This is a genomic window from Shewanella sp. TC10, assembly GCF_009663145.1.
GTDB lineage: Bacteria > Pseudomonadota > Gammaproteobacteria > Enterobacterales > Shewanellaceae > Shewanella.
Window position 1 is genome coordinate 1 of record NZ_VKHR01000029.1, and the last position, 57,671, is coordinate 57,671.

General features: G+C 40.4%; 46 protein-coding genes, 2 pseudogenes and 1 riboswitch (1 of these 49 running past the window's edge). Of the genes and pseudogenes, 25 read left to right on the forward strand and 23 right to left on the reverse strand.

Annotation, left to right across the window (positions count from 1 at the left end; genetic code table 11):
• The coding region (locus FNZ24_RS11360) for a permease (protein WP_194945050.1) at nt 1–365 on the reverse strand (365 nt) is incomplete at its 3' end.
• Between the two features lie 24 nt (nt 366–389).
• On the reverse strand, nt 390–842 hold the full coding sequence (zntR, locus tag FNZ24_RS11365) for a Zn(2+)-responsive transcriptional regulator (RefSeq protein ID WP_153914639.1): 453 nt from the start codon (nt 840–842) through the stop codon (nt 390–392).
• Between the two features lie 319 nt (nt 843–1,161).
• Between zntR and purH the strand changes: the two genes are divergently transcribed.
• The 5 genes and pseudogenes from purH to FNZ24_RS11390 all read left to right on the forward strand — a co-directional run bounded on the left by purH (nt 1,162) and on the right by FNZ24_RS11390 (nt 9,170).
• Complete coding sequence (gene purH / locus FNZ24_RS11370) at nt 1,162–2,751, forward strand: bifunctional phosphoribosylaminoimidazolecarboxamide formyltransferase/IMP cyclohydrolase (protein WP_153914602.1); 1,590 nt, start codon at nt 1,162–1,164, stop codon at nt 2,749–2,751.
• 83 nt (nt 2,752–2,834) lie between these two features.
• Nucleotides 2,835–4,136: a phosphoribosylamine--glycine ligase gene (purD, locus tag FNZ24_RS11375; RefSeq protein ID WP_153914603.1), complete on the forward strand. Its 1,302-nt coding sequence runs from the start codon at nt 2,835–2,837 to the stop codon at nt 4,134–4,136.
• Nucleotides 4,137–4,307: 171 nt separating this feature from the next.
• Nucleotides 4,308–4,712 (forward strand): hypothetical protein, encoded by a 405-nt coding sequence (locus tag FNZ24_RS11380; protein WP_153914604.1) that lies wholly within the window; start codon nt 4,308–4,310, stop codon nt 4,710–4,712.
• 170 nt (nt 4,713–4,882) lie between these two features.
• Nucleotides 4,883–4,984 (forward strand): annotated as a pseudogene (locus FNZ24_RS11385) (IS110 family transposase); the annotation flags it as partial.
• 2,380 nt (nt 4,985–7,364) lie between these two features.
• Nucleotides 7,365–9,170 (forward strand): M61 family metallopeptidase, encoded by a 1,806-nt coding sequence (locus tag FNZ24_RS11390; protein WP_153914605.1) that lies wholly within the window; start codon nt 7,365–7,367, stop codon nt 9,168–9,170.
• A 120-nt stretch (nt 9,171–9,290) separates the two neighbouring features.
• Here the strand turns inward: FNZ24_RS11390 and rdgC are convergent, their stop codons facing one another.
• Nucleotides 9,291–10,202 carry a recombination-associated protein RdgC gene (rdgC, locus tag FNZ24_RS11395; protein ID WP_153914606.1) on the reverse strand — a complete coding sequence of 304 codons (912 nt, stop codon included), beginning with the start codon at nt 10,200–10,202 and terminating at the stop codon, nt 9,291–9,293.
• Nucleotides 10,203–10,546: 344 nt separating this feature from the next.
• Here rdgC and FNZ24_RS11400 point away from each other — a divergent pair, with 344 nt between their 5' ends.
• From FNZ24_RS11400 to FNZ24_RS11425, 6 genes are all read left to right on the forward strand, one after another.
• Nucleotides 10,547–11,503, forward strand: a complete 957-nt coding sequence (locus FNZ24_RS11400) for a porin (protein ID WP_153914607.1) — start codon at nt 10,547–10,549, stop codon at nt 11,501–11,503.
• Between the two features lie 216 nt (nt 11,504–11,719).
• Nucleotides 11,720–12,409: a phosphate regulon transcriptional regulator PhoB gene (gene phoB / locus FNZ24_RS11405; protein ID WP_102529072.1), complete on the forward strand. Its 690-nt coding sequence runs from the start codon at nt 11,720–11,722 to the stop codon at nt 12,407–12,409.
• A gap of 221 nt (nt 12,410–12,630) precedes the next feature.
• Nucleotides 12,631–13,929: a phosphate regulon sensor histidine kinase PhoR gene (phoR, locus tag FNZ24_RS11410; RefSeq protein WP_153914608.1), complete on the forward strand. Its 1,299-nt coding sequence runs from the start codon at nt 12,631–12,633 to the stop codon at nt 13,927–13,929.
• 456 nt (nt 13,930–14,385) lie between these two features.
• Nucleotides 14,386–15,381, forward strand: a complete 996-nt coding sequence (locus FNZ24_RS11415) for a hypothetical protein (RefSeq protein WP_153914609.1) — start codon at nt 14,386–14,388, stop codon at nt 15,379–15,381.
• Nucleotides 15,382–15,641: 260 nt separating this feature from the next.
• Entirely contained in the window at nt 15,642–16,613 is a 972-nt protein-coding gene (locus FNZ24_RS11420) for a PstS family phosphate ABC transporter substrate-binding protein (protein WP_153914610.1), read from the forward strand.
• A gap of 150 nt (nt 16,614–16,763) precedes the next feature.
• Complete coding sequence (locus FNZ24_RS11425) at nt 16,764–18,551, forward strand: M1 family metallopeptidase (RefSeq protein WP_153914611.1); 1,788 nt, start codon at nt 16,764–16,766, stop codon at nt 18,549–18,551.
• A 3,059-nt stretch (nt 18,552–21,610) separates the two neighbouring features.
• On the opposite strand, the gene FNZ24_RS11430 is transcribed toward FNZ24_RS11425, so the two are convergent.
• Nucleotides 21,611–22,096, reverse strand: a complete 486-nt coding sequence (locus FNZ24_RS11430; RefSeq protein ID WP_153914612.1) for a glutathione peroxidase — start codon at nt 22,094–22,096, stop codon at nt 21,611–21,613.
• A gap of 312 nt (nt 22,097–22,408) precedes the next feature.
• On the opposite strand from FNZ24_RS11430, the gene FNZ24_RS11435 reads away from it, so the two are divergent.
• On the forward strand, nt 22,409–22,948 hold the full coding sequence (locus FNZ24_RS11435; protein WP_153914613.1) for a YfaZ family outer membrane protein: 540 nt from the start codon (nt 22,409–22,411) through the stop codon (nt 22,946–22,948).
• Between the two features lie 86 nt (nt 22,949–23,034).
• Here FNZ24_RS11435 and FNZ24_RS11440 read toward each other — a convergent pair whose 3' ends face one another.
• The 8 genes from FNZ24_RS11440 to FNZ24_RS11475 all read right to left on the reverse strand — a co-directional run bounded on the left by FNZ24_RS11440 (nt 23,035) and on the right by FNZ24_RS11475 (nt 29,777).
• The gene (locus FNZ24_RS11440) at nt 23,035–23,196 is read right to left on the reverse strand and encodes a small highly charged protein (protein WP_153914614.1); all 162 of its coding nucleotides are present in this window, start codon (nt 23,194–23,196) and stop codon (nt 23,035–23,037) included.
• A gap of 162 nt (nt 23,197–23,358) precedes the next feature.
• Nucleotides 23,359–23,829, reverse strand: coding sequence for a copper resistance protein NlpE (locus FNZ24_RS11445; RefSeq protein WP_194945051.1), 471 nt, complete (start codon nt 23,827–23,829; stop codon nt 23,359–23,361).
• A gap of 214 nt (nt 23,830–24,043) precedes the next feature.
• Nucleotides 24,044–25,171: a patatin-like phospholipase family protein gene (locus FNZ24_RS11450; RefSeq protein WP_153914616.1), complete on the reverse strand. Its 1,128-nt coding sequence runs from the start codon at nt 25,169–25,171 to the stop codon at nt 24,044–24,046.
• A gap of 204 nt (nt 25,172–25,375) precedes the next feature.
• Complete coding sequence (locus tag FNZ24_RS11455; protein WP_153914617.1) at nt 25,376–27,091, reverse strand: proline--tRNA ligase; 1,716 nt, start codon at nt 27,089–27,091, stop codon at nt 25,376–25,378.
• 265 nt (nt 27,092–27,356) lie between these two features.
• Nucleotides 27,357–27,974 carry an acyltransferase gene (locus FNZ24_RS11460; RefSeq protein WP_153914618.1) on the reverse strand — a complete coding sequence of 206 codons (618 nt, stop codon included), beginning with the start codon at nt 27,972–27,974 and terminating at the stop codon, nt 27,357–27,359.
• Nucleotides 27,975–28,058: 84 nt separating this feature from the next.
• Entirely contained in the window at nt 28,059–28,796 is a 738-nt protein-coding gene (tsaA, locus tag FNZ24_RS11465) for a tRNA (N6-threonylcarbamoyladenosine(37)-N6)-methyltransferase TrmO (RefSeq protein WP_153914619.1), read from the reverse strand.
• Nucleotides 28,797–28,823: 27 nt separating this feature from the next.
• A complete protein-coding gene (gene rcsF / locus FNZ24_RS11470; RefSeq protein ID WP_153914620.1) occupies nt 28,824–29,219 on the reverse strand; it encodes an Rcs stress response system protein RcsF in 396 nt (131 codons plus the stop codon).
• Nucleotides 29,220–29,372: 153 nt separating this feature from the next.
• Nucleotides 29,373–29,777: an H-NS family nucleoid-associated regulatory protein gene (locus tag FNZ24_RS11475; protein WP_153914621.1), complete on the reverse strand. Its 405-nt coding sequence runs from the start codon at nt 29,775–29,777 to the stop codon at nt 29,373–29,375.
• A 446-nt stretch (nt 29,778–30,223) separates the two neighbouring features.
• Between FNZ24_RS11475 and FNZ24_RS11480 the strand changes: the two genes are divergently transcribed.
• The 3 genes from FNZ24_RS11480 to FNZ24_RS11490 all read left to right on the forward strand — a co-directional run bounded on the left by FNZ24_RS11480 (nt 30,224) and on the right by FNZ24_RS11490 (nt 34,674).
• Nucleotides 30,224–30,973 carry an electron transfer flavoprotein subunit beta/FixA family protein gene (locus FNZ24_RS11480; RefSeq protein ID WP_153914622.1) on the forward strand — a complete coding sequence of 250 codons (750 nt, stop codon included), beginning with the start codon at nt 30,224–30,226 and terminating at the stop codon, nt 30,971–30,973.
• A 2-nt stretch (nt 30,974–30,975) separates the two neighbouring features.
• Nucleotides 30,976–31,899 carry an electron transfer flavoprotein subunit alpha/FixB family protein gene (locus FNZ24_RS11485; protein ID WP_153914623.1) on the forward strand — a complete coding sequence of 308 codons (924 nt, stop codon included), beginning with the start codon at nt 30,976–30,978 and terminating at the stop codon, nt 31,897–31,899.
• A gap of 921 nt (nt 31,900–32,820) precedes the next feature.
• Nucleotides 32,821–33,041: riboswitch (Lysine riboswitch) on the forward strand.
• Nucleotides 33,042–33,117: 76 nt separating this feature from the next.
• Complete coding sequence (locus FNZ24_RS11490) at nt 33,118–34,674, forward strand: Na+/H+ antiporter NhaC family protein (protein WP_153914624.1); 1,557 nt, start codon at nt 33,118–33,120, stop codon at nt 34,672–34,674.
• Nucleotides 34,675–34,935: 261 nt separating this feature from the next.
• On the opposite strand, the gene FNZ24_RS11495 is transcribed toward FNZ24_RS11490, so the two are convergent.
• The gene (locus tag FNZ24_RS11495; RefSeq protein WP_194945052.1) at nt 34,936–36,000 is read right to left on the reverse strand and encodes a diguanylate cyclase; all 1,065 of its coding nucleotides are present in this window, start codon (nt 35,998–36,000) and stop codon (nt 34,936–34,938) included.
• Between the two features lie 492 nt (nt 36,001–36,492).
• On the reverse strand, nt 36,493–38,640 hold the full coding sequence (locus FNZ24_RS11500; protein ID WP_153914626.1) for a M3 family metallopeptidase: 2,148 nt from the start codon (nt 38,638–38,640) through the stop codon (nt 36,493–36,495).
• 328 nt (nt 38,641–38,968) lie between these two features.
• On the opposite strand from FNZ24_RS11500, the gene FNZ24_RS11505 reads away from it, so the two are divergent.
• Both FNZ24_RS11505 and FNZ24_RS11510 read left to right on the forward strand, forming a co-directional pair.
• A complete protein-coding gene (locus tag FNZ24_RS11505; protein WP_102528814.1) occupies nt 38,969–39,547 on the forward strand; it encodes a thymidine kinase in 579 nt (192 codons plus the stop codon).
• 925 nt (nt 39,548–40,472) lie between these two features.
• A pseudogene (locus FNZ24_RS11510) lies at nt 40,473–41,252 on the forward strand (IS110 family transposase); the annotation flags it as partial.
• Between the two features lie 558 nt (nt 41,253–41,810).
• On the opposite strand, the gene FNZ24_RS11515 reads toward FNZ24_RS11510, so the two are convergent.
• A complete protein-coding gene (locus FNZ24_RS11515; protein WP_228768461.1) occupies nt 41,811–42,362 on the reverse strand; it encodes a GNAT family N-acetyltransferase in 552 nt (183 codons plus the stop codon).
• A gap of 161 nt (nt 42,363–42,523) precedes the next feature.
• Nucleotides 42,524–42,973, reverse strand: a complete 450-nt coding sequence (locus FNZ24_RS11520; protein WP_153914627.1) for a hypothetical protein — start codon at nt 42,971–42,973, stop codon at nt 42,524–42,526.
• A 474-nt stretch (nt 42,974–43,447) separates the two neighbouring features.
• On the opposite strand from FNZ24_RS11520, the gene nhaC reads away from it, so the two are divergent.
• On the forward strand, nt 43,448–44,923 hold the full coding sequence (gene nhaC / locus FNZ24_RS11525; protein WP_153914628.1) for a Na+/H+ antiporter NhaC: 1,476 nt from the start codon (nt 43,448–43,450) through the stop codon (nt 44,921–44,923).
• Between the two features lie 3 nt (nt 44,924–44,926).
• Here nhaC and FNZ24_RS11530 read toward each other — a convergent pair whose 3' ends face one another.
• Nucleotides 44,927–46,279, reverse strand: coding sequence for an NAD(P)/FAD-dependent oxidoreductase (locus tag FNZ24_RS11530; protein WP_153914629.1), 1,353 nt, complete (start codon nt 46,277–46,279; stop codon nt 44,927–44,929).
• Between the two features lie 96 nt (nt 46,280–46,375).
• Nucleotides 46,376–46,969: a GNAT family N-acetyltransferase gene (locus FNZ24_RS11535; protein ID WP_194945053.1), complete on the reverse strand. Its 594-nt coding sequence runs from the start codon at nt 46,967–46,969 to the stop codon at nt 46,376–46,378.
• A 253-nt stretch (nt 46,970–47,222) separates the two neighbouring features.
• On the opposite strand from FNZ24_RS11535, the gene FNZ24_RS11540 reads away from it, so the two are divergent.
• The 4 genes from FNZ24_RS11540 (at nt 47,223) to FNZ24_RS11555 (ending at nt 51,007) form a co-directional block, all read left to right on the forward strand.
• Nucleotides 47,223–47,894 carry a spondin domain-containing protein gene (locus FNZ24_RS11540; protein ID WP_153914642.1) on the forward strand — a complete coding sequence of 224 codons (672 nt, stop codon included), beginning with the start codon at nt 47,223–47,225 and terminating at the stop codon, nt 47,892–47,894.
• Between the two features lie 11 nt (nt 47,895–47,905).
• Nucleotides 47,906–48,664 carry a spondin domain-containing protein gene (locus FNZ24_RS11545; RefSeq protein WP_153914630.1) on the forward strand — a complete coding sequence of 253 codons (759 nt, stop codon included), beginning with the start codon at nt 47,906–47,908 and terminating at the stop codon, nt 48,662–48,664.
• Between the two features lie 121 nt (nt 48,665–48,785).
• The gene (locus FNZ24_RS11550) at nt 48,786–49,511 is read left to right on the forward strand and encodes a response regulator transcription factor (protein ID WP_153914631.1); all 726 of its coding nucleotides are present in this window, start codon (nt 48,786–48,788) and stop codon (nt 49,509–49,511) included.
• Between the two features lie 41 nt (nt 49,512–49,552).
• On the forward strand, nt 49,553–51,007 hold the full coding sequence (locus FNZ24_RS11555; RefSeq protein WP_153914632.1) for a sensor histidine kinase: 1,455 nt from the start codon (nt 49,553–49,555) through the stop codon (nt 51,005–51,007).
• Between the two features lie 161 nt (nt 51,008–51,168).
• Here FNZ24_RS11555 and FNZ24_RS11560 read toward each other — a convergent pair whose 3' ends face one another.
• Both FNZ24_RS11560 and hemE read right to left on the reverse strand, forming a co-directional pair.
• Nucleotides 51,169–51,387, reverse strand: a complete 219-nt coding sequence (locus FNZ24_RS11560; protein ID WP_153914633.1) for a hypothetical protein — start codon at nt 51,385–51,387, stop codon at nt 51,169–51,171.
• 310 nt (nt 51,388–51,697) lie between these two features.
• On the reverse strand, nt 51,698–52,762 hold the full coding sequence (gene hemE, locus FNZ24_RS11565) for a uroporphyrinogen decarboxylase (RefSeq protein ID WP_153914634.1): 1,065 nt from the start codon (nt 52,760–52,762) through the stop codon (nt 51,698–51,700).
• Between the two features lie 467 nt (nt 52,763–53,229).
• On the opposite strand from hemE, the gene rsd reads away from it, so the two are divergent.
• Nucleotides 53,230–53,706, forward strand: a complete 477-nt coding sequence (gene rsd / locus FNZ24_RS11570; protein ID WP_194945054.1) for a sigma D regulator — start codon at nt 53,230–53,232, stop codon at nt 53,704–53,706.
• A gap of 92 nt (nt 53,707–53,798) precedes the next feature.
• Here the strand turns inward: rsd and FNZ24_RS11575 are convergent, their stop codons facing one another.
• From FNZ24_RS11575 to FNZ24_RS11585, 3 genes are all read right to left on the reverse strand, one after another.
• Nucleotides 53,799–54,842 carry an MJ1255/VC2487 family glycosyltransferase gene (locus FNZ24_RS11575; RefSeq protein ID WP_153914635.1) on the reverse strand — a complete coding sequence of 348 codons (1,044 nt, stop codon included), beginning with the start codon at nt 54,840–54,842 and terminating at the stop codon, nt 53,799–53,801.
• A gap of 119 nt (nt 54,843–54,961) precedes the next feature.
• The gene (locus FNZ24_RS11580) at nt 54,962–55,486 is read right to left on the reverse strand and encodes a phosphatase PAP2 family protein (protein ID WP_416384834.1); all 525 of its coding nucleotides are present in this window, start codon (nt 55,484–55,486) and stop codon (nt 54,962–54,964) included.
• Nucleotides 55,487–55,857: 371 nt separating this feature from the next.
• The gene (locus tag FNZ24_RS11585; RefSeq protein WP_153914636.1) at nt 55,858–56,115 is read right to left on the reverse strand and encodes a YgjV family protein; all 258 of its coding nucleotides are present in this window, start codon (nt 56,113–56,115) and stop codon (nt 55,858–55,860) included.
• A 382-nt stretch (nt 56,116–56,497) separates the two neighbouring features.
• On the opposite strand from FNZ24_RS11585, the gene rraA reads away from it, so the two are divergent.
• Together rraA and FNZ24_RS11595 are read left to right on the forward strand one after the other, a co-directional pair.
• Nucleotides 56,498–56,983 carry a ribonuclease E activity regulator RraA gene (gene rraA, locus FNZ24_RS11590; protein ID WP_153914637.1) on the forward strand — a complete coding sequence of 162 codons (486 nt, stop codon included), beginning with the start codon at nt 56,498–56,500 and terminating at the stop codon, nt 56,981–56,983.
• Between the two features lie 128 nt (nt 56,984–57,111).
• A protein-coding gene (locus FNZ24_RS11595) for a formimidoylglutamase (protein WP_153914638.1) crosses the window boundary here: on the forward strand, nt 57,112–57,671 show its 5' portion. It continues 478 nt past the right edge of the window; only the first 560 of its 1,038 coding nucleotides appear in the window; it begins with the start codon at nt 57,112–57,114; its stop codon lies off the right edge, out of view.

The following is a 57,671-nucleotide window of genomic DNA, read 5'->3' on the forward strand; positions in this document are numbered from 1 at the left end:
CAATCGCTGCAATAACTAGCAGCGATTGGTCGGATAATGGCCATGAATGGGCCAAGCAATACGTAAGATACTGTCACTGAATCAACACCGGTTTCAGGCGTTGATACTAAAAATGAGGTGGTGGCAGCTTTTGAGGCGCCACTGCGGCGTAACCCTACTGCTGCAGGTATAACACCACATGAACAAAGAGGCAGCGGAGCCCCGATCACAGCAGCTTTAACAACTGTTTTTAACCCATGACCGCCCAATTGTTTTTGCATCCACGCCATCGGCACAAACACTTTTAACAACCCAGCAAGTATTAAGCCTAATAATAACCAAGGCGCTGACTCTAAAAATAATTCTACAAAGTTAGCAAATAACATCTTTTGCCCCACTATTTCTTGCGACTATGAATTTTGCATTGCAGCGTGATGCTCAGCTTTAGGCTGCAATTCTTTATCTGATGATTCTAATGCTTCTAATATTGAGCAATGTTCAGCGCTTTCAGGTCCACCGCAACAAGCTTCAGACAACTTACTCAGTGAGCTCGCAAAGAACTCAAGTTCAGCAATTTTGGCTTGTACTTGCTCAAGTTTGATATCCACCATGCCCTTCACATCAGCACAGGCCCAATTTGACTTATCCAGTTCGATGGATAGCAACTCAGCAATGTCACTTAAACTAAACCCAACCGCTTTAGCACGAACAATAAAACGCAGCTTTTCAGCATCATCTTGACTATACAGTCGATAACCCGAATCAGAACGGTTAGAAGGCGCTAATAAACCGTGCTTTTCATAAAAACGCAGCGTATCTGTTTTTACTTCAAATAACTTTGCAAGCTCACCAATTCGATACATATTCTTACCTGCCAAATTGAATCCGATCTCAATGTATAACACTCAGTATAAACCTTAGAGTTAAATCCAAGGTCAAGGGTTTTATAGAATAAAAATACCCTCTTTACTTTGTTCTTATTTCAATATTGTGAAATCGCGCAGAAATTTCCCGAAGTAAAACGGATTACGTTAAAATACGCGCGCTCGAGTACGGCTCACTAATAAAAAATATCGGGATGTACATCGTAGGAACTTTGGCAAAGCAGACTTCTCGCAACTGAGTTGGAGTAATTCTCTTTTGCCAAACTTCCTTAATATAAATAGTGGACACTGTACCTACATGAATACTGTCAGACCTATTCGTCGCGCGCTGTTAAGCGTATCTGATAAAACTGGAATGCTTGAGTTTGCCCAAGCACTGCATGAGCAAGGCGTAGAATTACTTTCTACTGGCGGCACCGCTAAGCTTCTTGCTGATAATAATATTCCAGTGACCGAAGTCTCTGACTACACAGGTCACCCTGAGATCATGGATGGTCGTGTTAAAACTCTGCACCCTAAAGTACACGGTGGCATTCTTGCTCGTCGTGGTATCGATGAAATCGTGATGGAACAAAATGCCATCAAACCAATCGACCTTGTTGCGGTTAACCTTTACCCATTTGCATCTACTGTTGCAAAAGAAGGTTGTACCTTAGCTGACGCGGTTGAGAACATCGATATTGGCGGCCCAACTATGGTTCGTTCTACTGCTAAAAACCATAAAGACACTACCATTGTTGTTAATGCTAGCGACTACGGCCGCGTCATTGCAGAAATGCAAGCAAACGAAGGTAGCACCACACTTGAAACTCGCTTTGATTTAGCGATAGCAGCGTTCGAGCACACTGCGGCTTACGACGGCATGATTGCGAACTACTTCGGTACTATGGTGCCAGCACACAGTAAAGATGAGTGCCATGAAGATTCAAGCTTCCCGCGTACTTTCAATACTCAGCTAATCAAAAAGCAAGATTTACGCTACGGTGAAAACAGCCATCAAAAAGCGGCTTTCTATGTTGATAGCAACATTGATGAAGCATCTGTTGCCAGTGCAACACAATTGCAAGGTAAAGCACTGTCTTACAACAACATCGCTGATACTGACGCTGCTCTTGAGTGTGTTAAAGAATTCGAAGGCCCAGCTTGTGTCATTGTTAAGCACGCAAACCCATGTGGTGTAGCACTAGGTGACAATATTCTTGAAGCTTACGATCGCGCTTTTAAGACTGACCCAACATCAGCGTTTGGCGGCATCATCGCGTTCAACCAAGAATTAGATGCAGACACTGCGAAAGCCATTGTTGACCGTCAATTTGTTGAAGTGATCATTGCGCCAACAGTCAGCCAAGCAGCACGTGAAATCGTGGCAGCAAAGGCTAACGTACGTTTATTAGAATGCGGTCAGTGGAATACCAAAACCACTACTCAAGATTTCAAACGTGTTAACGGCGGCTTATTAGTTCAAGACCGCGACCAAGGCATGGTTGATGTAGCTGACGTTAAAGTGGTATCAAAAATTCAACCAACTGCTGAGCAGCTAACTGACTTAATGTTCTGCTGGAAAGTGGCTAAATTCGTTAAATCTAACGCGATTGTTTACGCTAAAGATGGCATGACTATCGGTGTAGGCGCTGGCCAAATGAGCCGCGTTTATTCTGCAAAAGTTGCTGGCATTAAAGCGGCTGACGAAGGTTTAGTGGTTGAAGGTTCAGTGATGGCATCAGATGCCTTCTTCCCATTCCGTGACGGTATCGATGCTGCAGCTGCAGCGGGTATTAGCTGTATCATCCAACCGGGTGGCTCAATCCGCGATGAAGAAATTATCGCAGCAGCTGACGAGCACGGCATTGCCATGGTATTTACTGGCATGCGTCACTTCCGTCACTAAATAGCACTTGAATAGAGCAGCCTAATTTGGCTGCTTTTTTCTTTTTTAAAAGATTATATTTTTAATTGTTTGAGGGTGAATCAATGAGAGTCTTAGTAATTGGCGGCGGCGGACGCGAGCACGCACTGGCATGGAAAGCTGCACAATCACCACAAGTTGACACTGTATTTGTCGCGCCAGGAAATGCGGGCACGTCTTTAGAGCCAAAACTAGAAAACGTCGATATTAAGGTTGAAGCGATTTCAGAGTTAGTTAAGTTTGCTCAAGACAACAAGATTGAATTAACCATCGTTGGCCCAGAAGTGCCATTAGCACTGGGTGTAGTGGATGCTTTTAACGAAGCGAAATTAGCTATTTTCGGCCCTACTCAAGGCGCTGCACAGCTTGAGTCTTCAAAAGCTTTCACTAAAGACTTTTTAGCGCGTCATAACATCCCAACTGCTGACTACTCAAATTTCACTGAAATAGACGCTGCGAAAGCTTACTCAGTTGAGTTAACAGCTAAAACAGGTTTCCCTGTTGTCATTAAAGCTGACGGCTTAGCTGCGGGTAAAGGCGTAATTATCGCTCAAGACCAAGCTGAAGCAGATGCGGCAATCGAAGACATGCTAGCGGGCAACAAGTTCGGTGAAGCGGGTTCTCGCGTTGTCATCGAAGAGTTCTTAAAAGGTGAAGAAGCCAGCTTTATCGTCATGGTAGACGGCAAAAACATCTTAGCCATGGCATCTAGCCAAGACCATAAAGCCCGCGATAACGGCGATTACGGACCGAACACGGGTGGCATGGGTGCATACTCACCAGCCCCTGTTGTGACCCAAACTGTACACGACTGGACAATTGCCAACGTTATCCGTCCAACGGTTGATGGCATGGCAGCTGAAGGCAATGTATACACTGGTTTCTTATACGCAGGCTTAATGATCGCACCTGATGGCAGCGCAAAAGTACTTGAGTACAACTGCCGCTTTGGCGACCCAGAAACACAACCAATCATGATGCGTCTACAATCAGATTTAGTTGAGCTTTGTTTAGCAGCCACCCGTGGTGAGCTTGATAAAGTAACAGCGGAATTTGACTCACGCGCAGCAGTAGGTGTTGTACTTGCCGCAGGCGGGTACCCAGATGCATACCGCAAAGCTGACGTGATTGACGGTTTATCTTTAGGCGACAACAACGCCAAAGTATTCCACGCTGGCACAGCAATGAAAGACGGTCACGTTGTAACAGCAGGCGGCCGCGTATTATGTGCTACTGCGTTAGGTAATACAGTTACCGAAGCACAAGCAAGCGCATACGGTCTAGTCGATGCCATCCACTGGGATGACGTCTACTTCCGCACTGATATTGCCTACCGTGCGATTGCACGCGAGCAAGGGAAAGACTAATTATTTAGTTTGTACTTGTTGTTGAAGCGATAGAAAAGATCCCTGTGATGGCAACTAATGCCAAAAATCATAGGGATTTTTTTATGCAGATAATTTCTATGCCATCAAAGTTAGAGTGTGCTAATTTAAATAAAGAAATGAGCTTTTTCAGCAGTTAGGGATAACGAATTTATGATTAAATTAAGCCAAGCATTTGGAATATTATTGCTGTTGCTAACTTACAACGTAAGTGCGAGTGGCTTACCAAGCCTTTTATCCGATGCTAGTGAACCTCACTTCTCAAGTGTGATTAACGATATTTATACCGAATATTCTCCCATTGAAAATGATATCCCTGAGTTACTCAATTCACCTACCGAAGTATCTAGAAAAATATTCATCCCTGATGACAATTTTACATTCAGCTGTGGTGGACTTAGCTCCTACAAATCTGATTATAGAGCTATTAGTATTAGTTATACCGTGCAATTTCAGCTCAGTACGGAAACATGGATACCTTTAAATGGCAAAGTACAAGAGCAATCATTTTGGCAAGTAAACCCTGTCAAAAATACTGCTGTTTGGGTTAACAAATAAAATAGTTATTACTAGATTGAAAGTTTGAACCAATCATATGAATTGAGAGCATCAAGAAAATCGCGTGAGTCCAGACATGGATAATGGAATGGACCCATCCACTTTTAATCGGCCTCGCAATGGGCCACGATGTAGTTGCTAAAACTCATCAGAAAGAGGACGGGTCCACTATGAACATTACTACAATTGGTCTTGATATCGCAAAGTCTGTTTTTCATTTTGTTGGCGTTAATAAAGCCGGAAAGCTCGTCAAAAAGAAGATAATTAAGCGAAAWTGASYTAKTACTTTTTCTTGCTCGGATGATACCTCTTTGCAAAGCATGGGTTAAATTCAAATATAAAGGTTTGAAAAATATAGCCGCCGGAGCAAAGTTCAAGGTCCTAATACTGACGTAAGTATGGCCTACATTGATACTTTTAGCAGCGGCTAACGCATATTGAACAGTTTCAAATAATAACTCGTTGGTTAATCTTAAGTCTGGGTTTGCGAGCAAAGGTAAATTAATGTGGCCAATGACACACTCAAGATTAACCTTGTTGGCTGAAGAGTTATCTGCAGATGACTTTTCTTTAGCTAAAGGTTCTGGAGATAAGTGACTTAATGAAGAGTAGTTTGGCACATTGGCATTGATTGATAATGCTTGCTGAGAAAGTACCTCTGATATTTGAGTTAAGGTATCTTCTGGGGTAAAAGACTCGGTAAAACAGAATGCAAACTCACCAGGTTTAATCAGATATACTTTACTGTTTAATTGGGATTCAAAATGATTGATTAAGTCTTCAGTGATGATTTTAGTTTCTGTTAACCCAAATTGAATATCTATGTCTGTTAATTGGTTAACGCTCAGTAATGCAATCGTTTTTGGCGCCGTGTTGTCGGACATGCAGGCTAACAAACCTTGAAAGCCTTTAAGTTGTGTTTGAGGTTCTTGTAACACCTGGGCGGCCATTAAGCTTTTTTGATGTTTCACCGTATTCAAACGTTTTAAGCTATAAAGCCAAGCAAATGACAGGATAAAGATAGTCGCAAGCAAAATAATGATAGCCATTTGCTGATCTTTACTGCTTTCGATATAAGCCGTTAGTTTGTGCTGATAAACGTTTATTTCAAACTTTAACTTTTCTTCGGTCAAACTTGAGTTAAACGCTTCTGCAACAGGCTCTTCTTGAGTGTCCTGTTTCATTTTAACCAATCTGTCCATCATTTCTAACGCAGCAGGGTAATTGTTCTCTTCACGATAGGCTGTGGCCAGATAATTCAGGGCTTCTTCTTGAGCGTCAGATAATTGTTTTGAATCTGCAATAATTAATGCAGCGACGCCATGTTCAATTGTGCCTTTCCAAAGAGATTGCTCTGACATCACTTGAGCAAATAAAAGTTCGTTATATACAAGGTAATGTAAGATGTTTTTTTGTCTAAATATGTCATTCGCCATCTGCAAATAATTTACCGCTGAATCGTAATTCATCAGGTGAAGGTAAGCTTCGCCTATATTATGAAAATTCAGTGCTTGGGCTATTTGTCTGTTATTTTTCTCATCCAGTTGTTGAGCATTGAGGTAATAGTCGATTGCTTTATTCCATTGCTCCTGATTGGCATAAACCATAGCTATTACTGTCATCGCTTTAGATTGAAGTGCTTCATAGCCTAACTTTTGAAAGCTAATCGCGGCTTCATTAGCATTTTTTAAAGCTTCATCCCATTGGCCTAAATCACGATAAGCGCGTGATAACTGAAATTGAGTTTTAGCTTGAATGACAGGGTAATTTAACCGGTTTGATATTCGGTATGCTTCACTATGGTGTTGCAGGGCCTTAGCCAGTTGATTACGGCCAGTGTAATACTTTCCTAAAGCGGTTTCTGATTGTGCAATAAAGTAATCATTTCGTAATTGATAAGCTATTTCTCTATAGCGTTTATAGTGATAAAGGGCTTGGGTATCTTGCTTGAGGACCGTATGTAAGGAGCTTAAACCATCATGAATGACAAATTGTAGCGTGAGACTTTGAGGATCCCTTAAGCTATTAATTTTGTTGATGGCTTCCTTAAACAAAATAATCGATTGCTTATACTGCTGATCTTCACGGCCTCTAATCCTAGCTTCTAAAAGCAAAATAACCGCCTCGTTCATGGGAGTGGTCGCGATAGATTCAAGTTGCTGAGTCAGTAGTCTTGCTTTTTCAGTTTTATCTTCAGTTTTTACTGCTGTTTCGATAAATAAGCGCGCTAATGTTTCCAAGTCGGCATGCAAATCTTCAGGGCGATACTTCATTGAGTCTGCAACGGCTTCAAACTCTGCCACGTTATTAAATGAAAGAGGAAATTGAGTTTTGCGGACGAGTCGCTCATATAGTGCATGCGGCGTTTCTCTAAACTCAATTTCGCGCTGCAGATGATCTGCAGCATGAGCAGGTGAAATCACAATAGATAACAACAAGGCATAACTAATTAAAATGAATTTTTGCATGAATGATTAACAGCCTTATTATTATTTTGTAAGCTTTTGTTGGAAGTAGGTGGGCGAATAATCGCTGTTGTTATAATATCATTTGTCAAAGTGTAAATTTATGACTGAATATTTGTATGATATTGAAAACACATAACTACAATACATAAAAACATAACAAGAATAATAACAGAAGGAATGTATAGTGAAAGTCTCAAAATTGGCTATTTTTACTGCAGGAGTATTTTTTTCAGCAAGCAGCTTAGCTGAAGTGAATTACCAGATTGATTTAACTCAACCACAACACCATCTCGCAAAAGTCCAAGTGAGTTTCCCTGAATCTTCATCTGATGTACTCACCGTTAATCTACCAGTGTGGCGGACTGGTAAATACGCAGTGCTTCCTTTAGCTGATGGTATCCGACTGTTTGACGCCACTGACAGCAAGGGTAATCCGTTAACTTGGCAGAGAAGCGCCACTGGCGAATGGAAAATTAACTTAACTAAACCGACTGAAGTTAACGTTACTTATCAACTATACGCTAATGATTTAGGGACTCGCGTACGCCACATTGATGGTTCTCATGCTTATTTAGATGCCAGCGGTGTGTTTATGTATAGCCCAGAATTTAGAGACGATAATGTTAAAGTGTCGATGAATGTCCCTAAAGGCTGGAACAGTTACTCAGGTATGGAACAAGGGAGAAAGTCTCACTCATTTGTGGCTGATAATTATGATGTGCTAATTGATTCACCCATTGAGACTGGTATTAACACACATTATAGCTTTGAAGCCGATGGAAGAGACTACGAACTGGTTTTTTGGGGCGAAGGTAATTATGACCCTCAACAAGTGGTAGAAGACCTAACCAAAATTAGTAGTACAGCTAATGTGATATGGGATGATTATCCTTTCGAGCGTTATGTTTATATGGTCCATGCAACCAGCGGTGCACGCGGTGCAACCGAGCATTTAAATTCTACCATTATTCAGCTGCCACGCTTTAATTTCAGAGAGCGCAAAGATTACCTTCGTTTTATCAGCACCGCTTCTCACGAGTTCATTCACACTTGGAATGTTAAAGCATACCGCCCACAGGGTTTGGTTCCTTACGATTATCAAGAAGCCAGTATGACAGAGCTATTGTGGATGGCTGAAGGTTCAACAAGTTACTTTCAAAATCAGTTGTTGCTGCGCGCTGATGTGATTACGCCAAAAGAGTTTTTTGCTGATTTGGCCAAGCGGGTTAACAGCAATATGCACAAACCGGGCAGAGAAATCCAATCGGTATCGGAGGCTAGTTTAAACGAGTGGACGAATACTGGTGGGGATTATGCCATTAACCACGGGGTTAATATCTACTCTGAAGGCTACTTAGCTTCGTTATCATTAGATTTTAATCTCCTTGAGGACACAAATTTAGCGCATTCTTATCGGGATGTTCATCGTCAACTTTATCGTGATTTTAAATTACCTAAAGGTTATAACGTTGATGATGTTAAAGGTATTTTGAAAAATTTATCGGGCAAGGATTACCAAGCTTGGTGGCAACAACATATTACGTCACCGTTTAGTTTAGATTTTGATTCACTATTAGCACAAGCGGGCTTAGTCATTAGTTTTGGTGAGAAAGAAGAGGCTACGATTTACAGTGGATTAAAGCTTACTGGTGCACATAACGATTTGACGCTTGCTCACGTTAGCCGTAATAGTCCAGCGTGGAATGCAGGCATTGTTGCTGGAGATGAAATCGTCGCCATTAATGGATTAAAAGTGACTGCTGCAGGATTTAAAAAACGTTTAGAAGACTTTAAACCAGGTGATGATATTTCAGTGTCTTTATTCAGTAACGATCAACTAAAGCAAGTGACTTTGACATTGAAAGAGCAGCCAAAGGGTGATCTTAGTATCAAAGGACTTAAAGACGCGAGTAAAGAGCAAAAAGCTTTCTTAAAAGCGTGGCTTGGAATTGATTGGCCATTTGATGAGTCTGGAAACTTTATCAAATAAGCTGACTTAAAGAGCTTCAAGTGAATAAAAGCCCCCATAACCTAGGTTATGGGGGCTTTAAAATACAGGCCATTAACTTCTAAATAATAGCTTTTAAATGATTACGGTTAAAACCAGCAATTAAATATTTTCTTCAATTGGGCCTAAAGCTTGTTTAATTGAATTAATAAAGGCCACAAGCTCACCACCCATAAGGGCAAAATCAGCATCCAATTTTGCAAGAGGGTCTTCTGTGCCCACATCATCTGTTGCAGCTCTAAACTCTTCAGAAAATTTAAGGCGCTTAACACTCGCATCTGATTGTAATAAAAAGGCAATAGACTGACCAAAGTGAAGTGCAAGCTTATGAACTTGCTTACCTGTCGCTAAATGCGCAAGTACTTCATCTTCTTGAAGAACTTGTTGTTTAAAGCGCACAATGCCGCCTTCATCAGAATCTGACTTTAGCTCAGCTTCATCTTGCATCTCAAATGGTTGTGGCGAAGCGCCATTACGTAACCACTCTGTAAGGGTGGTTTCAATTGGCGTAGTGAAGTGCAATGGCACAACAGGAAGACTGCCCAGTGCCTTACGAAGTAAAGCCAGCAATTCTTCAGCCTTAGCTGCACTAGAGCTGTCCACAAGAATCATCTCGAGTTCAGGCATGATAAGCGCATGAGTTTGGCTACGACGAGAAAAAGCTCGCGGCAGTAACGTCATGGTTATCTCTTCTTTCATCGCATCTTTTTCTTTCTTGGTCACTTTGCGGCTTTCTTGATCTTCGATCATTGCCACTTTTTCATCCATGGCTTCTTTAATCACTTGGCCTGGGAGAATTTTTTCTTCTTTAGTGACACAAATAAGGTGGCGATTCTCAGCGCTGTGCACTAAAGCCTGACCTTTTTTACCTAAGGCATTGGAAAAACCAAACTTACTGATGTCTTGGCTTGAACAAGGAGAAAAGGTGAAGTCTTCTAAAGCTGTCTCGAGAGCCTCGGTATCGGTAGTGAAAGGCTTATTGAAACGATAAAGGGTGAGATTTTTAAACCACATATAAGGCGCTCATCAAAAATTAAAAATGCAGTTTACGGTATCACAGCGCTGGGGTAAACCATCATATCTAGGATGAAAGATTGTCGCTAAATCAGAATTCATTAAACTGTCATAATTGTGTTTAATTGAGTTTAATTCTTTTAAAACAATATCTTGTTTGTTTCTGTTGGCGTTTAATTTAGCTTTGGCTGAATATAATTACTGGATTGAAATATTTCTGCAACAAAACACGTGCAGAATTCGCCTCGTTCCCAAGCTATTGGTTAGCAGTATCCTGTTAGTTCCAGCCAAATAGCAGCAAAAACTAGGTGTAAAACACCAATAAATTATGTCTAAAGGATGAAATGATGAACGCTTTTTATAAAACTCTAGTTGCTTCAGCTATTGCTACTGCTACGCTTTCAACTGCTCACGCTGCAGAACCTATTGAAGTATATGGTAAGTTAAATGTTACTGTTCAGTCTAACGATGAAGGTGATGGTTCAGTTACAGAAATTCAAAGTAATGCGTCTCGTTTTGGTGTTAAAGGCGGATTCGAATTAAGCGACTCTTTAGAAGCGTTCTACACAATCGAGTATCAAGTTGATACAGGTAACGCAAGCTCTGATAACTTCACAGCGCGTAACCAGTTTGTTGGTTTAAAAGGTAACTTCGGTTCTTTCGCAGTGGGTCGTAACGACACTTTGCTTAAAAAGTCACAAGGTAAAGTTGACCAATTCAACGATTACTCTGGTGATTTAAAAGCACTTTTCAAAGGCGAAAACCGTTTAGCGCAAACTGCGACTTACTTAACGCCTAAGTTTGGTGATTTCCAACTTGGTGTAACTTACGCAGCTGAAGGCGATAGCAAGCAAGATGAGGATGGATTCAGCCTTGCAGCTATGTACGGTGATTCAGGTCTTAAAAAGACACCAGTTTATGCTGCTGTAGCATATGATTCAGAAGTAGCAGGTTACGACATCGTTCGTGGTACTGTTCAAGGTAAAATCGCTGGTTTCGTACTTGGTGCTATGTACCAACAAGAAGAAGAAGTTGATAGCGGAAACAGCATTGATGGTTACTTATTAAGTGCAGCTTACAAAATTCAACAAGTGACGTTAAAAGCACAATACCAAGACATGGAAGACAAAGGTGATTCATGGTCAATCGGTGCTGATTACTCACTAGGTAAGCCAACTAAACTATTTGCTTTCTACACTGACCGTACTTCAATTGATTACGTTTCAGATGACGATGGTGATGTGAGCGAGTTCTCAATCGATGAAAGCTACTTCGCAGTAGGTATCGAACACAAATTCTAAACTAGGTCGTTATTAATAACGATTTAAGCAGAATAAGTTAATATCACAAAGGAGGCGTAAGTCTCCTTTGTGTGTTTTTAAACAATGACCTATGCTAAAACGTGATAGATTTATGACAAAAATATGATTTTATAGACCTTATTAGCTTTAAGATCATATTTCTGTAATAAAACTGACCAATAATACTCATGCGGCAAATTACTCACAGAAAATATTATGACAGCTAAGATTTTAATTGTAGAAGATGAATCAGCCATCCGAGAGATGCTGACCTTTGTTATGGAACAACACGGCTTTACCACTTCTGCTGCTGAAGATTTTGATTCAGCGATAGATTTACTGCAAGAACCTTATCCTGACCTAATCCTATTGGATTGGATGTTCCCTGGTGGCAGTGGTATACAATTAGCTAAGCGTTTAAAGCAAGATGAGTTCACTCGCCAAATTCCTATTATCATGCTTACTGCTCGCGGTGAGGAAGAAGATAAGGTGAAAGGGTTAGAGGTTGGGGCTGATGATTACATCACTAAACCATTCTCTCCTAAAGAGCTTGTGGCACGTATTAAGGCAGTATTACGTCGTAGTGCGCCAACTCGTTTAGAAGAAACCATTGATGTGCAAGGATTGCTACTTGATCCTGTCAGTCATCGTGTATCTGTCGGTGAGTCTGTACTTGATATGGGCCCAACAGAATTCAGATTACTGCATTTCTTCATGACACATCCTGAGCGTGTTTATAGCCGTGAACAGCTATTAGACAATGTTTGGGGGACTAATGTGTATGTTGAAGATAGAACGGTTGATGTGCATATTCGTCGTTTACGTAAAGCGGTTGAAGACTCTGGGCATGATAAATTAATCCAGACTGTTCGTGGTGCGGGTTACCGCTTTTCGACCAGAATGTAATCACTCATTAAGCCGCGCATAAAATCACTGCTGAATAAGATTGTTTAAAAATGAAACACACAGGAAGTGTTGTTTCAAATTCACAATTATTCGGCAGTTTTTTTAACAATTGGCTATAGTCAGTGACATGATTTTCAGCTATCTTGTGAGCCATTATTCTCCTACCGACAATTAGGTAAAAATCCGCTAAGGGATTATTTACATTAATTTTTAGGCTGCCTATGTTTCGATCTTATTCTGGATCCCGATTGCTCTTACGTCTCTTTGGAATACTATTCTTTTTTGCGTTAATCGGTTTCATCATTGATCAAGTTGTACTGACTATAATAGTTGGCAGCGTAGTGCTTTTAGTTTGGCATTACCGACAAATTAGTCGTCTTAATTATTGGTTGTGGAAAGACCGTAAGTTAACTCCTCCTCAGGGGTCTGGTAGCTGGGAAGGCATTTTTAATGGTATATACCGTCTTCAAGGTAAAAACCGTCGCCGAGTAGGTCAATTAGCCTCATTACTTAGCCGCTTTAGACAAGGCGCTGAAGCACTTCCCGATGCCGCTGTGGTATTGGACTCTGAACATAATATTCTTTGGTGTAATAAACTCGCACAATTGATATTAGGCTTTGTGTGGCCACAAGATAGTGGCCAGCGAGTGGATAACCTCATTCGTCATCCTGATTTTTCTGAGTATTTAAAAAAAGGTGATTTTAAAGAACCTTTAGAAATTGCATCTCCAGTATCTGAACAGCGTTTATTAGAGATACGCTTAATGAGTTATGGAGATAAGCAATTACTGTTAGTTGCTAGGGATATCACCCGTATTAATCAATTAGAAGGCATGCGCAAAGAGTTTGTTGCAAACGTTTCGCACGAATTGAAAACACCGTTAACAGTATTGCAAGGCTATCTTGAAATCATGCAAAGCATGGAAGAGCCTGATAGCATGAACCATAAGCCATTAAACTTAATGCAGCAGCAAACCCGTAGAATGCAATCTATGGTTGAGCAATTATTGGCGCTTTCTCGCATTGAAGACGGTGCAGATATCGATTTAGAACAAACGATTAATATGCGTGCAATGCTCGATATATTAAAAGATGAAGCTTCAGCTCTGGCGCTAGATCAATATGAACTGTCATTCTATGCTGAAGATGATTTAGATTGCCATGGCAATGAGGTGCAACTGCGAAGTGCTTGTACCAATCTGATTTCGAATGCGATTCGTTATACCGAACCAGGCGGTAAAGTATCAGTGCGCTGGGAGACTGTCCCTACCGGAGCAAGATTCAGTGTTACCGATACAGGACTAGGGATTGCACCACAGCATATTAATCGGCTAACAGAACGTTTTTACCGAGTTGATAATGCGCGCTCGAGCAAGACCGGCGGTAGCGGTCTCGGCTTGGCGATTGTTAAACATTCGCTTAACCATCATTACACTGAACTTAATATTACCAGTGAACCTGACAAGGGCAGCTGTTTTAGCTTTATTATTCCAACCCATTTAGTGGTCAATAAAAACTAACACTAGTTTTCACGCCTAGCGGTCACAGCTATTGCTTCACTAAAAAAGCCTGCCCATTTCATTTTGGCGGGCTTTTTTGTGTCTTGACATAATGAACTAAAAAGCAATCCTTTAGGGTGTGATCGGTTTAACATCATAGCTATGCTGATCATTTTTAGTGACTACGAATATAGTTACATGTTTTACAATATGTATCAGCGTTAATGCTAATATCTAACTACATGAAGCGGTTTCATTATTAAGCTATGAACACGCCCCAAAATATTATTGTTGTATAGATTTAAACGTTATTGGCTAATAGATTTAATCGTTATTGCTTTACTGGTTTATTGCCAACCACAGTTAACGCTTTGCTGAGTAAGCAATGAGATTTGAAACTGGTTAGTTTTATCTTACAGACTACAATTGACTCTCATCGCTCTCGCCCCACATACCTCTCAAATGAATGAAATAGTTATGAGCAATTATTTGAATAAAACCCTTGCAGTTAATATCAGTACAAATCAGCTAAAAAGCTTTTGTCGGCTTGTTGTTACCAGTTTTGTCCTGTTTCACTCGGCAAAAACAGTTGCTGCAGCACCTGATCTTCAGGCTGCCGTCAACCAGCAAACAAAACCAGCCCATTGGAGCGGTTTACCTTTATTAGCAGAGGAAGCAACTAAGAGGGGGCATGAGTTACCTTTGCCAATTGGTGTGAGCTTGTTTTATAACAATATTGATGCAGATTATGTTGCTGATAATGACTTTCAGGTTCAAGTGGATGGCGGCCTTTTAGGTTTTCGCGGGCCTAATGATTATGTGATACCTGCTGAAGACGTCAGTATTACAGGAAGCGACAGAAGTGTGCAGCTAAAAATTGATGCTTGGATATTACCGTTTTGGAATGTTTATGCATTACTAGGCTACACAGAAGGACGTAAAGATATTCGAGCAAAGCTAGATAATGTTGAAGGCTTACCTTGTGATGATGCGTGTAATGGCATTGTATTGCCAATCCCTATTGAGTATACCGCTAAAAATTACGGTATTGGAACTGTGCTTGCTGGGCAGATAGACCCTATTATCGGAGATACTCCTGTAATTGTCATGGCAGTAGGTGCCATCGTTAATGCGAATACTGATACAACGGATAGTGTCATTAAAACTAAGCTTGCCTCGATAAGAGTCGGTCAGCGATATGATATTGGCAGTGATAAACTTGCTTGGTTTTTGGGGTTTAGCCATCAAAGTGTGAATCAGAATGTGACCGGAGACTATTCTTTTGTGGGCACTGATTTAGCCCCGCTGATGGAAGAGGTTAAATTTGATATTGATCTAGCGAAGAAAGAAACTAAGAATATGTCAGTGAGTCTTAATTACGACTTTGGACATCGTAATGAGTGGAACCTTTATGCTGAATACGGCTTTTTAAATTGGCAGCATCTTATTATAGGAGTAGGGCGCAGGTTTTAATCGAATCGAACATTATTTGTCATAATGATGCATTCAATAAAATGAAATATACAAGTTTTAGGTTTATGTTTTAACCGTAAGTTGTTGATTTAATAGACGCTATCTGTGTTGTAAAACGTTTGGGAAAGATTGTGTCGTAATTGTTTTAAATGTTGATTGTCATACAACTGTCACATATTAGTCATAGACTTGTCATCGAATCAATTGATACTGAGCGTGTCTTAAATAACAACGCTAATAATTAATACCGGAGCATTAAAATGAAACTTAAACAGCTAGTTGGCACTATCGCCTTTGCAGCAGCTGGTGTTTTTTCAGCATCATCAATGGCAGCAATTGATAAAACATTACCTGTATATGAAAAAACAAGTGGTGTTTCAGGTAACTTGTCATCAGTTGGTTCAGACACGTTAGCAAACATGATGACGTTATGGGCTGAAGATTTTAAACATATTTACCCTAACGTTAATATCCAAATTCAAGCTGCAGGTTCTTCTACTGCACCACCAGCTTTGACTGAAGGTACTTCACAATTCGGCCCAATGAGCCGTCAAATGAAGCCAAACGAAGTTGAAGCTTTTGAAAAACATTACGGTTACCAACCAACAGCTATCCGTGTTGCTATCGATGCCTTAGCAGTATTCGTGCACAAAGATAACCCAATCGAAGGTTTAAGCATTGACCAAATCGACTCAATCTTCTCTTCTACTAAAAAATGTGGCGGAAATGATGTAAATCGTTGGGGTGATGTTGGTCTCGATGGTAACTGGTCTAAAAAAGATATCCAGTTATACGGACGTAACTCAGTGTCTGGTACATACGGTTACTTCAAGAAGAAAGCACTATGTAAAGGTGACTTCAAAGCAAACGTAAACGAGCAACCAGGTTCTGCATCTGTAGTTCAATCAGTTTCTCAAGGCCTTAACGCTATCGGTTATTCTGGTATCGGTTATAAGACTGCTGGTGTTAAAGCTGTAGCTATCTCTAAGAAAGGCACTAAATACGTTGATGCAACTGCTGCTAACGCTGCAAGTGGTACTTACCCATTATCACGTTACCTATACGTTTACATCAACAAGCACCCTAACAAAGATTTATCACCAATGGATCGCGAGTTCATCCGTTACGTGTTATCTAAGCAAGGTCAGCAAATTGTAGAAAAAGACGGTTATGTACCACTACCACGTAGTGTTGTAGCTAAAGACCTAGAAAAAGCAGGTATCAAGCTTTAATCACTAAAGTGATAATCGCTTAGATTTATCTGACTAATTAAGCCTCATTCGTGAGGCTTTTTTGTGTCTGAAATCCACTCATGTTCGCACTCGATGAAGCCAAAATATTAAGCTAGAATAGCAACAGAATAATACCTATAAGGAACTGTTGTGACTGAACAATTTGATTTCAACATCGATTACCACTCTTTAGCGAATACTGATGAATTGAAAGTGCATCACATGGCACTGAGTTTGGATGTAGACTTTGACAAGCAGCAGTTGCAAGGTTCGGTCAATTTATTATTTAAACGGTTAACGAATTCGACTCAATTAATCTTGGATGGTCGCGATTTAGTCATTACTAGCATCACAGGTACTGATGGCCGTCGACTTGAGTTTAGTCAGCAGCATGTAAATGAACTTCAAGGCGAAAAAATTACCATTGATGTCGGTACAGAACTTACCGAAGTTGTGGTTAACTATCGCACTTCAAAAGAGGCTCAAGGGCTCCAGTGGCTCACTCCAGCTCAAACCTTAGGTAAGCAATTTCCTTATTTGTTTAGTCAATCTCAACCTGTGAATGCCCGCAGTTGGATCCCATTGCAAGATAGCCCTAAAGCCAGAATAACCTTTAGTGCAGCAATTCAAGTTCATAATGGCTTAAGAGCTGTAATGAGCGCGGCTAATTCAGCGAAAATGCCAGCTGATGGCTTATTTACTTTTGAGATGGAAAAGCCGATACCGACGCATTTATTAGCATTGGCTGTGGGCGATCTAGCCTATGGTGAGGTAAGCGAGCGCTGCGCAATTTACACAGAGCCTGCCATGCTCGAAAAAGCCCTTAAAGAATTTGAAGATACTGAGTCGATGATTGTAGCCGCTGAGTCTTTATTGGGGCCTTATCCATGGGAACGGTACGACATGATAGTGTTACCGCCAAGTTTTCCATTTGGCGGTATGGAGAACCCCAGACTAGCCTTTATTACGCCAACCCTTATTGCAGGCGATAAGAGTTTAGTTTCAACAGTGGCACATGAATTAGCACATTCCTGGACGGGGAATTTAGTGAGTAATGCCACATGGCGCGATTTATGGCTTAATGAAGGGTTTACCACTTACTTTACTAATCGGTTAGTGGAAAAAATATACGGTAAAGAGCAAGCGGATCTTGAATGGGTAATTGAGTATGGGCGCCTACAAGAAGAAATGCAGTCAATGCCAGTTGAGTCGCAAACTCTTCCTGCTAATGTACAAAACCAAGATGCCAACGACTCATTTAATCGGTTTACTTACGATAAAGCTTCGATGTTTGTTCATGAGTTAGAAAGCCGTTTAGGCCGAAAAGCATTTGATGAGTTTCTGTTTAACTATGTTCAACATTTTAAATTTGAAGCGATCACCACAGAAACATTTGTTGAATATGCCAAACAGACTCTGCTGGTTGAACACAGTTCAGTACTGAGTGAGGCAGAGTTAATGACTTGGGTATATGGGGAAGGATTACCTGAATGGTTTATTCCACCAACCTCAACCAGTTTAGATAAAGTTAAACTGGCTTTGCAGCAGTTTAGTGAGGGGGTCAATGCTACAAAATTAACTGTAGCTGATTGGCGGGTTCATCATTGGCAGTTCTTTATCACTCAATTACCATTTCAGTTAAATCAAGTACAGCTTAAAGATCTCGATATGACTTTTGCATTTACGGAAAGTCAAAATGCTGAGTTAGCATGTGATTGGTTTAGAGTTGCTATTAGAAATCAATATGATGTTGTTTTACCTAAAGTGACAAGTTTTCTAAGTGAAATTGGTCGAGCAAAGTTTGTGAAACCACTTTATAGCGAATTACTTATTGCGGGTTATTTGACTGAGGCGACTGAAATATACCAGCAAGCAAGGTCAGGTTATCATCCTTCATTACAAGTTCAACTCGACTTGATGTTTAAGGCTAATAGCTGATTTATCGCTGAATGCGATTTAAATTCAATTGTTAAAGGTCAGTTTTTAAATATCAGTCGTTAATTTGTGTAAAAAAAATGGCAACCCAATGGGTTGCCAGAAGTGTTTCTTGCGGGACATGGGCTAATAGTGCGCTAGCGTATTAACTCGTTCCCAAATTGGGGGATGATGATGAACGTTAACATGAAAAAGTCTAAAACTAATTCGGTTAGCTTAGGTTGATGAGACCATGCTGAAATGTAGGTTTACCTTGAATACACCGTGATGAAGGGTTTATTCATTAGGAGAAAATCTTCATTATCAACTCGCTACACTTACTATGAGTACCTATCCTGATAAAGGTTCAACTCGCTAGAGAAAAAAGTCGTATTTATTTTTATTTTACTTGGATATTAGTATTTACCATCTGCCAGTTGAGTTTAAGTATCTGATTTGCTGGGTTAATATTTGTTGTGTGTTTTTCGGCTTTTTAGTGCTTTTATTTACAGCTCTTCATTAGTATTTCAAGTTAACCGAGCCCAGTATCCGTAAACAAAGACTTCATCTATCTAAATAAGAGAAACGATAAGCAAAAAAAAATGGCAACCCAATGGGTTGCCAGAAGTATCTCTTGCGGGACATGAGTTAATAATGCGCTAGCGTATTAACACTTTCCCAAATAAGGGGGGATGATGATGAACGTTAACATGAAAAAGTCTAAAACTAATTCGGTTAGCTTAGGTTGATGAGACCATGCTGAAATGTAGGTTTACCTTGAATATACCGTGATGAAGGGTTTATTCATTAGGAGAAAATCTTCATTATCAACTCGCTACAGTTACTATGAGTGCCTTTTCTAATAAAGGTTCAATCAGTTCGATAAAAAATTTATATAATCTTTAGAATAATCCGCGAATTTTTCTGAACACTTGATCACAGTACTTGATCACAGTAGATAGTCACAAAGCTTATTCAGGGCACGAACCTGGTTCTAAATCTATGTTCCATCACCCTTAACTCTCAGCGGTTACTATTTTTCAATATAGCAGTTAAGACATAGCTTGAATTATCAGTCAGACATATTAGAAATGATGAGCAAAAAAAATGGCAACCCAATGGGTTGCCAGAAATATCTTGCGGGACATGGGCTAATATTGCGCTAGCGTATTAACACGTTCCCAAATAAGGGGATGATGAACAAATGATGAAAAAGTCTAAAACTAATTCGGTTAGCTTCGGCTGATGAGGCCATGTTGAACTGTTGGTTTACCTTGAATACACCGTGATGAAGAGTTTATTCATTGTGTAAATCTACATTATCAACTCGCTACAGTTACTATGAGTGCTCTTTCTCATAAAGGTTCAATGAGTTTTTAAAAAAAGATCACTTTTTAATTTTACCGATTGATCTTGAGTAACTTACAGAATGTTTTATTGAATAGCGGGGAAGAGCGACGATGGCCGTCTGTGTATCTTGCACTGTTTATTCAAGTTTTGTTTATTGAACTTCTGATAATTCGACTTTGCCCCAAATGACATTAGCTCGGTTCAATATTCACCATGACTAACTATGATAACCAACCAAGATAACTATCGACGTTAATCAATGTAGTTGCTGAAACACTATAGGTGTCTCAACTATTGTTAGACAATGATGTGAATGGCCGAGTTTTTAGATAAAAAAAATGGCAACCCAATGGGTTGCCAGAAGTATTTCTTGCGGGACATGGGCTAATATTGCGCTAGCGTATTAACACGTTCCCAAATAAAGGGGGATGATGATGAACATTTACATGAAAAAGCCTAAAACTAATTCGGTTAGCGATAATTAACTATGCCGTGATGAAGGGCTAATTAATCTAGATACTTGCTAATCTAGTACATCTAAAGATGTGCTATTTAAACAACATCAACTCGCTACAGTTACTATGAGTGCTGGTTTTAAAAAAGGTTCAAACAGTTTGAAAAAAAATCACATTAATCGCAAATTATCGGTACTTTCTGAATCTTTCTATTTCCAAGCCTAGTCTATTTGAGCTGCTTGGCTAACGAATGAGTTGTTGAGGTTAATGCAATGACATTTTGTCAGTAAAAAAAATGGCAACCCAATGGGTTGCCAGAAGTATCTCTTGTAGGACATGTATTAATAATGCGCTAGCGTATTAATACTTTCCCAAATATGGGGGATGATGATGAAACATTTACAGAAAACAATGAAAAAGTCTTAAAACTAATTCGGTTAGCATTGGTTGATGAGACCATGTAGAAATGCTTATTTGATTGAATAAACCTTGATGAGGGGCTTATTAGATTAAAAAATAAAGGCATTAACTACTTGCTACATTACTCTGAGTCATGTTTTTTCAAAAGGTTCAAAATTTGTGTAAAAAAGATCAAACTATTTTAAAGCGTCATTTATACGCTTCTTCGATAGCAGAAGCGACATCTCATTAGCCCTGCTAACATCTGTTGCTAAGAACTAATACTAAGAACTAATGCTAAGAACTAATGCTAAGAGCTAATACTAATAATTTTATCCGTGTTCAAATTCATTTCTGGTAAAAGGTTTGCGGAAGATACCTTGTGGTCTTAGGAGGGGTTTAAAAAGGTGATAATCAGAGCAATGTACCAAGCTTCTGGATAAAGCTGTAAAGGGCGGGGCTTCGATAATTTCCGATTTATGACTAAGCTATTTATGACTAAGTTATCAGTGCGCCATTAGTAAAATTAATACTTATCAGTTACTTAAGTTTTTTATTATTTTGAAGCTGCTTTAGAGCTCCTATTAATCTAGCAGTAAAAATCGATTTTAATCAGCCATAAAAAAAGGCAATCAAATGATTGCCTATCGATCCACTTTGAGATCAAGGGGACCGCGCTAGAAGTCCCAGGGAGATGATGAAAGTGAAATCACACTGTCTTAATAAATAAGACTCTCACCTGCGACAATAGTTCAAAAAAAATACAGCTTTTTTTACTTTTTTATCAAATAAATTTTTGTATGTTTAAAATCAATTGTTTGCAATTAAAAAAGTTTGCTTGTTGGTTTGATATTAGCAAACTGACACCGCTTCCATCATTTATTTTAGTAATGACTCGATTTCCGTCATCAGGTTTTCAGGCTTAGTTGTTGGTGAGTAGCGTTTTAATACTTTGCCGTCTTTGTTGATCAAGAACTTGGTGAAGTTCCATTTGATTGACTCACTACCCAGCAGGCCTTTAGCTGAATTTTTTAGAAATTTATATAATGGGGTGGTATCTGCACCGTTCACTTCTACTTTGCTAAACAGGGGGAAACTGACACCAAAATTTAATTCACAGAATTTGCTAATGGTTGCTTCATCACCTTTTTCTTGGCCACCAAATTGATTACAAGGAAATCCTAATACCACAAAGCCTTGGTCTTTATAGAGTTGATATAGGTGTTCAAGTGGCTTGTATTGATGAGTAAAACCACACTCACTAGCCGTATTTACAACTAACACCACTTTGTCTTTGTAATCTGACATAGAAACTGTGTTGCCTTGAATATCAATAGCACTTTGCTCGTAAAAAGACTGACTCATAAAATACTCCTTATATATTTATTATCACTATATAGTAGAATTCAACTTAGTCAATTAAATTGTGCGCAATTTAATTTAGATGGGTTAAATTCACTTGTCTGAATTAACTGAGTAGGCCTACTTTTTATGTGATCCGAGACTGCTCCGTGAATGGGTATCATTTATTGATAAAAAGCCATTTTTGTTACTCAAGTGTGTAAGGTTTGTGTGTGTATTGCTCGAAGCCTGAACGATACAACTGATTTTTAAAGACTAAACAAATTTGCTTAGTATAATCGCGCCAATTAAGATTTTAAGACTGAGGTTTGTAGTATGAAAAAAATCATTTTAGCAGCGGCTATGGCAGCAAGTGCATTATCTGTAAGCGTTACAGCGAGTGAAATCACTTTTGGATTAAGTGAACATGTTGTGTCGGCAAATCTAAAGTCAAATATTAATCCTCACGCAAACCTTGAAGGTGGCTATATTTACTCTGATAAAAAAGGCCACCTAGCAGAATTTGCAATGCATATGACTCACCAAACAGGTCCCCATACTATCGAAATTGGTCCTAAGTGGACCTCTGTATGGTTTGATGACAGCCCAGACGGTAGTGTGGTCTCTGTAGGTGGGCATTACTCATTGGCTTTAGGCAATAAGATATCGCTTCATGGCGACGCTTATTACGCTCCGTCAGTATTGTCATTTTCGGATGTTGATGGTTATACAGAGTTAGGGGCAAAAGTGCAGTATGACTTTAATCCTAATATGGCTATCTTTATTGGTTACCGTAACTTGAAATTTAAGTATGACAACATTTCAGACAGATCATTTGAAGATGGTTTCTATATTGGTGGAACTTCGCGCTTTTAAGCTCGGTAGCATAGCCTTGAAATAATAGGTAATAAAAAAGCAAGTTGCGAGGCAACTTGCTTTTTAATCGAGTAAGTATAAACACTTTAATTGTACTGATTTACTTCAAAATCCAATTCCGCATATTCATCAGCATAACGACGCTTAACATCTACTCTGCGTTGCTTGATCTTTTTAGCTTTTGGCTTTTCTTCAACTTCGTTTTCCCAAAGGGCGTCGTCGATATCAAATTTGTAGTATTGAGACATTTCTCTTTCCAACGTGTTTCTTAAACTGATTAATGATCACTAAACGAGTGACAGTTCAACTCACAGATGAGTGGTACTCACTTTGAATACAGGCTCATTTTTACCTAATTTGAATTTATAACGAAAGCAAAAAAAATCACCTATGACGGTGAAATTTTTTGTTCAATCTTTCGCGTGGGAAGAGTATGGCGTGCTATCTGATCTAATGGATGACTTGCTGGGTAATTCAGCAATTTTTTTCACAATGTATTTATCTTCATCGTCACCCCGTATTCGTTGGCTTTCCACATTCAATAAGTACATTCTTCCTTCGACAACATGATATATTTGGCCGCGGTCTAAGTAGATAATATTGCCTGTTTCGTCCCAGTTAAATACGCCTCCATTCTTAAATGGAATATCGGATTGACCTAAATGTTCAGTAGCAATTTTATATTGATTAGGGGGAATAAGGGTTAGGGTGGTCTTCATGCCATCACAACTTGGGCACGGAAAAGTTCCTTGATAAACCCCTGGCCAATTGACAGTATGCAAGCTGCCTTTGGTAGGATCAGGGTCAAACGATAACTCAGGCTCTGAGCAAGCACTTACCAGTAAGATGGTTATTGCTGCAATTATCCTTATTGCACTCATAATCATTCCTTTTGTCTTTCAGTATTAGTCTATCCGGTTGTCATAGCACTTCTAATATTACTTCTAATAGCGTTTCTAATAACACTTCTTGATAGCACTACTGATACCACTTCTAGATAGCACTTATAGAAGCACTATAGAGGGACACGCTACTGATGTTAAAAACACGCTACTATTTTCCAAAAATGCAGGTTAACTTAAAGCACTTTTGTGTTTATTGATCGATATTAAAAAATTGTTTGATGGTGTCAATTTGCGTCATAGCGTCTTGATACCCTAAATCAATTAAAGCACTCGTATAGGCTTTTTCAAATAATAAATATGAAACAACGCTAGAGTCGGTTTCGCAATCTACCCCGAAAAGTTTGAGTAATACTCTGATAGCGAGGGGTAATTCCTTGAAATACCGTGCAGCAATTTCACTCAAGTCTTCACTGGGTTTAATCACTAAGGTGTCAATTTTTCTTAGGTTAATCAATTTAGCATCAGCTGCAGGGATAAGTGCTAATGTGGTGTTGATTCGCTCTAAACGTTCTAAATCACTATTTAAAGTATCTGAGAAAATAGTATCGAGTAAATGGCCTGCAATAGTCGCTGTTTTAGGGTGAGCATCAACTTCATTGTGATGCTGCTGGTGGGGGCTATCGAGATTGATCACCATGATTTTATCAGCCCCTAAATGGATAGGACTTGATAGTGGAGATAATTGGTGAACAGAGCCATCGCCAAAATAGGCTTGGTTCAATTTAATTGACGGAAATACTAACGGAATGGCTGATGTCGCCATTAAATGATCCGTCGTGAGAGTGCAGCGATTTCCTTGTCTTCTTGCTCTTTTCCAGTCACTCACACTGCTATTGGCTTGGAAGAAACTATAAGAATGGGAATCGTTATAGCTTGAAGCATCTAAACTAATGGCTTTTAATGCTCCGCTACCAATGTTGCGCTCGATACGTTGAAAGTCGATGAGCTGGTTAAGCAGACTGCGTAAAGGAGAGTTATCGAGCAGGCTGCCTGCATCTGTATTCATTTTATCGCTTTGTAGCCCTTTAAGCGCCATTTTACAAAGGTGCTTGAATACTTTACTAAACGAAGAGTGGTACACTTTTTTTGTTTCAAAGTGGCGCCAAACCCAATCTAATTTTTTCACCCCAAGATGAAAACATGAAGCATGGGTTGCCAATGACGTTGCATTAATTGCACCAGCAGATGTACCACTGATAATTTCAAACGGAATATGATGATTACGCGGATACAGTTGAACTAAGGCCTTTAATACCCCAATTTGATAAGCTGCTCTAGCGCCACCACCGCCCAAAACAAGTGCAATTGATTCTGACAACTAAGATCTCCTTTCTAATGACTAACGCCATGATATCAGTATGGTTAATAATATCTGGTTCGACGAGTAATTGAACAATTATTTATTGGGGAATCACTTGTTCTTGCCATATGTTTAGGCATAAAAAAACGCACCATAAGGTGCGTTTTAATGTCGAGACTCGTTAAAGTCATTAGGCCCTAACTAAGAGCCTGGCAAGGCTGCTTAGCCTTTAATTGAAGATTTGATGAAATCGACAATTTGATCGAATGGGATATCTTGCTTTTCACCCGTACGACGATTCTTATACTCGAAAACGCCAGCATCGATATTTCTATCGCCAATCACTACAACGTGCGGTAAGCCAACTAATTCCATATCGTTGAACATCACACCAGGACGTTCTTTACGATCATCGAGTAAGATTTCAATGCCTTCAGCAGCTAAGTCTTTATAAAGTTGCTCAGCCATTTCTTTTACGCGGTGAGACTTATGCATGTTCATCGGTAAAATACCCACAGTGAACGGTGCAAGAGACTCAGGAAGCATCATTCCACGCTCATCATGGTTTTGCTCAATCGCAGCAGCAACGATACGGCTAACGCCTGCACCGTAACAACCCATCATCATCACTTTAGATTTACCGTTTTCATCAAGTACGGTTGCGCCCATAGCTTCAGAGTAGTTAGTGCCTAATTGGAAAATATGACCGACTTCAATACCACGAGCAAAAGCATAAGTGCCTTTGCCGTCAGGTGTTGCTTCACCTTCAACTACGTTACGGATATCCATGGTTTGCGCCATTGGTAAATCACGTTCCCAGTTAATACCGAAGAAATGCTTACCTTCTTGGTTAGCACCAGCGCCGAAATCACTGATCACGGCAACATCTTTGTCGATGATAATTGGCATTTCAAGACCCACTGGGCCAAGCGAACCAGGACCTGCGCCAATGACAGCTTTGATTTCTTCATCGCTTGCGAACTCAAAAGGAGACAACACAAGTTCATGCTTTTCTGCTTTTAATTCATTTAACTCATGATCGCCACGAACAACTAACGCCACTAAAGGTGCTTCTTCTGTAGCCCCTTTAACAATAAGCGTTTTCACTGTTTTGGTCATTTCAATGTCAAACTGCTCAACCAGCTCCGCAATCGTTTTGGCATTTGGAGTGTCAACCAAAGTCATTTCTAATGTCGGCGCAGCTAAAGTGGCAGTCGGCTCTGGAGATTCCGCTTTTTCGATGTTAGCGGCATAATCGCTATCAGTTGAGTAAGCAATTAAATCTTCACCACTGTTAGCTAACACATGGAATTCATGAGATGTGTCGCCACCAATTGAACCTGTGTCAGCAATAACAGAGCGGAAAGCTAGACCCATACGAGTAAAGATGTTGTTATAAGCTTCATGCATTGCTGCGTATGTGGTGTCCATACATTCTTGATTTAAATGGAAAGAGTAAGCATCTTTCATCAAAAATTCACGGGCACGCATAACACCGAAACGAGGACGAACTTCATCACGGAATTTTGTTTGTACTTGGTATAGGCTAAGTGGAAGTTGCTTGTAAGAGCTCACTTCTTTACGCACTAAATCAGTAATCACTTCTTCGTGAGTCGGTCCAAGTACAAAGTCACGGTTATGACGGTCTTGGAAACGTAGTAATTCAGGACCAAACTTTTCCCAACGACCTGTCTCAACCCAAAGATCTGCGGGTTGAACTAGCGGCATTAAGATTTCAATTGCACCTGCTTTGTCCATTTCTTCACGAATTATCGCTTCAACTTTACGTAAAACACGTAAACCGCTCGGTAACCATGAATATAGACCTGATGCATTACGACGGATAAAGCCCGCACGTAGCATTAATTGATGACTGGCAACCTCTGCATTAGCAGGGGTTTCTTTTTGTGTTGAAAGCAGGTACTTGCTAACTCGCATTCCCAATGTCCACTTTAGTAGCTATTAATGGGCGACATTTTAGCACTTGCCACGATGTTGTCACCAGATAATTGCTGTGAAGAATGCTTTATTGTAGCTGCTATAGAAGGGAGTTGATTCGTTAGCCTGCCATCAAGGATTTTTATGATGTATTTAGTGTTAGTAAATGGATGTATTAAGTGATAAATAAGCCATCACAAGTTGCATTAAAGCGGTTTAATAGAATTAGATTATAAAACTGTGTGATTAAGCGGATTAATCAAGCTTATTTATCTCGTCTGTCGCCAATTATCTTTGCAGGATTACCCGCGACAATAGCAAAATCTGGTACATCTTTAGTGACAATACTACCCATACCTACGACAGCTTGATGGCCAATATTCACTCCATCGACAATACCCGCTTGAGCGCCAATCCACACATCCTCGCCAATAGTGATACCTTTTGCGGTCACAGCTTGTTGATAAATAGGTGAATCCACTGACATGCCATGATTAAAGGCATAAATGGTGACATTATTCGCAATGCGAGTTCTGTCTCCAATGGTAATACCCACTCTACCGCCATCAAACGAGCAACCATGATTAATGGCGACTTCATTGCCCATTTTTATCGGGCCGTGAAGAAAAACGTCAGCGGCAATCATACATTGATTGCCGATATGAATGTCTCGGCCACGCTCTGCAAATAAGTTTGCTTCTGGCGCGATAAAACATTGCTGGCCAATGTGTATGGTTTCTACTTGGATTAAATTCTGCTGGATTTCATCTTGCCAAGGTTTTGCCCACACTAAATGTTTTTCTTTTAATGAAAAATAAAGCCAAGGCATCCAAGATAAACGCTTCTTATGTTGAGTTTGATAGTCTGGTTTGTCGTTAATCATGGCTATGGACTTTTGGTAATGAAACGTAACAATTGGATGCGTTTATTTATTCGTACAGTTTTTAATAAGCGAGTATAGATATCGTTAACTCACAGAGGTTGGCTTTAATTCAATAACTTCAATTTTGTCATTGACGATATGCCAAAAAATATCAATGTCATATAAAGCTACTTGGTATATTTTAGCATCCGCTTTTGCTTTTTTATAAGCAGGGCGGGGATCTTGCGCTAAAACATCATTAATCACTTGCTTTAAATCACTCATTTTATATGCGTTTGAATATTCAGCAATTTGAGTTTCTGCAATTTGACTAAATTCAACTTCAATTAATTGTGGTGCAGATTGAGCAATTCCACCACTGGCGTGATTTATCGCATCAGAAAAAGGAATATAAGGTTTAATATCTATGATGGGAGTGCCATCTAATAAATCCATGCCAGATATTTCTAAACAGACTTTGCCATTTCGTTGCACAACCTTGTGTAATTTAACCACTGACTGACCAATACCATTTGGTCTAAATGTAGAGCGAGTAGCAAATACGCCTAATTTTTCATTTCCACCTAATCGAGGAGGTCTAACGGTATTTTTCCAACCCTGAGCTAAATTTTCATGAAAACAAAAAAGTAACCATAAGTGGGAATATTGTTCTATGCCTCTTACTGCATCGAGATTATTAACATGTGCTGCTAATTCAACCCAACCGCGTACATTTACAAGGCCAGGTTGCCTTGGTATTCCAAATTTTTGTTTGTACGGTGTGCGACATATTGCAACCGCCTCTATTTGAGAACTAAAAGACGGTTCAGAATATTTATTCATTTATTTATTTAAGTTATATATTTTCGGTTATTGAGCCGTTTCAGTTTTAATCGCCTGACCCACACAAAAAGCTTGAGTGAAACAGGTATTTGTTTTCTGTTCTGTTAATAAGCACTTCTTAACAATCAACCCATTAGCACCTAATTCAACGGCTTTTTTACGGGCTTCAGTGCGAGCATCTGCGATATTAGCTGGGACGCCATGCTCAGTTTCTTGGCAAGACTCGCCTTCAACGAGTCCAATGATTTCAAATGCACCTTGAGGACGCTCACCGTCTTTATATAGCACGACACCAGCAGGCTTAAAGTATTCATCAATCGCTTCACCATCTAAATTGCTGTTGAAGGTGTAATTACTAGAACAGGCTGATAAAAGTACAACAGGAAGGAACGTTAATAACGCAAATGGACGAGATGTGTTCATAATACGGCCTAATTCAATTGAGTGCATTAATGAGGAGTCTATATTGTTTATAGTTTACATGGCTTATAAGTTTGTGGAAACTTTTGATATTAGTTATATAGATAACAAAAGAGCCTACCGAAGTAAGCTCTTTAATAGCAGAATGGCTAACTGTTATCCCATGCCTGGAATTAAAAAGTCTTCCATTGTTTTGCCTGCATCAATTTGGTTTTTAAATACAGTTGGCATACGGCCTTGACCAGTCCACTGAATTAATTCACCGTCAACTTCGATTTGATATTTAGCTGGACGAGGCGCACGTTTCTTAGGTGCTGGCTTAGCAGTAATTTCACCTAAATCTTCAATTGATAAACCACTGTTTTCAATTTGAGCTAATATTTCAGCAATACGTTCGTTACGCTCCGCATTTGCTTCTAATTCAGCTTTTTCGTCTTCTTCTCTTTCAGTGATAATCTTTTCTAGCTTAACTGAAAGTTCACGTAAGTCTTCTAGTGATAACTCTTTTACTGCAGCTTTAAAACGACGACCATGTGTTAAAATTTCTAAAAAGTCACTCATATCAATGTGCATCCTAATGATTTTAAATAATAAGTATCTCAAGTAATTCTGTGGCTATTAAATAATACTTATCAAAACTCTTGATTGTTTAATTGTTATCAAACGAGAGTATAGATTGATTTGACCATTTAAAAAGTAAAACAAAATAATAGTAGAAAAACACGGTTACTTGAATCGTCATTAATAATAGAAACTAAATTTGTTTGGATCAAATAAAAATATCATTAAATGTGTAAATTTAAATAAAAAAGCCAAAATAAAGCGGTTGATAAATAAATTATTACAAAAACAACTCTTCTTTAAGCATCAACTTAACCAAAAAAATATATAAACAAGTGTTTGACTTTGGTTGACGTTAACGTTAACAGGACGTAAAGTTGTGCCATATTGCATTGGTGATAGCCAATGTGCCATCCACATACATTGAAGGTGTAGAAGGAAATCCCATGAAAGTATTGGTGCCTGTAAAGCGCGTAGTCGATGCCAATGTGAAAGTCAGAGTAAAGGCTGATAACACAAATGTTGATACTGCTAATTTAAAAATGGCGTTAAACCCATTTTGTGAAATCGCTGTTGAAGAAGCAGTTCGATTGAAAGAAGCGGGAAGTGCGACAGAAGTCGTGGTGGTAAGTATTGGGGCGAAAGCTGTGCAAGAACAGTTACGTACTTCAATGGCGCTTGGTGCAGACCGCGCAATTCACGTGCAAACAGATGAAGAGTTAGTGCCTTTATCTATTGCTAAAATTCTAAAAGCTGTGCAAGAGAAAGAACAAGCAGATTTGGTGATTTTTGGTAAGCAGTCAATCGACGGTGATAATAATCAAACAGGTCAAATGCTGGCTGCATTAACTCAAATGCCTCAAGCGACTTTTGCTTCTGAACTGAAGTTAAGTGCAGACGGCGCAGAAGTGACTCGTGAAGTGGATGGCGGTTTACAAACGCTTAAAATGCCACTACCTGCTGTGGTTACTGCAGATTTACGTTTAAATGAACCTCGTTATGCTTCATTACCAAATATTATGAAAGCTAAGCGTAAACCGCTTGAAACACTTTCAATTGACGATCTTGGTGTGAGTTTAAAAGCCCATCAAAACATCGTTAAAGTCACCCCTCCTGCCGAGCGTCAAGCTGGCATTATGGTGAGTTCAGTAGCAGAGCTAGTTGAAAAGTTAAAAAATGAAGCGAAGGTGATCTAATTATGGCCATTTTAGTATTAGCAGAACACGATAATGCAAGTTTGAAGTTAGACACTGCAAAAGTGGTCAGCGCCGCAGTTGCTATCGGCGGTGATGTTCATGTATTAGTTGCTGGTAGTGCTTGTGCTACAGCTGTTTCAGCGGCTCAAGCGTTAACAGGTGTGAGTAAAGTATTAGTGGCTGATGCCGCTGCATACGAAGCGCAGATGGCTGAAAACTTATCAGAGCTAGTGTTAAACCTTGCTGGCGACTACGAATACATTGTGGCTGCAGCTTCAAGTGTTGGTAAAGATACGCTTCCTCGCGTTGCTGCACTTTTAGATGTGGCTCAAATTTCAGAAGTCATTGAAGTTGTTAGTGCAGACACATTTGTGCGTCCTATCTACGCAGGTTCTGCGTTAGCGACAGTACAAAGTTTAGATGACAAAAAAGTCTTAACGGTTCGTACAAGTGCATTTGATGCCGCTGGTAACGAAGGCAGCGCAGAAGCTGTTGCAGTAGACTTTGTCGCTGAAGCTAAAACAGAGTTTGTATCGCAAACGCTGACAGAATCAGAGCGCCCTGAATTAGGGAGTGCGGGTGTGATTGTTTCAGGTGGTCGTGGTATGGGCAGTGGTGAGAACTTTGCCATTTTAGAAGCGCTTGCTGACAAAATGACCGCTGCTGTAGGTGCATCGCGCGCCGCTGTTGACGCGGGTTTTGTACCGAATGATTTACAAGTCGGCCAAACCGGTAAAATTGTTGCTCCTGATCTGTATATTGCTGTCGGTATTTCTGGCGCGATTCAACATTTAGCGGGTATGAAAGACTCTAAAGTTATTGTAGCGATTAACAAAGACCCTGAAGCGCCAATTTTCCAAGTGGCTGATTATGGTCTTGAAGCTGATTTATTTGATGCTATTCCTGAGTTAACTAACTCACTATAATCCAGCTAATCAACCCTCTTCGCGGTGGGTTGAGACTATTAGCTGTGGGTTGAGACTCTAAGCAATGGATTGAGACTTTAAATTTTTTGAAGCTTAATTGGTTGAAGCTTGATTTTTGACTTAGTCATCAGATTATTTTTAAAAGGTTTTTGTCTTATAGGCAAAAACCTTTTTATTACCTAAAGATATTAAGGTGGCAAAAGATAATGATTTTATCGGGGGAATATTTATTTGTTTTGCATATTTATTCAATATAAAACAGAGATTTTGAACGTTTAAAGAACGGGAGATTTAACGTTTGAAAGCAAGATTAAAAATATCATTAAATAAAGTATATGCTCTAAATGGCATAGTTATTTAGATTGTAAACTTTACATTTGTGTTAATTTCACTGGATAAAAAACTGATTTAATCATTAACTTTTATTAATAAATACAGTGCACTCGTTTTAAATCCCCACTCTAACGTCTAATTTCAGCTTCTAATTTTCAACGTCTAGTTTCAGCTATTAACTTTACCCTTTAACTTCTGTCTCTATCTTTATTGCCTAACAGCATTAAAAGGGGAGTGACTAAGTTGATAAGCTATCATCAAGCTGTCGACTTGATTCAAGAAATTGTCGCTGAACTCTGAACGGAATATCACTGTGCAAAACCACCGTTAAGATGAGCTGAAATAAAACAGTCTTTAACACAGGCACGCCTAAGTGAGCTTAATTTATCTAATATCGCAAAAATTGATGGTAAATCCTCCGCTTGCTAACAATTCGTTACACCACTGATAAGCTGCTGTGGTGTTTTTTGATTGTGATGTTATTTCTCACAAGATAAGCTACTTTTATCTGGTAATGAACCTCGTGCTTATGTTTGTATAGTGGCGTGTGACAGCAGAGAGCACTGTATAAGGCTCTCTCAATGCTGAATCATAAGTAGAGGCGCATCAAATATCAGTAAAGTTAAGTTGGGTGATACCATTAGCTTAATTTGAAAGGATTTGGTGCCGAAGTGAATCGGTTCTATCAAAACCATTTGCTGGGGCAGTTTCCGAAAGGGGCTGCACTGTCATAGTAATTTTTATCCGTGAGGATAAAACAATGGATATCGATGTTGATATCGATATTACTGTGGAGTGCTACTGAAAAGATCCTTGTCTTCGCTTTCTGCGTTGTCTTGCCTTATCAGTTATCCTCCATTCGTACTCAACGAAGAAAATATAAAAATGATGATAACAAGTTATGCCGATTCGGCACTTTCACTTTTGCCTCCTGTAGTGGCAATTATTTTAGCTGTAATTACCCGTAGAGTTCTGCTTTCACTGGGCCTAGGTATTCTTGCCGGTGTTGTGCTTTTAAGCGACTTTTCGTTTGGCGCTGCAGCAAGCCACCTTGTCAGCACTGTCACCAGCTTAGTTTGGGACGATGGCGCACTTAATGCGTGGAATTTACAGATCATTGGCTTCTTAGTCGTATTAGGCATGATCACCGCACTCATCACTGTCAGTGGTTCTGCTCGTGCATTCGCTGATTGGGCGCATCAACGCATTCGTAATAAACGCGATGCAAAACTGATGACCATGTTCTTAGGTTGTGTTGTGTTTATTGATGACTACTTTAACAGTATTGTTGTCGGTTCAATCTCCCGTCCTATTACTGACCGTTATCATATTTCACGCGCTAAACTCGCTTATTTATTAGATTCAACAGCTGCACCTGTTTGTGTTATTTCGCCTGTTTCTAGCTGGGGTGCATATATCATTGCATTAATTGGCGGGATCTTAACGGCACATGGTTTTGCTGATACAGGTCATTTAAGTGTTTTCTTACAAATGGTACCGATGAATTTCTACGCCATTTTTGCCTTATTACTGTTACTTTGCGTGGCTATCTTTGGTTTAGATATTGGCCCGATGCGTCAACATGAACGCAACGCACAAAAAGGCGAGTTATTTGACGAAAGCAAAGGCTTACCACCAGGAGCTACTGCAGACTTACCTGAAGCAGATACTGGTAAAATCATGGGCTTGTTCCTGCCAATTTTTGTTCTTGTCGCCGCGACGATTTACTTTATGGTTGCAACAGGTGCGGACGCACTTGCTAGCGAAGGCCTTAAATTCAGCGTGCTAGGTGCATTTGAAAACACTGAAGTGAGCGAATCATTATTTTACGGCTCGCTAGTTGGTTTAGTGGTAACAGTATTACTGACTATCCAACAAAAAATCAGCACGAGCATGATGTTTACTGGCCTTAAGGTTGGCGCTAAGTCAATGTTACCGGCTATCTATATCTTGTTATTTGCATGGACCATTGCATCAGTCATTGGCGAGCTTGAAACGGGTAAATACATGGCAAGCCTTGCCACGGGTAATATTCCGTTTGCCTTACTACCTGCAGTTTTATTCTTGCTTGCTGGTTTAACGGCTTTCTCAACCGGCACAAGCTGGGGTACATTCGGTATCATGTTACCAATCGCAGCAGATATGGCGATGGGCAGTGACAGCACTATGATGTTACCTATGCTTGCAGCTGTGTTATCTGGTGCAGTATTTGGAGACCATTGTTCACCGATTTCTGATACCACTATCTTGTCGTCAACAGGGGCGAGCTGTCATCACTTAGACCATGTTATGACTCAGCTTCCTTATGCTGTGATTGTAGCGGTGTTAAGTTTAGTGGGTTACGCAGTGCTTGGTTTCACCGGTTCTGTTGCCATGGGCTTCATTACTTGTTCTGTGTTGTTCGTATTGGCGGTATTAGGACTTAAAATTGCCACTAAGTAATCACATGAATTGATAGGTTCCTGCTTACAGGTTTTGGCCTAAAGGAACAGTCATAAAAAATGCCACTCAATTGAGTGGCATTTTTGTTTGTCGCCTGTTGATCTTTTAAGGTTGTTTTTGGAGCGAGTTGTTGGCCATTCTATGCACCAAGGGTGCAAGACTGAGACTTTGTGGTGTCGTTTTACATAAAGTCAGATAAACTCTCGATAACGCCGCAAAACAACCAACAAACGCTGCCCGTAGGGGGCGACTAACAGCTTTTTATCCGAGTTTAGCATCAAGAATGCTGTGGGTTGACACACTATGACTATCTACACTATTACCTTTCAAACTGTGCCGATCAAATGCAATTCTATTTCTGCCATTACGTTTAGCTTCATATAGATATTCGTCGGCTTTTTGAGTCAAGGCGTTCAGCGAATAATGTAATTTCGGCGTAGCAGATGCTATCCCAATGCTTACACTTATAAACGAAAGTTGATTGCTTATATCTTTAATATGGTCAAAAAGGGTTAAATTTCGAAACTTTTCCATAATGCCTTCTGATATTGTGACTGCACTGGAAAGGGGTAAATCGCCAAAAAAAATAATAAACTCATCCCCACCATATCTTGCACATAAATCAGTTGGTCGACGGGTAACACTATCTAATATTTTTGCTAACTCGATGAGGCATTTATCGCCCACTGAATGGCCATAACAATCATTGATTAATTTAAAGTGGTCAATATCTATCATCACAACAGAGACAGGCTTATTATTTCTTAAACTCATTTTCCAATATATTTCTGTGAACTCCTCAAATTTTCTTCGGTTGGCAATCTTCACTAGCGGATCTTTGCTCGCTACTTCAGCTAACGCTTCTTCGGCAAGTCTTCTTTGGGTGATATTTTGATGTGTGATTACGAAGTAGGATTGTTTTTCAACCATTAGAGGAGCCATTCTCATCAAAAACCAACGTTGAGTATCAGGACTGTGGCAAGGGTACTCATAAGAGAAACTCTGTTCTTTTCCCGAAAGCACACGTTCGATACCTTGACTGACGATTCTTGCGTCACTATCACCGCTTTGAGCTGAACTGTGGCAGCAATTTAGATAGTTTACTCCTTGCCAGTCTAATTGTTCATCACCTTTATTTTCAGCGCCAAAACTCTTCCAGCTTTGGTTAACAAAAACTATCTTCCCTGCTGAGTCGATGACAGCTAATTGCTCCAAAAGAGCATCTAATACCGATTTAAAAAAAGTGCTAGGAAGCGAATGGTTATTTGCTGTTTCTCTGATTGGCGCTTTCGCAACGGCCTTGTTATCTATTTTTGAATCCTTCAAAATGTTCTGCAACCTCCATGCTGCGTGAAACTTTAGTTATTCCTACATAACTAATGTAACCGATTTAACCGATATAACAGTATAGATCCATACTAAGTTGGTTTGCCTGAATTTTTTACTAAATTAATTCGACAGTATGAGCTTAAGGGATCAAAATCATAGGGCGGGGGAGATTAATTCTGAGCTGTAGATATGAGCACTAAGCTATTAACAGTAAGCTATTAGCAGTAAGCCTAGAGTCGTAAGCTTTGAGCACTCATAGTTACACTGATACAAAGCCAGACGATTGAATTGAAGTAAAGCATCTACAATAAATCACGACATGCTTACAAATAAGAAAAAGCACTCAACGTTTTCACGTTCAGTGCTTTATTAATCAAACTACTTTTTGCAATTCAATCATGCTGATTCAAAAGACTTTACTATTTTGTCACCGTAATTATTCACAGCAACAAAGTGATCTAGTGATAGATCATGTATAAAACAGCCTAATTAATCTAAACCGCGACGCTCAAGGAGTGCATCTGTGGTTGGCGCTTGGCCTCTGAAGTTTTGGTAAGCTTCCATTGGCGGTACGCTATTGCCAACTTCACGAATGGTCTTTCTAAACTTCATACCTATTTCACGGTTTAACCCACCTTGGGTTTGCACGTAAGCAAAGGCATCCGCCGCTAAGATTTCACTCCACATGTAAGCGTAGTAACTCGCTGAGTAACCACCTGGGAAGGCATGGGCAAAGTAAGTTGAGCGGTAACGTGGTGGCACAGCGGGTAAATCTACGCCGTGTTTTTTCAACGCATTGGCTTCAAATTTTGCCACATCTTGAAGTGGTGCATCAGCATCTAAGGCATGCCATTCTAAATCAAGCAGCGCAGCTGACATGTACTCTAACGTATCGAATCCTTGGTTAAAGCTTCGTGACGCTAATAGTTTTTGCAGCAAGTCATCAGGGATAGGTTTACCCGTATCATAATGCTTAGCATAGTTCGCTAACACTTTAGGGTGCGCAGCCCAATCTTCTTCAAAGGTTGACGGGAATTCCACAAAGTCACGTGACACAGCGGTGCCAGCAAGTGATGGGTATTTCACTTTCGAGAACATACCGTGAGTGCCGTGACCCATTTCATGGAACATAGTCGTGGCTTCATCATAGCTCACAAACGTTGGCTCGCCTTCAGGGGCCTTTTTAATGTTCATCACATTCACGACAACAGGCTTTTGGTTGAGTAGCTCTGATTGACCAACAAACGAGCTCATCCATGCGCCGCCACGTTTACCTTCACGGGCAAAGTAATCGGCGTAGAAGATAGCCATGCTTGACCCGTCTTCATCAAACATCTCGTAAGCTTTTACGTCTGGATGATAAACAGGTAAGTCAGGGCGAGGCTTTAAAGTGACGCCATACAGCTCTTGTAAGGTAAAGAATACTCCATCTTCAAGTACGCGATTAAATTCAAAATATGGCTTAATCGATGCTGAATCTAAGTCAAACTTTTCTTTACGCACTAACTCAGCGTAATAAGCCCAGTCCCATGGTGCTAGAGTGAAATCACCACCTGTTTTGTCAATCATTGCTTGAATGTCAGCAGCTTCTTTTTGGGTGTTTTCAACTACCGCAGGCACCATAGAGCCGAACATGTCGTATACCGCTTCAGGTGTTTTTGCCATTTGTGGTGCTAAACGGTAATCAGACCAAGTATCAAAACCTAATAGTTTGGCTTTTTTAGCGCGAAGCTGTGCTAAACGCGCCACCAATGAAGCTGTCTCATTTTCGCCTGTTAAGCCACGGTTAGCTGATGCTTCCCATACTTGTTGGCGCAATGCGCGGTTATCAAGTTGCGATAACACTGGTTGACGAGTGGTGTTAGTGATATTGAGTAGGTACTGTCCTTCAAGTCCAGCAGCTTTAGCATCAGCTTTAGCCGCTGCAATGGCTGACTCTGATAAACCAGCAAGCTGCGATTCATCATCTACTTTAACGGCAATTTCTTTACTCAATCTAAGTAATCGCTGGGCGAACTCGTTAGTGATTGTTGATTGCTCTTCATTAAGCTCACGAATTTGTTGTTTTTCAGCTTCCGTTAACTGAGCGCCAGCAAGTACAAAACGCTGATGATAGACTTCTACTAAGCGCACTTCTTCATCGGTTAAAGAGCTTGTTGTGCGGCTATCGTAAATGGCTTGAATACGGCTGAATAACTCAGGATTTAGGTTAATGTTATCTGAATGAGCTGCGATTTTAGGCGCCATAATACCTTGAACTTTACGCAGCTCAGGGTTGCTGTTCGAACCCGTTAGGTTATAAAAAATACTTGAGGTACGGGTAAGCAAGGCGCCACTTTTTTCCATTGCGACAATGGTATTTTCGAATGTCGGCGCATCTGGGTTGGCAGCAATATCCAAAATTTGCTGATAATGCTCTTTCATACCAAGTTCAAGGGCTGGAAGATAATGCTCATCTTTAAGCTGACTAAAGTCAGGCGCTTGATACTGCAAAACACTGGCTTGTAAGAGTGGGTTTTGTTGTTGCACTGCTTCCCCTTGGGTTGCTGTTTCTGCAGCTGTGTTTGAGTTGTTATAGCTGCAACCGCTTATAGCGAGTGTAGTAGCAATGGCTACTGCGACAATTGTTTTATGCATTGTGTATCTACTTCCTTAATTATAATTGTTCATGCAATTTATCAATTGTTTCTTAATCGTATATGAAGAATATAGGGAATTGTGATGCCTGTGAGCGTTATGAGCTAAATAGCGCTCAAAACTGTGATCTAATTTATTGCAGAATGTAAATTATGTTAATGTCAGTGAGGTTTGGCTTGGTCAATCCCAAGTTGAAAGTGGTTTTTATTTAAAGCTTTTTTCCTAAAAATACTGCTAGCAGCTTCACGGTATTTTGTTCCTTTCGGCTTATTTAAAACAGGATTCAGTGGTAGACTAGGCGAGATTATAACAATAAGGATCTTCTGTTTTGGCACAACTCTATTTCTATTATTCAGCGATGAATGCTGGCAAATCAACATCACTTCTACAATCATCTTATAACTACCGCGAGCGCGGCATGAATACGCTTGTTATGACAGCGTCAATTGATGATCGATATGGTGTCGGAAAAGTAGCCTCAAGAATAGGAATTGAAACAGAAGCGCAAGTATTTGGCGCTGAAGACAACTTATCAAAGATGATTGAAACTGAGCTTGAAACCCAAAAACTGCATTGTATTTTAATTGATGAATCGCAGTTTTTAAGTAAAGAGCAAGTGAAGCAATTGACTCATGTCGTCGACAACCTCGATATTCCAGTATTGTGTTACGGCCTTAAAACCGATTTCCAAGGTGAGCTATTTAGTGGCAGTCAGTACTTACTTGCTTGGGCTGATAAATTGGTTGAACTGAAAACCATTTGCCATTGCGGCCGTAAAGCCAACATGGTGGTGCGTCTTGATGGAAATGGCAAACCAATGCGCGAAGGTGAACAAGTCGCAATTGGTGGTAATGAAAGCTACGAGTCAGTTTGTCGAAAGCATTTCCGTGAGTTCATTTGGGATTAATACTGTTGATAACAGTATTTGAAATCAGAAGCTAAAATGAGAAGTTGAGAGCCATTTTTGAAAACTGAAATGGGTTAGGAGTAACGCATTTCTGCTTCAAAACGTGTTTCAAATTTTGAAGTTATCTTTCAAAAAATCAAAGTCGTGGCGCTTCGCCCACACCAGAGCAAGAAGGGTGAAACTGCTCACCCCTCTTGCATCTCCCCAGCAGCCCCGGCGAAATTTTCTGAAAAGCGAAAGATTTCCAGCGGGGGATCGATCCAGCTTTAAACTTCGTTTGTGCTAACTTCTGACTTATTCGAAAATGCTAACGCTTCCGATGGGCCGTCCATGGCCCGACGAAAGCTAGCCTGACGTCCTGTCAGGCTCACGCTATTTTCTTCAACGTCCTCAATTCAAATGGAGTCCTTTAAATGCAAGATCTACTAGCTTTAGCTCTTTAAATTATCACCAATGCAGTCAAATCGAAGAGACAATAAACCCAGTGTAGATACGTTCAAGACCTTCGAAAACATGGATGTTTTCGCAGAGCCCACAGGGATGTGTTTACGGCGTGTCTTGGATGTATCTGCACATAAGCCTGCGGCAGGCAATGGATTAGATTGAAGATATGGTTTCCTATAACTTTCCCAATATAAATTTAGTTATCGTAAAACGTTTTTGCCCCAAAACTTGTTTCAAATTTTGAAATTATCGTTTAAAAAATCAAAGTCGTGGCGCTTCGCCCACACCAGACTAAAAGGGAGTGAACTGCGACTCCCTCTTAGAACACCCCGCAGCTCCGGCGAAATTTAAACAGCAAAATTTCCAACGGAGAATCATCCAGCTTTAACCTCGCTTGTAGACTGCTTCGGCCACCTCTTTATTGCAAAGAGTGAAAATGCTAACGCTTCCGATGGTGCATCTGAAGTAAATGGATTTACGAATGCCCTACAGACAGGGAAATAAGAATGACTATAACGATGCACTTGCGATAGCTGAAGCAGCGCAACGACCTAACATGCGCTTTGTAGAACCAAAACCTATAGAACAACAAGATATTCAGATGTTGCATCGAATGAGAGAAAGGCTAAACAAGCAATCGACAGCACTGATTAATCAGGTTAGAGGGATGCTTGCTGAGTACGGCATTATTATCACAAAAGGAAAAGCGTCTTTTAGGTCAAAGCTACCTGATATTCTAGAAAATGCTGATAACGAATTAACAGCCARAGGCCGAAATATTTTCTATCAACTGTACGAAGAGTTTAATGATATTGAGCGAAGGCTTAAAAGTTGTGACGTTCAAGTTCAACAAGAGATGAAGAACAATCAAGTATGCCAACGTTTGGAGAGTGTGCCWGGCATTGGTCCTGTCACCGCAACGGCATTTTATGCCGCTGTTGGGGAAGGTAAAGATTTTACCAACGGCAGACATTTTTCAGCATGGTGCGGTCTAGTCCCCAAGCAACATAGCAGTGGTGGAAAAAATAATTTGCTTGGTATTAGTAAGCGAGGAAATGCTTATTTGAGAACGCTATTTATCCACGGGGCAAGAGCGGTTCTTTACCATAGTGAGGCTAAAGGGGATAAATTTAGTCGYTGGGCAACCGCACTTGCAGAAAGACGTGGCTTTAACAGAGCTTGTGTTGCCGTCGCGAACAAGCTTGCACGGATAGCGTGGGTTATAGCAGCAAGAGAAGATGAATATCGTATCGCTGCATAAAAGTAATCATTAACGCGCTAACAATTAGTTTTACCAACCACCAAGTTGCCAAGATAATTGAATTGATGATGAGACAGTCAGACTGTTCTACTTAAAACCTTCGCCTGGCATTGGCTCTAAAGAAGCCGTAAGGATGATAAGGAAAGTAGAAGCAAATATCCATCAGGGCCAGAGGTGTACCTCAATAACAGGCCGAATATATGGGTGCAATGAACTATTCTCAAAGTCGATATTAAATATCTTGCAAACCGGATGGGTCCATATATGTCTGGCTAGCTTTCGAGGGGAAGGGACGCCCCATCGGAAGCGTTAGTGATTTTCGAAGATGGTCGAAGCCGAATCAAAACGAAGCCAAAAGCTGGATCTATCCTTGTAGAAAATTTTCGCTTTTCAGAAAATTTCGTAAAGGCGGCAGGGTGATCCAAGAGGGTATTGCTGTTGATACCCTTTTGGTCTGGTGTGGGCTAAGCGCCACGATCTTGATTTAGATTTAGATTTAGATGTAGATGTAGATGTAGATTTAAAAAAAATCACTTCGGCATTTTTGCCGCCACACAATTACCAGTATGACTGCTCATTCAATGCATCTACACAAAAACTATCCCCTTCAATCGGCTCAATCTCGGCGCCAACTAATGATTGTGCTAACCACCCTTCAGGGTAAGTCAGGATAAGAGGTGCTTTGATGCAGTCTTCACTGATAGGGTTAAAGCCAACCTTAAGGTAGTAGTTAGGGTCACCGTAAGTAAACACTAACTCAACCCCATTGCCTTTCAGCTGCTTTAAGCCAAAGTTAATTAGCTTTTGGCCAATCCCTTTTGCTTGAAAAACGGTGCTCACCGCAACAGGAGATAAAATAAATGCAGTGGCTTTATTTGCTAACGTTAAACGGCTAAAGAAGATAGCCCCTACAATCTTGTCTTCTATGGTCGCAACAAAACCCAACAAGTCTGTAGCAGGTGTTGTCACAATCAATTCAGAAACTAAGTGACCAATCACCTTGCCTTCAGCCTCGCCCTCAGCATCCCCAAACGATTGAGTAAATAACTCAATAACATCGTCTGTTGTGTTAGTTGAGAAAGCCGATAACTTCATGGTGTCATCTGTCATATTTTGCAATTAAGCCTCTGAAACTGAATTTATTGATGTCATATAACATTATTATCGACGGTTATTTCTCTACAAGCCAGTTTGTTGAAATCAAATTGCGAACCTAAAACAAAAAAGCCGAGCATGGGCTCGGCAAAGGGTTGCTTCAAATGGGAAAAGAGTTAATCACGGTTAATGGTATCTTCGTACTCAGTAATTTTGGCACCGAACTGATAGCCACCATTATTGCGGTTGTATTCGCGAAATAAGCTTACTGAGAAATAGGTTGGTTCATCAGTATCGATCACATTTGAAACCACCTGAGCCAGTGTTTCTATGTCATGCTCTGCAGATAAATAGAAATGCTTGGTTTTCTGCAGCGATAACTGCTTAGCTTGCTCTTTTGTGATAAAGATTTCACTAAATTGGGTCGCAACAATACTTGTAAATTCAGTATGGTACGCATCACCTTCTTCTAGTAACAGCATAGATGTTTCCGCCACCACCATTTCACTCATAGCTTGCTCTAATTGAGCTTGTTCAGAGGCTTCATTGGCATTTGCCGCCGAGGAAACACCCAATGCACTTAATGATAGCGACATAAGCACTGCGCCAATTTGTTTTTTATTCATGTAATACCTATTTATCGTTGCGATTTATTGAGGTGCGTGACTTTGTCAATAAAGGAAAGTCTCAATAAAGGAAAATCTCAATAACCGCAGTCTACCCTTAACTGGACTAAGCAATTAATCGCTTTTGAAGGACTCAACCCTCATATAGCTTGTTTAATATCTAAAGTTAAAGGCTTAAGGCAATAGAACAAGCACTTCAAATCACATCGACTTTTTTCGGTAATATTTTGAATGGGTATTTATGCACGTTAAATAACTATTATGAATAGCTATGCTTAATAAATGTCTGAATTGTTAAAACCAGTCAATTCCAGCCCAATCAACAGTTATAACAACAACTCACAAGCATCGACTTGAACTACTGCTTTATGGCAGGATGTCGCATCGTCACAATTTAATAACAATAGTGACCAAGGATAAAAATAACTTATACCTAGCACGACCTATAATAAAAATAACATTAGGGATAGCGACATGTCTGACACCCAACACAAGCAACCAAGCTTGTTTGATGCCCTTGCTCCTGTCATTGCATTAATTACTATGCTTGGCGCTGCGGTTTATCTTTTCTCTTCTGATAGTTCATCAGGTGCAAACCAAATAGCCCTGATTCTAGCCGCTTGCATTGCCATTTTGATTGGTTATAAAAATGGTTATAGCTGGAATCAAATGGAACGTGGGATCATTAAAAGTATTGGCGTCGCCACTGGCGCTTTGCTGATTTTATTCACTGTGGGTTCACTTATTGGCACCTGGATTTTAGCAGGCACAGTACCGACAATGATTTACTACGGCATGCAAATCCTCCATCCACAATACTTTTATGCTGCTAGCTGTATTTTATGTGCCGTGGTGGCCATTAGTATCGGTAGCTCATGGACTGTGGCTGGTACTATCGGTATTGCGCTAATTGGTATTGCCTCTGCCATGGGATTAGATGTCAATATCACCGCAGGTGCGATTATCAGTGGTGCTTACTTTGGCGATAAAATGTCGCCTTTATCTGACACCACTAACTTGGCGCCCGCTGTTGCTGGCTCAAATATCTTTAGCCATATTAAACACATGACTTGGACAACCGTGCCAAGCATCATCATTGCCCTTATCGTATTTATCTTTTTAGGATTATCCGCTGACGTATCAAGCTTTAACTCCCAACTTGGCGATACCCTTACATTACTAGAAAACACTTACCAACCTGGGCTGCACTTATTGCTACCATTATTAGTGGTGTTGTTTCTCGCTAATAAAAAAATGCCCGCGTTTCCAACGGTGATAATCGGCACTCTTGCAGGGGCGATTTGCGCCGCAATGTTCCAGTTTGATAACGTCATTGCTTATGTCGGTGAGCCACAACTTTTACCCTTTATCGCTATTATTAAAGGTATTTGGATTGCCATGTTTGATGGCTATGTAGCCAGTACTGGCGATGCGGTATTAGATAACTTATTGAGCCGCGGCGGCATGAGTAGCATGGTGACAACGGTATGGCTAATATTGTGTGCGATGGCTTTTGGCGGCGTAATGGAAGTGACGGGCTTATTAAGCCGTTTACTTGAGAGCATTTTAAGCTTAGTGACAGGCACCAGTAGTTTAATTATCACTACCTTGGGGGTATGTATTGGCGCCAATGTCATTACAGCCGATCAATACATTGCGATTGTACTTCCTGGTCGCATGTTAAAAATGGAGTACCAGAAACGCAAACTCGCGCCAGTCAATTTAAGCCGTTCTTTAGAAGATTCCGCAACGGTTACTAGCCCACTCATTCCGTGGAACACTTGTGGTGCATTTATGGCAAGCACTTTAGGCGTAGCAACTATAGCCTACTTACCTTACGCCATCTTCAACTTAGTCTGCCCATTTATCAGCGCATCTTATGCTTACTTCAATTTCAAAATAGAGCCATTGGATGAAACAGAGTTAACTCAGGAAGTACAGCTTAGCTAACCATTAACCAAATTTATCTTTAAGCCAGCCATAATGATAATAACCCCACTGCCCTAACCGCCTTGCTTTTGTAAATGGCATAGGTGGTAGTGGGGAGTGATATAAAGGTAAGTTCGGTAAACTCTCACCAGCAATACTTTGCGCCAGTCTAAAGGCTGCTTGAGCACTAAATGATACGCCAGCACCGCAGTAACCTAGACTATATCCGACACCATCTTTGCTATATACATGGGGCATATCATCCATTGAAGCAGCAATCCAGCCAGTCCAGTTAAAGGCGACTTTTTTACGGCTTAAATATGGGAAGCATTTATCCATAGCAAGCTTTAAACGCTTCCCATATATTGGATTGCTGGCATCTTTGCCCCATACTGCCCCGCGCCCACCAAATAACAATCGGTTATCAGGTAGCAAACGAAAGTAATATTTTAAAATCCGTGTATCCATAGTAACTTGATTACTATGCAGCCCTGCTTGCTGTATTTCTTCTGGGGTTAAGGGTTCTGTGACAATGATATTACTCAAAATGGGCAGGAATTTATCATCAATACGTGGATTAAGCTGTTTAGGTGAATAAGCATTGCCCGCCATAATCACTTTATTGGCAACTAACTGCCCTTTTTCTGTGATTAATCTGTGTTTGCCACTTTCTTCTATCCAATCAATGACACAAGACTGCTCATGGATTTTAACTCCTTGGCGCTCAACTGCTTTCTTATAGCCTAATAGTAATTTAAGCGGATGTAGTCCAAACCCATCATTAAGCCTTAATGCGCCATAGGCCTGATGATGATTCAAGTATTGCTGCCTAAACGTATCAGCCTCAATAAATTCAGCAGAAAAATCTGTACCGTTTGCCATATTGTGTTGAATATACGCAGCAGCATATTGCAATTGGCTCAACGCTTTAGGGTTATGAGCCACTTTAAGGTAGCCTTTCTCTTGCGGCTCACAATCAATTTGGTGTTGGGTAATGAGCTGTTCAACTCGACTAACAGCTTGGCTGAATTCTTGATAAATGCCTTTTGCAGTATCAAGATCCCAACGCTTTTCCATCGCCGAGTAGCCCAAACGGCCAGATCCCTTAAGCACAAAACCTGCGTTACGGGCACTGGCACCAAAACCCACTTGATTTGCCTCTAACACCTGACAATCAATATTAAATTCCGATGCCAAATAATAGGCGGTCAATAATCCGGTATAACCGCCACCAATGATCGCCACATCAGTTTGATGGGTGCCAGATAAAGCAGGTAACAAAGTCGGTAAAGCTTGAGTACTGGCCCAATAGCTATCTGCAAAAGGTTGAGATGCAGGCGTTGGAGAAACAAGTGGATCATAGTATGGAACAGGCATAAAGAGTGCTCATTTAAAACAGATGTTGATAGTGCATTTAAAACAGAAGCTAATAGTGCATTTAAAATCTAATCAATCAGCTCAGTGCAACTAGCATCAGTCAAATTCAAGTACCATTTCACAGGCTGTACAATGACAATCGTCACCGCACAATACACAAATATAATCATTGGTTTCATCTGATTGCTGATTCCAACGACTAGGATGTAGCTTGATGAGCTTGCCACCTGCATGGGTAAAATAGTTAACAGCGGAATTATTTGGGCTTTGTTGCCATAAATGGCTTACGCCAGCTTTTGCTCCCTGAGCTTTAACTGCTTGAATGGAGGCTTGCAGCAATTTACTGCCAATACCTTTACCTCGAAGTGACTCAGTTACCGTATTGCATTTGAAATAGCACATATCCTTAACCGAAACAGGCCACTCAGTTGGCGTGCACCATTTATCAACGGGCCATTGCCCTGCTGCATAAGTTAATCTAAAGCCAATAATGCTTGTTTGATTATTAGCAGTAATCGCTTGTGAACTTTGCTCACTTTCAGCGATAAAATGGGCATTAATATTATTTTTTATGCCCATTTGATAGATTTTTTTAAGCGAGTCTACATCTAAGTAGTCTTCTCCATGGACACTGTTGCCAAGTTCAATAACCTGTTGAAAATCATCGGGAGTTAGTGCTCTTATTATCATTTTTATCACTCTAACCTTTCGTATATTTACGCCAAGATATCATAAAAAAATACTTAAAATAAACGATGTTAATCTTTTGTGATAATTTGGCGATACCCCAGTGAGATCCCTTTGTCAGAATCATTATCAATTAAACAAAAGGAGCTCTGTTATGAAATCATCTGTATTAAAGGCAGCAATGTTGCCAGCCGTATCACACCAAGTTAACGCACCATCTCGCGCAGTAAAAGCGAGCTTATTAACGGTAGGACTTATGGCGGCGGGCATTTTCAGCGCTTCGGCCACTGCTGCTGATTTAGAAATTAGCGTGGTTAATTTAACTCATGGTAATCATTTCACTCCAATATTTATTGCAGCACATGATGCTGACAGCCACCTATTTGAAGTCGGCGGAACCGCGACACCAGCATTACAGAAAATGGCTGAAGGCGGTGATATTGCAGATTTAGATGCAGCTGTAATGGGCGCAGGTGGGTTTACAGTAACTAACCCAGCCATGGGCTTACTCGCTCCAGGTGCAACAGTGAATGAGGTCATGCTTGATTCAATGGACATGACCCACTTATCAATTGTTGCGATGGTTTTACCAACCAATGATGCCTTTATCGGTTTAGATGGTTGGGAAATTCCTACTGAAGCTGGCAGCTACACAGTATATTTGAATGCTTATGATGCAGGTACTGAAGCCAATGATGAAATGGTTAATGGTGGTGGCATGTCTGGTGTACCAGGGATCCCTGCAGCACCCGGTGGTGATGCTGGCATGAACGGTACAGGTGTGATGGACGGCTCAACTAACGCTTATGTACATATTCATCCAGGTGTTTTAGGTGATACTGATGCAGCAGGTGGCGCAAGTGACTTAGATAGCCGTATTCATCGCTGGTTAAACCCTGTGGCGAAAGTTGTTGTTACCGTCAAATAAGGGGACTCGCAATGAGATATTTAACGAATACTTCAAAAAAGCACAGTCATAAATACAGCCATAAACATAGCTTAACCGCTGCGGCTTTAATTGCTGTGATTGGATTAACGGGTTGTTCTGATGACGATGATGATTCGCCAGCACCAGAGCCAGTAACGCCACCTGTGGTAGTGATGCAAACCTACACTGTGACTGTGACCAATTTAACCGCTAATCAGCCGATGTCGCCTATTGCTATCGCGTCTCACAGTGCTGATGTGATGTTATGGCAAGCTGGTGAAGCAGCCAATGTAGCACTTGAGAAAATAGCCGAAGGTGGCGATGCTGCCGATGTTGCTGCTATTGATGGAGTGAACTCAACGGTCAGCGGCGCAGGTATTTTAATGCCTGGTATGTCGGAAACCATCACAGTAACGCTAGATGAAGCTGACGTAGCCAACCTCACTGTTGCCACTATGCTAGTGAATACTAATGATGCGTTTACTGGCCTTAATAGCTACGACATCACTATGCTTGCGGTAGATGAGTCGGTATCAATGCGCGGCATGGTTTACGATGCGGGAACTGAAGCTAACTCAGAAGCAAAAGGCACAATGCCAGGGCCAGCTGACGGCGGTGAAGGTTACAATTCAGAACGAGATGATGTTGATTTTGTTCATATTCATCCAGGTGTCATCACTATGTATGACGGTTTAATGGATAGTGTATTAACCCCTTCTCATCGTTTCGATAATCCTGCTGTGGCAATTTCAATTAGCCGCACGGAATAACCCTTGTAGAGTTGCTATTAAGCGTTCAATTTATTTGATAAAGAATAAAAATCAATCAAATTGAAATTTAATCTTCCCATCTCAGGTCTGCTCAATAGGGATCTGATTTGGGATATTCAGGATGAACGATAGCAATAAGCATAACGGCCATCAGATAAAGCCACATATTTTGCTGGTTGAAGACGAGCAAGACTTAGCAAAACTCATCATGCTTAACTTAACGGCATTAAATTATGAAGTTTTTCATGCCACAACGTTAAGCCAAGCGATGCAGATTATCGACACCAAAACACTCGATCTCATTTTAATGGATCGTATGTTGCCCGATGGCGACGGCATTATGTTGTGTCAGCAATTACGTGAAGCTGAAAAGTCACTTCCTGTGATGATGCTCACCGCCAAAGACTCTGAAGCAGATATTGTTTTAGGGTTAGAAGCGGGCGCTGATGATTATCTCGTCAAACCGTTTAGTGTGTTAGAGCTTAGGGCGAGAGTTAAAGCTATGCTCAGACGCAGCAAGGTGCAACAAGTACAAACCGAACAGCTTGATTTTCATGGTGTCTCGATTAACTCATCCACTCGAGAAGTGGTAGCAAATAATAGCACCTTGGAATTAACAGCTCGTGAGTTCGACCTATTGCTGTTTTTAGCCAAACACCCATTGCAAGTTTTTAGCCGCATGCAATTACTCGAAGCGGTTTGGGGTTACAACTATGACGGTTATGAGCACACGGTAAATAGCCATATCAATCGCTTACGCAGCAAATTGGCTCGCAGCCCCGGTCACCCTGAACTGGTTAAAACCGTCTGGGGAGTAGGCTATAAGTTCTCACCACCGGAAGCCTAACGCTATCTTTTCTAGGACGTTACCAAGGTAGGTCTGTCATTATGAATCGTTTATTTAACCGATTATTTCTTTCTGCCACAGTGGTGGTTTTACTGTTATTTGTTGCCTTATGGCAATGGCTTCAGCTCAATCATGAATTTAGCCGTAATCAAATTCAGCAATCACTTCATCTTGAGCTGGCAGAGCACATGGCACATATCAATCCATTGCTTTCTCAAGGCATCACCTCTGATGCAGCATTAAAAGAAGCGTTCCATGACTTTATGTTGCTCGGCCCTAGTTTTGAAATCTATACCCTAGACCCCGAAGGTCGCGTTGTGGCCTATGATGCCAAAGAAGAGAAAATCAAAAAAGAACGGGTCGATTTAAGCAAAATACAGCAATTTATTGATGGACGAGATTTACCTATTTTAGGCACAGATCCGCGCTCGACAGAAACTCAAAAAATATTCTCTGTCAGCCCTCTTATTACCGAAAACGGCCTTCACAGTGGCTATTTATATGTGATTATTGGTGGTGAAGATTATGATAGCTGGCAAGCCCTAATTAACTCAGAAAACCAGCCCAAAGTTTGGGGGGCGACTATCGGATTTTGGGTTGTTTTTGCGTTAATTCTGTTTGTGTTGTTATTAGGCTTTTTTACCCGCCCAATTCAAAAGTTAGCCAGCGATTTAACCCGTCTTAAAGACGCCCCCCTAGAAGAAAATCTTGCTCTTCCCAATCGCTATAACGGCAGTTTAGAAATCAAAAAGCTCAGCGAGCATATTAATCATTTACTGCAAGAGCTCAATAATCAGCATCAACAAGTCAAACGTCAGCAACAGGCCAAACATGATTTTTTACTGCATTTATCCCATGACTTAAAAACCCCATTAACATCATTGATTGGCTATATAGACACTTGGTTACTGTCTCCACCCGACGAACGTCAGCCAGAGTACATTGAATATGCTGCAAACTCAGGCCAAAACCTACAGCAGCTGTTATCGCAATTATTGGAGCTAGCAGCGCTAGAAAACGGCCAGATAAGTGCCCAAATTAAGCAAATCAATTTACGAGAAGTGTTACTCGATTTAAATCAGACTTTTGCTCCAAGAGCCAAAAAACTCGGAGTCACTTTAGATTTTGATATTACTGATGAATTGCAGGTGTATACCGACCCACAATTAATGCGGCGGATATTAAATAACCTAGTGGACAATGCGCTGCGTTACACCCCTAAAGGCGGCACAATAACGGTGTTTAGTGAAAACCTAAATGGCCAAAGTTGGTTGGCGGTAAAAGACACGGGCGCAGGGATGCACAAACATGAAGTAGAAGCTTTGAAACAATTATCTATGCAGCAGCTTAACTTTGAGCCAAATCAACCACTGCCGCAACTGGGTGTTGGATTGGCGATTGTTAGGCAGTTACTGGGATTACTAAAATGTCGAATTGATATAAAAAGTAACCCTGGAAAGGGAAGTCACTTTATGATTGAGCTTGCAACCCATTAACCCTGTCGCTACTACAATATCTTAAGAAAAAACAAAGATTAAAAACAAGAAAGCCACCTTAAATTGGTGGCTTTATTTATTATCTATCGACTGCGTCGCTAAATAATCATTCTGACAGTATCCTCGTTTACGAGCATCACTATCAATGAGTCAGGCTGTGACTAGCCATTTTCAATTGAAAGGTACAAAGCTTTAATTTTGTGGAAGAAAAGGCTCACAAAACCAGCAGCTAAGCTGCCCCACATTAGCAATACTGCAGCAACGGTAACAAATTGCCCCATGTAGTAATCTGCATTAGCAACATAGATGTAATGAGTACCAGGAAGCAGTGCAGCAAAAATAGCAAAGAACACTAAGGCAACAATAATTTGAATTTTCATATTTACTCTCTTTTTGGCGAAGGCGACTAGATGTGGCTTCCACCCCATCATGAAACAAAGCTAGTTAGCTTAAAAATTTATCTCAGTATGAGCATAAAATATCAAATTAACTCACTGAATAGTTTTGCAAAGATCACAAATCAGAATATCTCATTCTCACTTTGTGATTTAACTCACCACATAATTATCAACAGACCCTAATATAACTTAGCAGGTCTTTATCAAACCTCTACTGATTTCACAAAATAAAAAAGACGAGCAATGCTCGTCTTTTTTCGCATCATCAAGATGCAATCAGCTTAACCAACAATTACTTGTGGTATTTGCCCGATAACTCATGAACTGAGTTAATGAACGAACCAGCATGTTCTGGATTAACATGTTGGTGAATACCATGGCCCAAGTTAAATACATGACCAGTACCTTCACCGTAAGATGACAAGATTTGGTCAACTTCTTGGTGAATACGCTCAGGAGATGCGTAAAGTACAGATGGGTCCATGTTACCTTGAAGAGCAACTTTTTCACCAACACGGCGACGTGCATCACCAATATCAACAGTCCAGTCTAAACCTAGTGCATCACAACCTGTTTCAGCCATAGATTCTAACCATAGTCCGCCACCTTTAGTGAATAAGGTAACTGGTACTTGGCGACCGTCTGCATGGCGAGTTAAGCCATCAACGATTTTTTGCATGTAGCGTAGTGAGAATTCACGGTAAGCGTGGTGAGATAACGCACCGCCCCATGAATCGAAAATCATTAACGATTGAGCACCGTTAGCAACTTGTGCGTTTAGGTACAAGATAACTGAGTCAGCTAACTTGTCTAACAGCATGTGTAATGTTGCAGGCTCTTCGTAAGCCATTTTCTTGATTTTTTCGAAAGTTTTGCTTGAACCACCTTCGACCATGTAAGTCGCTAGTGTCCATGGAGAACCAGAGAAACCGATTAAAGGCACTTCACCTTTAAGTTCACGACGAATAGTGCTTACTGCACGCATCACGTAACCTAACTCGTCTTCAGGATCAGGAATGCAAAGCTTTTTAATTGAGTCGATAGTATCAGTAGGACGTTCAAAACGTGGGCCTTCGCCAGTTTCGAAATATAAACCTAAACCCATCGCATCTGGAACGGTAAGAATATCTGAGAATAAGATTGCTGCATCTAAGTCGTAACGACGAAGTGGCTGTAAAGTCACTTCACATGCTAAATCTTGGTTCTTACAAAGAGACATAAAGTCACCCGCTTCTGCGCGAGTCGCTTTATATTCAGGTAGATAACGTCCAGCTTGACGCATCATCCAGACAGGCGTTCTGTCAACAGGCTGTTTTAATAAAGCGCGTAAATAACGATCATTCTTTAATTCTGCCATTGGGCTTGATTCCTAAACATATAGTGATATCCGCTGGCGCGTAGTTTAGCACTTATGCGATTAATGTAACCAGCGATGCTAAATTAATGTGAACTAACACCCCAACTAGTATCGAATTTGCTAATACAATCGTTATCATGCTCACATAATACTCATAAATAGGTACTAAGTAGGGCTAATTGGATAAAAAAGTTGCACCTCTTGTTCGCCTTTGGTATAAAAAGTCTGCGCTAGCAAGAACAATCAAGAAGCACGATAAATCGAGCCCTTAAAAAATCTATTTGCCCAGTGATAGCTACTATCACTGGGCATTTTTCTTTTTATGCCTTTCACAGTATTTATATTTCCCTACAAAATATCCATTAATCTGGTCGATCCATTAGATCTTTTGCAGAAAACAGTTGATCAATAGTCGCTTTCTCTCATACATTAAGTGTTATGGATTAGTTGCAACACTGGAATTCGTTATGCTGACAAAACTAGAAAAAGCCGAACAGAAATGGGGCGGCTCAAATAAGCTAGTCGATCAATGGCTACAACATCGCAGAGTTTTGTTGATCCAATATTTTAAAATTGCCGGTCTAGCGCCATATACCATGCCAGCTAAAAGCCTTCCTAAAGCTGATGCAGTCAAACAATTTTGTGCACAGCTCGTTGATTACGTCTCAGAAGGCCATTTTGAGGTTTACGATCAAGTGGTCACCGAATGCGAGAAGTTCGGCCAAAGCAGTAAAGAGAGAGCCCAACAATTATTACCACAAATCAGTGAAACCACTGACGCTGCTTTAGATTTCAATGATAAATACACTGAAGCTGATAACGATGACATTTTGATGGACTTGGATGCTGACTTATCAAAACTAGCCCAAGCTATGGAAACCCGCTTTGCCTACGAAGATGAATTGCTTGAACAACTTCACGAACATCATTCAAAAGCCAGCTAGGCAAGTACCAGACTCCACCAAGCAACATAATTAAAAAGCTCTCTTTGATTTACATCAACAGAGAGCTTTTAAGATCTATCACTGATATCTCACTACTTACGCCAATTGTCAGGTAACTCAACCTGCGACCACAAGTCATTGCAGAGCACTTGATGTTGGTGCCAATCCCCTTGTTTTAGCCAGCGCACAAGTGCATCACCCACTTGAGGGTATTTGATTGGCTTAGGCGAAGCTGATTTTAACCAGCGATTTAGAATACAAGCATCTAAACTTTCCATGCTTTCAGCCGCTGCTAATAGTTCCAATGCAGCCACATTTGATGATTGTTCAAATTGGCCTAATAACGGTTTTACCAACAATTTTTTACCCAGTGTCATCGCCTCACTGGCCAATTCAAAACCAGCATTACCAATCACCCCACCACATTCTGACATGTGATTTTTAAAGCCCACCCGATTAAAGCCAAACCAATTAATATGTTCAGCTAAAGCCTGGGAAGGTTTATCAGCGTGATAAACAAAGAACTGATAATCAGAAAAAGGGCTTAAGAAGTTAGCGATGGTGTCTGCATTTTCAAAAGGTAGGTAAACCAATATTTGATGACTATGATCGCCACTGTTTGGCTCAACTTCTACAAATGGTGGCAATATTGGAAAACCAAAATGGTGCCAATGACAACCCAGTTTAATGTCTGTGGGGGCAAAGTTATTCAGTAAAAGACCATCAAACCAGCTCATCCCCTGTTTGGGTACCGGATATTGCAATGCAGCTTGGTGGCTAATACTAATCGACGTTACTCCCTGCTTTTTAGCAGCCCACGCGGTAACGGGCTCAAAGTCATTCAGCACTAAATCATAGTCCGTTAAATCCATTTGCTGAACTTCAGACAATATTGGTGACGTGATATTTCGTTTGATGGTTTTGCCTAAATTGACTCGACCGCTTTCGGTAATAAACGACATGCCTTTTCTAACTTGATAGTCACCAAAGCACTCCATATCAAAATATTGGTCTTCGTTACGGCCACTAAAAAGAAAATCCACTTCTATATCTGTTTTACTCAATGATTTCGCCATGACTCGTGCACGACTAATATGGCCATTTCCAGTCCCTTGAACACCATATAATATTTTCATAAAGTTCCTTGTGTTAACTCAAACAATCTTGCATCACACTTGAGGTGACGATGAGTTATTGTGTAAAGAGTTGTTGTGTAGAGGTTTATTATTCAAAGCGACATAAATGCGCTACAGGGTTAAATAAATTGTTCCGCCAAGGTGACTGCGCCGATGCCCAGACCCATACCAGCCAAAATATCTAACGGGTAATGCACACCCAGTGCGATTCGAGATAAACCAATAAAACCAGCCCAAGCAAACGCTATTGGTGCCAATATAGGAAACGTTGTCATGACAACCGATGCCATAATGAAAGCTGCAGCAGTGTGCCCTGAAGGTAAACTGAATTTATCTGAAGGTTGAAAGTCTGACTCAAATCCAGCGAATGCAGCACATGGACGAGTGCGACGAATTGAGTTCTTCAATAGCAGGTAGAGTGGCAACTCAATGATGTAGCTCACTAGCATTAAATTAAAGAAATGGCTGCCTTGTGGGTGAAGAAACAATAAACCTACGGCCATATAAACGTAGTAATGACCGTCACCTGTTGCCGACACTTTTTTAGCGAAGTCAGTTAATTTATGGTCTCGACAAAAAGTCAGAATATGACAAAACAACATCTTGTCTAAAGTCGCTATGCTCACCGTCACGTCCTTTGCCATAATTGAGTCCTTTTTGATTAATTGTTATTCAACCATGATAAGGACTGTAAATATGACTAATGACGCTGACATTACATTCTGTCGAAAGTTTTATGACAAGACGCTCACAGAAATGCTGAGGTTAGATGGTTGCACTGCATTGTTGAGGGTATGAGTATGGGCTGACTTTGCCTTCCAAATGGAGAAAAGATAACAAACACATTAATGGGTGATTTAGGGAACCAATAAAAGGAGAGTAAATAAAAGAAGAGTGAATAAAGGGAGTTAAGTAAACAGTTTAGGGATTAGATATTAACAAATAAGGATTAAGGATTAAGCAGTAAGGAGTGGAGTAAGGTGCCCTATCAAAGACACCTCATTCAGCAGCAAATTTATGCAGATGCCTCAGCGAGACTATCTGACTTACTTGTGCGATATATTTTGATCAAATGAAAAATATTGATCCCAGCTACAAACGCGTTCATGCCAGCCACAGGCCAAGCTTCAATTTGTACACCGTAAATAACGAATAATGTACAACCAACAAAATTTAACCAGCGAAGCCAAATAATGTCTTTCATCATTAACGAAATCGCCACCATAACCGATGCGCCATAACCAATGATTTCAACAACGTTTAACCCTTCCATAAGAACCTCTTAGTAAGGCCCTCTGCCATCCATAAGCGTTACGGGGGGTCCGTGCCCCTAAAGCAAATAAAACAAACTGCATTTAATTAAGTGCTGATATTAACAAAAATTCATACAAGGATGTAATAAAAATCCGTAATATGATGACTAAGATCAATATTTGTCTCATTCTAAGGTCATAATGTAAGTTACTTTCTTACAGAGTTAATTAAACCCAGTCATTCTGAGTTTTTATAACATCAGTTTATAAATCAACTTGTTGCTTTATCGCTATCTGGTGATGAATATCGCTTTTAATTTCATAAAAAGCTCATATAATTCATTTAAGATTGCTTAACTACTAGCGAGAAGAATCAAATCGCTACCCCCAAGGAGTGTCACTATGGAATACAACACCTCAGAACTGTGTGATATGTATTTAGATGTTGTTGATGTCGTAGAACCTATGTTCAGTAACTACGGCGGTACTAGCTCTTTTGGTGGTTCTATTAGCACCATTAAATGCTTTGAAGATAACGGCCTTATTGCCGACGCACTTCAAGCCGAAGGCGAAGGTAAAGTGTTATTAATTGATGGTGGTGGCTCTATGCGCCGTGCATTAGTTGATGCCTCTATTGCAGAAATTGCCGTGGCCAACAAATGGGAAGGCATTATTGTTTATGGCTCAGTCAGAGACGTAGATGCGCTAGAAGAAATGGACATTGGTATCCAAGCACTTGCTTCAATTCCAATTGGCGCAGATAGCAATGGTGTTGGTGAAGTTGAAATTCCAGTGAACTTTGGTGGCGTCACCTTCTTACCTTTCGACCATATATACGCCGATAATACTGGTGTTATTTTGTCGCCAGAAGCATTAGATATTGAATAACTATTTCAGTATTGTATTAATTGATTAAAGCCAGCTATGCTGGCTTTTTTATTGGCGCATTTTTATTAAAACAAGATAGTTTCTCATTCAATACTTAAAATAATAATAACCGAGAAAAAGTAGGCCCTATGCTACAGATAATGACTCCAGCCTCACTAGGCAAATTGTTTTCGACTCGTGATGGCGAAACAAAATTAGGTCAGCAAGTTCAATTGCTCGGTAATTTTGAAGTCGAAACAGATAATTTAAAAAGCTCACTGGCAGAGGCTAAATCTCGAGGAGCACAATTCGTTGTTTTAGGGATCAGTGAGGATGCTGGGCCCAGAGCTAACTTAGGTCGCGGTGGGTCTACGACCGCGTTTAGTGCAGCTATGAGCCAATTTCTTAATCTGCAATCAAATCGCTATTTACACGGTAAAGAATGTATTGTGCTAGGCAATATTGAGCCAATGCAATTAGATGAAAGCGCAACGACTGAACAACTAAGACAAGCCACAGCAGATCTCGATGAACAGGTTATTGCGGTTGTGGCGCAAATTCTTGCAGCTGAACTTGAACCGATTGTGATTGGTGGTGGCCATAATAATGCTTATGGATTATTGATGGCTGTTAAGTCTCAATATAACCAAGCCGCGGCTGCCGTTAACCTAGACCCCCATAGTGACTTTAGACCAAGAGAAGGTCGTCA

What these genes read in the sequence shown, in the direction of transcription:
- tsaA (WP_153914619.1), bottom strand. Translation starts at nt 28,796, where the DNA reads ATGAATAAATATTCTGAACCGTCTTTTAGTTCTCAAATAGAGGCGGTT.
- rraA (WP_153914637.1), top strand. Translation starts at nt 56,498, where the DNA reads ATGGAATACAACACCTCAGAACTGTGTGATATGTATTTAGATGTTGTT.
- rsd (WP_194945054.1), top strand. Translation starts at nt 53,230, where the DNA reads ATGCTGACAAAACTAGAAAAAGCCGAACAGAAATGGGGCGGCTCAAAT.
- hemE (WP_153914634.1), bottom strand. Translation starts at nt 52,762, where the DNA reads ATGGCAGAATTAAAGAATGATCGTTATTTACGCGCTTTATTAAAACAG.
- FNZ24_RS11380 (WP_153914604.1), top strand. Translation starts at nt 4,308, where the DNA reads ATGATTAAATTAAGCCAAGCATTTGGAATATTATTGCTGTTGCTAACT.
- purD (WP_153914603.1), top strand. Translation starts at nt 2,835, where the DNA reads ATGAGAGTCTTAGTAATTGGCGGCGGCGGACGCGAGCACGCACTGGCA.
- FNZ24_RS11415 (WP_153914609.1), top strand. Translation starts at nt 14,386, where the DNA reads ATGAGCAATTATTTGAATAAAACCCTTGCAGTTAATATCAGTACAAAT.
- FNZ24_RS11435 (WP_153914613.1), top strand. Translation starts at nt 22,409, where the DNA reads ATGAAAAAAATCATTTTAGCAGCGGCTATGGCAGCAAGTGCATTATCT.
- phoR (WP_153914608.1), top strand. Translation starts at nt 12,631, where the DNA reads ATGTTTCGATCTTATTCTGGATCCCGATTGCTCTTACGTCTCTTTGGA.
- FNZ24_RS11480 (WP_153914622.1), top strand. Translation starts at nt 30,224, where the DNA reads ATGAAAGTATTGGTGCCTGTAAAGCGCGTAGTCGATGCCAATGTGAAA.
- phoB (WP_102529072.1), top strand. Translation starts at nt 11,720, where the DNA reads ATGACAGCTAAGATTTTAATTGTAGAAGATGAATCAGCCATCCGAGAG.
- FNZ24_RS11550 (WP_153914631.1), top strand. Translation starts at nt 48,786, where the DNA reads ATGAACGATAGCAATAAGCATAACGGCCATCAGATAAAGCCACATATT.
- zntR (WP_153914639.1), bottom strand. Translation starts at nt 842, where the DNA reads ATGTATCGAATTGGTGAGCTTGCAAAGTTATTTGAAGTAAAAACAGAT.
- FNZ24_RS11430 (WP_153914612.1), bottom strand. Translation starts at nt 22,096, where the DNA reads ATGAGTCAGTCTTTTTACGAGCAAAGTGCTATTGATATTCAAGGCAAC.
- rdgC (WP_153914606.1), bottom strand. Translation starts at nt 10,202, where the DNA reads ATGTGGTTTAAAAATCTCACCCTTTATCGTTTCAATAAGCCTTTCACT.
- FNZ24_RS11520 (WP_153914627.1), bottom strand. Translation starts at nt 42,973, where the DNA reads ATGAATAAAAAACAAATTGGCGCAGTGCTTATGTCGCTATCATTAAGT.
- FNZ24_RS11555 (WP_153914632.1), top strand. Translation starts at nt 49,553, where the DNA reads ATGAATCGTTTATTTAACCGATTATTTCTTTCTGCCACAGTGGTGGTT.
- purH (WP_153914602.1), top strand. Translation starts at nt 1,162, where the DNA reads ATGAATACTGTCAGACCTATTCGTCGCGCGCTGTTAAGCGTATCTGAT.
- FNZ24_RS11440 (WP_153914614.1), bottom strand. Translation starts at nt 23,196, where the DNA reads ATGTCTCAATACTACAAATTTGATATCGACGACGCCCTTTGGGAAAAC.
- FNZ24_RS11535 (WP_194945053.1), bottom strand. Translation starts at nt 46,969, where the DNA reads ATGATAATAAGAGCACTAACTCCCGATGATTTTCAACAGGTTATTGAA.
- FNZ24_RS11445 (WP_194945051.1), bottom strand. Translation starts at nt 23,829, where the DNA reads ATGAGTGCAATAAGGATAATTGCAGCAATAACCATCTTACTGGTAAGT.
- FNZ24_RS11560 (WP_153914633.1), bottom strand. Translation starts at nt 51,387, where the DNA reads ATGAAAATTCAAATTATTGTTGCCTTAGTGTTCTTTGCTATTTTTGCT.
- FNZ24_RS11530 (WP_153914629.1), bottom strand. Translation starts at nt 46,279, where the DNA reads ATGCCTGTTCCATACTATGATCCACTTGTTTCTCCAACGCCTGCATCT.
- FNZ24_RS11585 (WP_153914636.1), bottom strand. Translation starts at nt 56,115, where the DNA reads ATGGAAGGGTTAAACGTTGTTGAAATCATTGGTTATGGCGCATCGGTT.
- FNZ24_RS11580 (WP_416384834.1), bottom strand. Translation starts at nt 55,486, where the DNA reads ATGGCAAAGGACGTGACGGTGAGCATAGCGACTTTAGACAAGATGTTG.
- FNZ24_RS11455 (WP_153914617.1), bottom strand. Translation starts at nt 27,091, where the DNA reads ATGCGAGTTAGCAAGTACCTGCTTTCAACACAAAAAGAAACCCCTGCT.
- FNZ24_RS11485 (WP_153914623.1), top strand. Translation starts at nt 30,976, where the DNA reads ATGGCCATTTTAGTATTAGCAGAACACGATAATGCAAGTTTGAAGTTA.
- FNZ24_RS11500 (WP_153914626.1), bottom strand. Translation starts at nt 38,640, where the DNA reads ATGCATAAAACAATTGTCGCAGTAGCCATTGCTACTACACTCGCTATA.
- FNZ24_RS11545 (WP_153914630.1), top strand. Translation starts at nt 47,906, where the DNA reads ATGAGATATTTAACGAATACTTCAAAAAAGCACAGTCATAAATACAGC.
- nhaC (WP_153914628.1), top strand. Translation starts at nt 43,448, where the DNA reads ATGTCTGACACCCAACACAAGCAACCAAGCTTGTTTGATGCCCTTGCT.
- FNZ24_RS11515 (WP_228768461.1), bottom strand. Translation starts at nt 42,362, where the DNA reads ATGACAGATGACACCATGAAGTTATCGGCTTTCTCAACTAACACAACA.
- FNZ24_RS11490 (WP_153914624.1), top strand. Translation starts at nt 33,118, where the DNA reads ATGATGATAACAAGTTATGCCGATTCGGCACTTTCACTTTTGCCTCCT.
- FNZ24_RS11575 (WP_153914635.1), bottom strand. Translation starts at nt 54,842, where the DNA reads ATGAAAATATTATATGGTGTTCAAGGGACTGGAAATGGCCATATTAGT.
- FNZ24_RS11475 (WP_153914621.1), bottom strand. Translation starts at nt 29,777, where the DNA reads ATGAGTGACTTTTTAGAAATTTTAACACATGGTCGTCGTTTTAAAGCT.
- FNZ24_RS11540 (WP_153914642.1), top strand. Translation starts at nt 47,223, where the DNA reads ATGGCGGCGGGCATTTTCAGCGCTTCGGCCACTGCTGCTGATTTAGAA.
- rcsF (WP_153914620.1), bottom strand. Translation starts at nt 29,219, where the DNA reads ATGAACACATCTCGTCCATTTGCGTTATTAACGTTCCTTCCTGTTGTA.
- FNZ24_RS11460 (WP_153914618.1), bottom strand. Translation starts at nt 27,974, where the DNA reads ATGATTAACGACAAACCAGACTATCAAACTCAACATAAGAAGCGTTTA.
- FNZ24_RS11420 (WP_153914610.1), top strand. Translation starts at nt 15,642, where the DNA reads ATGAAACTTAAACAGCTAGTTGGCACTATCGCCTTTGCAGCAGCTGGT.
- FNZ24_RS11400 (WP_153914607.1), top strand. Translation starts at nt 10,547, where the DNA reads ATGATGAACGCTTTTTATAAAACTCTAGTTGCTTCAGCTATTGCTACT.